This is a genomic window from Photorhabdus akhurstii, assembly GCF_019090985.1.
GTDB classification, from domain to species: domain Bacteria; phylum Pseudomonadota; class Gammaproteobacteria; order Enterobacterales; family Enterobacteriaceae; genus Photorhabdus; species Photorhabdus akhurstii.
In genome coordinates this window covers 3,570,855-3,628,525 of sequence record NZ_CP020335.1, presented here as the reverse complement: position 1 = coordinate 3,628,525, position 57,671 = coordinate 3,570,855, and the positions used below count along the sequence as shown (strand labels likewise).

Below are 57,671 nucleotides of genomic sequence, written 5' to 3'. Positions count from 1 at the left end.
GGAACGTTTTATACCGGACCCTTTTAGTTCGGTATCTGGCGCGCGGATGTATGTTACTGGGGATTTGGCCCGCTACTTGCCGGATGGCAGCCTGGAATTCCTGGGGCGTAACGACCATCAGGTTAAAATTCGCGGCTTCCGGATTGAGCTGGGAGAAATTGAAACCCGGTTGGAGGAACACCCGGCGGTGCAAGAGGCGGCAGTGTTGGTGTGGGAGGATGAGCAGAGCAAACGGCTGGTCGCCTATGTGGCGGCAGAAGAGAATGAAGGGTTGGCAGTCCGTTTGCGTGAACATTTGAGTGCCGTTTTGCCTGACTATATGGTACCGGCGGCTTTTGTGCGGCTGGATACTTTACCGCAGACCCCGAATGGCAAGTTGGATCGCCGGGCGTTGCCGGCGCCGGGGGAGGAGGCGTTTGCCCGTCAGATCTATGAAGCCCCGCAAGGGAAGATAGAAACGATGTTGGCGGCTGTCTGGTGTGAGTTACTGGGTGTTGAGCAGATTAGCCGGCATGACAGTTTCTTTGCGCTGGGTGGTCATTCGCTGCTTGCTGTGCGCATGATTGAACGATTGCGACGTATCGGTCTGAGTATATCGGTAAAAACGTTATTCCAGCATCCGACACTCTGTATTTTGGCACAGTCTCTGGTTCAGCATAATGAAATTCAGGTGCCTGACAACCGTATTACACCGGATACGACGGTGCTGACGCCGGCGATGTTGCCGCTGATTGATTTAACCCAGGCTGACATTGACCACATTGTTGAGCAGGTGCCGGGCGGGATCGCCAATATTCAGGATATCTATGCGCTGTCGCCGTTGCAGGATGGCATTTTGTTCCACCATCTGTTGGCAAATGAAGGTGATCCGTATCTGTTGACGGGGCAGATGGCTTTTGCTGACCGAGCGCTGTTGGATCGTTATCTGGCGGCGGTTCAACAGATCATTGATCGGCACGATATTCTACGTACCGCGTTTCTCTGGCAGGGATTGTCAGTCCCGGCGCAAGTGGTTTGGCGTCAAGCCCCATTGTCGGTGACGGAACTGACATTAAATCCGGCTGACGGCCCGGTCAGCGAGCAGTTAACCCAGCGTTTTGATCCGCGTCATCATCGTCTCGACCTGAGCGAAGCGCCGTTGTTGCGTTTTGTCATCGCTCGGGAAACCGATGGTCGTTGGTTGTTGCTGGAATTGCATCATCACTTGATCGGCGATCATGAAACGATGGAGGTGATGCACCGCGAAGTGCAGGCGTACCTGACAGGCCAGGAGGATAATCTGCCTGCGCCGACACCGTTCCGCAATCTGGTGGCTCAGGTCCGGTTGGGGGTAAGTCAGGAAGAGCACACGCGTTTCTTTACTGACATGTTAGCAGGGGTAGATGAGCCGACTCTGCCGTTTGGTTTGACGGAAGTGCGTCGTGATGGTTCGCAAGTCACGGAAGCTCACCGGATGTTGTCGGCTGGGTTAAATGACCGTTTGCGTCATCAGGCGAGACATCTGGGCGTCAGTCTGGCGGCCTTGTGTCATCTGGCTTGGGCGCAGGTGTTGGCGCGTACCAGCGGTCAGAAGAATGTTGTGTTTGGTACGGTGCTGTTTGGGCGTATGCAGGCCGGGGAAGGGGCAGATAATAGCATGGGGCTGTTTATTAATACCTTGCCGTTGCGGCTGGATATCGATGAGACCTCAGTACGGAGCAGCGTGCAGGCTGCCCATGCTCGACTAGCCGGACTATTAGAACATGAGCACGCGTCGCTAGCGCTGGCCCAGCGTTGCAGCGGTGTGCAAGGTGAAATTCCTCTCTTTAATAGCTTGCTGAACTATCGGCATAACACCTTGCTGGCAGCGTCGGATGACATCATCAGCGGTATTGAATTTATTGGTGGGCAAGAGCGGACTAACTATCCGTTAATGCTATCAGTGGAGGATTTTGGTGAATCCTTGGGGCTGACGGCTCAGGTCGTGCAACCGTTTGATCCTGAAAGTCTATGCGGTTATATGCAGCGAGCGCTGGAAAGTCTGGTGGATGCCCTTGAGCGAGTGCCGGACATGCCTGTGAGGGCATTGGAAATCTTGCCGAAAGCGGAACGTACGCTGTTGCTCGAAACTTGGAACGCGACGGAAAGCGTTTATCCTGAGATGTTATGTGTTCATCAGTTGTTTGAACAACAGGTGGAGCAAACCCCTGACGCGACAGCGTTAGTGTATCAAGAGCAAACCCTCGGTTACGCCGAATTAAATATCCGTGCCAACCGTCTGGCCCATCAGCTTATCGCACTGGGCGTCGTACCTGATCAACGGGTGGCGATTTGCGTGGCGCGTTCACCGGCGATGGTAGTGGGATTGTTGGCGGTGATGAAAGCGGGCGGGGCGTATGTGCCGCTAGACCCGTCTTATCCTGGCGGGCGTCTGACACATGTCCTGCATGATGCGGCCCCAATGGTGGTGCTGGCGGATGAGGTTGGCAGGGCTGTACTGGGTGAGGAAGCGCTGACCAAACTGACAGTACTGAACCCGAATACTCTGCCTGATCAGCCGGACAATAATCCACGGGTGCCTGCGCTGACTTCCCGGCATCTGGCCTATGTGATTTACACCTCCGGCTCCACGGGGGTGCCCAAAGGGGTGATGATTGAGCACCGCAATGCGGTTAACTTCCTGTACTGGGCGCAGCGGGCCTTTGAGACGGAAGAGATCCACGAAGTGCTTTTCTCGACGTCGATGAGTTTCGACCTGTCCATTTTTGAATGTTTTATGCCGTTGTCTCGTGGCGCGGCGATTCATCTGGTAGAGGGTGCCTTGTCATTGATGCAGCATGCCCTGCCGGTGACCTTGATCAACTCAGTCCCGTCAGCAATGAAACCGTTATTGCAGGCTCAGGCGCTGATGGCGTCGGTTCATACTGTCAATCTGGCGGGGGAACCGCTCAAAGGCGCCTTAATTGAACAGATTTTCGCAGAAACACAAATACAGCGGCTGTGTAATCTCTATGGACCTTCTGAAACGACAACTTATTCAGCCTGGTTGCCGATACAGCGAGGCGACCGAATCATTGAAAGTATCGGCCGTCCGATAGCCAACACCTGTCTTTATTTACTGGACGAATATGGTCAACCGGTACCGTTAGGTGTAGTGGGGGAAATTTATATCGGTGGGGCGGGAGTGGCGCGTGGCTACCTCAATCGCCCTGACTTGACGGCGGAACGGTTCCTGATTGATTCATTTAGTGATATGCCGGATGCCCGGATGTACCGCACCGGGGATTTAGCCCGTTATTTGCCGGACGGCAATCTGGAATTTCTGGGCCGTAACGACCAGCAAGTGAAAATTCGCGGCTTCCGTATTGAACCGGGGGAAATTGAATCCCGGTTGGTGGAACACCCGGCGGTGAGTGAAGCTGTGGTATTAGCGCAAGGGGAAGGGCAGGAAAAACGGCTGGTGGCCTATGTGGTAGCGGAAGCCGATGAGGGGTTGATTAACCGTTTACGCGAACATCTGAGTATTCAGTTGCCTGATTACATGGTGCCGTCGGCCTTTGTGCGGCTGGATGCACTGCCATTGACGCCGAACGGTAAATTGGATCGTCAAGCGTTACCGGCGCCAGACAATGAAGCTGTTGCCCGTCAGGTTTACGAAGCGCCACAGGGAGAAACGGAAATGGCTCTGGCGGCGATTTGGCGTGAAGTCTTAGGTGTTGAACAGATCAGCCGGTATGACAATTTCTTTGCTCTGGGCGGCCATTCGTTGCTGGCGGTGCGGGTGATGAACCGGGTAGCGGCTTTGGGGATCGAACTGCCGCTAACGACCTTGTTTAAGTCTCCTTCGTTAAGGGCGTTTGCTGAGGTTATGAAAGCCCGGCCCGGTCAACCGGATAATATCTTGCCGATATCCCGTGATGGGGCGTTACCGTTATCATTTGCTCAACAGCGCTTGTGGTTCCTGGCGCAGCTTGAGGGCGTCAGTGAAACTTATCATATCCCGATGGCCCTGCGTTTAAGTGGACAATTGGATGTCATGGCTTGGCAAAAAGCGCTGGATACCTTATTTGACCGCCATGAAGCGTTACGCTCGGTTTTTGTCTCTGTAGATGGTCAGCCACAAGTACATCTGTTGGAGCCGGATAGCGGCTTACTATTATCTCAATATGACCTGCGCGGGATACCGGATGCTGATGTTGTTCTTGAGCGCCTGAGCGTAGAGGAAGCCCATGCGTCATTTGACCTTGAAAGCGGCCCGCTTATTCGTGCGGCGCTCATCCGGATCACCGATGACGAATATCAGTTTTTGCTGACCCTGCATCACATAATTTCCGATGGCTGGTCTGCCAATGTGCTGATACAGGAGCTGAACACACTCTATACGGCGTTTATGGATGGGCAATCCGATCCATTGCCGCCATTGGCGATTCAATACCCGGATTACGCCGCCTGGCAACGTCAGTGGTTATCGGCTGAACGTATTCAGGTTCAGTCAGACTATTGGCGGACAATGTTGGCTGATGCGCCAGTCTTGCTAGATTTGCCGACAGATCGGCCTCGACCGCCGGAGCAGTCGTTTGTTGGGCAGTCCGTGCCGATTAACCTGGATGCGGCGTTAACGACCACCCTTAAGCGCCTGAGTGAACAGCACGGCGTCACCTTATTTATGACGCTGTTGTCAGCGTGGGCGGTGGTTCTATCGCGCTTGTCAGGTCAGGAAGATGTGGTGATTGGCACCCCGAGCGCGGGTCGCAATCGTCAGGAAGTAGAGCCGTTGATTGGTTTCTTTGTCAATACGTTAGCGTTGCGCATGGATTTATCGGGTGAACTGACGGTGACGGAATTACTGGCGCGAGTTCGGCAAACCGCATTGACAGCTCAGGAGCATCAGGATTTACCGTTTGAACAGGTGGTGGAAATTGTGCAACCGCCGCGCCGACTGGCGAATACCCCATTGTTCCAGGTGATGTTTGTCTGGCAGAACAATGAGAACACGGAGTGGGGATTACCGGGGCTGGCGGTGTCGCCGGTCAATCAAGCCGTTGATGTTGTCAAGTTTGATCTTGAACTGAGCTTGTCAGAGGAGGAGGGCAGGATTGTTGGGGAGTTGAATTTTGCCGCCGCCCTGTTTGATCCATCGACAATGGAGCGGCAGGTAGGATATCTGTATGCAGTATTGCAAGCGATGGCGGCTGACTCTCAACAGCCGGTCGGAGAAATTGATATCTTGTCCCCGGCGGAGCGTAGGTTGTTGTTGGAAACCTGGAACGCTACGGAAACCGCCTATCCTGAGAAGTTATGTATCCATCAGTTGTTTGAACGGCAGGTGGAGAAAACGCCTGATGCGATAGCATTAGTGTATGAAGAGCAAACCCTCAGTTATGCCGAATTAAATAGCCGTGCTAACCGGCTGGCTCGTCAACTGATCGAACAAGGAGTTTGTCCCGGTGATCATATTGCGCTCCTGCTAGCGCGTTCGATGGAACTGGTAGTGGCTCAATTGGCGATTCTTAAAGCCGGCGCCGTTTACGTGCCGATAGATCCCAATGTACCGGATGAACGGAAAAACTGGCTGATCAGTGATTGTTCCGCCAAGTTGTTGCTTACCGATATGCGGACGGGTATTCCGGCTAACTTGACTGTGCCGCTGCTTCGTCTCGCGGATGAAACAGATACGGGCTGCGAAGAAGATCGCTTTAACCTTGACTTACCGCGTTCCAGCGCCGAATTAGCGTATATCATGTACACCTCCGGTTCTACCGGGATGCCTAAAGGCGTATTGGTGCCGCATCGTGCGGTGGTCCGGCTGGTTATCAATAATGGTTATGCTGAAATCGTGCCGGATGATCGGGTAGCCTTTGCCGCCAATCCGGCTTTCGATGCCAGCACCTTTGAAGTTTGGGCGCCGTTGCTCAATGGCGGCGCGTTAGTGGTGATCGATCATGCCACTTTGTTGACGCCGCAGGCATTTGTACAAGATCTACAAATTCAACGAATCACGGTTCTGTGGTTGAGCGTCGGATTGTTTAACCAGTTGGCAGTGGAGCTGTCTCCGGTTCTTCCACAGATAAAGCTGCTGATTGTCGGCGGAGATGCCCTTGATCCCTATGTTATCGGCCAGGTACTGAACACCAGTCCGCCACAACAGCTATTAAATGGCTATGGACCGAGTGAAGGCACCACCTTTACGGCAACATACCGTATCATTGCATTAGAGCCGGGAGCCGCTCGCGTTCCTATCGGTCGACCGGTAGCCAACACGCGGGTTTATCTGTTGGACGCGTATGGTCAGCCGGTGCCGTTAGGCGTGGTCGGTGAGATTTATATTGGGGGAGATGGAGTGGCCTGTGGTTATCTTAATCGGCCAGAATTGACCGCTGAACGTTTCCTGATTGATCCGTTCAGTGATAATCCTGATGCCCGCCTGTACCGCACCGGGGATTTAGCCCGCTATCTACCGGATGGCAATCTGGAATTCCTGGGCCGCAATGATCAGCAGGTTAAAATCCGCGGTTTCCGCATTGAGCTAGAGGAAATTGAGGCCCGGTTAGCAGAGTACCCAACGGTGCGTGAGGCGGCGGTATTGGTACGAGGTGAAGGGCAGGAAAAACGGCTGGTGGCCTATGTGGCGGCGGAAGCCCGTGACGGACTGGCGAGTATCTTGCGTGCCCATCTAAGCGCCATTTTGCCTGACTATATGGTGCCGTCGGCCTTTGTACGACTGGATGCGTTTCCGCTAACGCCGAACGGTAAATTGGATCATCAAGCGTTGCCGGAACCGGACAATGACGCCTTTGTCCACCAGGTTTACGCCGCGCCTCAGGGAGAAACAGAAATAGCGTTGGCGGCTATCTGGCGTGAATTACTGGGGATTGAGCAGGTCAGCCGGTATGACAGCTTTTTTGCCTTGGGTGGTCATTCGCTGCTTGCGATACGGATGGTTGAACGCCTGCGTCACTTGGGATTGACGCTGACGGCGCGTGATCTGTTCCAATCACCGGTGCTGTCAGACCTGGTGAAAACATTGGGACAGCATCAGGCTGTGATAGTGCCGCCTAACGTCATCACTTCGGCAACTACGGCCCTGACGCCGGCGATGTTGCCGCTGATTGATTTGACTCAGGCTGACATTGACCGCATCGTCAGACAGGTGCCGGGCGGAGTAAGCAACATTCAGGATATCTATGCCCTGTCGCCGTTGCAGGACGGTATTTTGTTCCACCACTTACTGGCAAACGCAGGGGACCCTTATTTGTTAGCCGGTCAGATGGTCTTTGCTGATCGGACTCTACTGGACCGTTATCTGGCGGCAGTACAACAAGTTGTTGATCGCCACGATATTTTGCGTACCGCCTTTATCTGGCAAGAGTTGTCTGTGCCGGCTCAGGTCGTCTGGCGTCAGGCGCCTTTATCGGTTACTGAATTGACGCTAGACCCGGCGGATGGGCCGATTTGTGATCAGCTGATTCAACGTTTTAATCCCCGTCATTATCGTCTTGAGCTGGATCAAGCGCCATTGTTGCGGTTTGTGGTGGCGCAGGAGAGTGATGGTCGTTGGGTGGTACTGCAATTGCTGCATCATCTGATTGGCGACCATACCACGCTGGACGTGATGAACAGTGAGGTTCAGGCGTATCTTACCGAACGGGAGGAGAATCTGACCTCCCCAGTCTCTTTCCGTAATTTAGTGGCTGAGGCCCGGTTGGGAATGAGTCAGGAGGAACATACCCGCTTCTTTACTGAAATGTTGGCGGAGGTGGACGAACCCACGCTGCCATTCGGATTGACGGAGGTGCATCGTGATGGTTCACAGGTAACGGAATCCCACTGGATGCTGGCGCCTGAACTGAATGACCGTCTGCGTGGTCAGGCCCGGCGTTTGGGGGTCAGTCTGGCGGCGTTGTGCCATCTGGCTTGGGCACAGGTGTTGTCGCGTACCAGCGATCAGGAGCAAGTGGTGTTCGGCACCGTGCTGTTTGGGCGGATGCAGGCAGGTGAAGGCGCCGACAATGGCATGGGGCTGTTTATCAATACCTTGCCGCTGCGGTTGGACATCGATGATACGCCGGTACGGGAGAGTGTGCTGGCCGCCCATACCCGACTGGCCGGATTACTGGCGCATGAACATGCGTCACTGGCGTTGGCCCAGCGTTGCAGTGGTGTGCGGGGAGAGATCCCCCTCTTTAGCAGCTTGCTGAACTATCGACACAATGCATTTTCGACAACGTTGGATGAACTTGTAAACGGCATTGAATTCCTTGATGCGCAGGAGCGAACCAATTATCCATTAGTGCTGTCGGTGGAGGATTTTGGCGAATCCTTGGGGTTAACCGTCCAAGTTGCTCAGCCGTTTGAACCGGAACGAGTATGCAGTTATATGCAGCAGGCACTGGAGAGCCTGGCGAAAGCATTGGAACAGACCCCGGAAACACCGGTACGGACATTGAATATTCTGCCGGAAGCGGAGCGTACACTGTTGCTGGAAACCTGGAACGCAACGAAAACCGCGTATCCAGAGACGTTGTGTATTCATCAATTGTTTGAACAGCAGGTGGCGCAAACCCCTGATGCGATAGCATTAGTGTATGAAGATCACACCCTCAGTTATGTGGAATTAAATGCCCGTGCTAACCGGCTGGCCCATCAACTTATTGCTCTGGGCGTCGAGCCGGACCAACGGGTAGCGATTTGCGTGTCACGTTCACCGGCAATGGTGGTGGGGATATTGGCGATACTGAAAGCCGGCGGCGCCTATGTGCCGCTAGATCCGGTCTATACCGGGGAGCGTCTGGTACATATTCTGACTGATGCCGCTCCGGTTATTTTGCTGGCGGATAAAGCCGGGCGTGCTGCGTTGGGTGAGAAGGCACTGGCAGAACGCACCGTACTTGACCCAAATGCATTGTTCAACCAGCAGGACGACAACCCGCAGATACCGGCACTCACTTCACGACATCTGGCGTATGTCATTTATACCTCGGGTTCGACAGGAACACCGAAAGGCGTGATGCTGGAACATCGTGGTGTCTGCAACTACCTGCTATGGGCGCGGAGTGATTACCTCACTGAAAGGCAATTCAATAGTATCGTTTCGTCATCGATAGCTTTTGATGCCACGGTCACCAGTCTTTACCTGCCTTTACTGTGCGGCGGCAAGATCCATTTGCTCCGTGACGGGCAGGAGCTGGTTGAATTGCTTCCCGCGTTGTTATCAATGGAATCGGGTGCTTTGGTTAAAATTACTCCCGGTCATCTTTCGGCAATGGGGCAGAAATTGCAAACTATGGGACAAAAATGCCCCGCTCACTGCTTTATCGTGGGTGGAGAGACACTGCCCGGTTCCATTATTGCACTTTGGCGAACATTATCGCCTGGATCACGCATCATCAACGAGTACGGCCCAACCGAAACCGTCGTGGGTTGTACCGTGTTTGATGTCAATCACCCGAGCTGTTTTGCTGATAACGTACCGATTGGCCGCCCAATATCCAATACCCAAATTTATATTCTCGATACTTACGGGGAACCTGTCCCAATGGGTGTCACGGGTGAACTTTACATTGGGGGAGTCGCTGTCGCTCGTGGCTACCTGAATCGGCCGGAATTGACCGCTGAACGTTTCCTGGTTGATCCATTTAGTGATCGACCGGATGCCCGTATGTACCGTACCGGGGATTTAGCCCGCTACCTGCCGGATGGCAACCTGGAATTCCTGGGCCGCAACGACCAGCAGGTTAAAGTCCGTGGTTTCCGCATTGAACCGGGGGAAATTGAAACACGTCTGATAGAGCATCCGGGGGTTCGTGAGGCGACGGTGTTGGCGCTGGGGGATGGGCAGGACAAACGGCTGGTTGCTTATGTAGTGGTACCAGCGGATGAGGGGCTGACCAATAACCTGCGTACCCACTTGAGTGTCACTTTACCTGACTATATGGTGCCGTCAGCTTTTGTGCGGTTGGATGCTTTTCCGCTAACGCCGAACGGTAAATTGGACCGTCGGGCCTTGCCGGCTCCCGACAATGAGGCGTTTGCCCGTCAGAGTTATGAAGCGCCGCAAGGGGAAACGGAAATCGCATTGGCGGCTATCTGGCGTGAGTTGCTGGGGGTTGAACAAATAAGTCGGCATGACAACTTCTTCACGTTGGGCGGCCATTCACTGCTTGCCATGCGAATGATAAATCTTGCCGCTGGTCGGGGTTTGGTTTGCACATTGAATGCTGTGTTCCAATTTCCGGTGCTGACTGAACTGGCTGCGAAAATTACCTCAGATCTGTTGTCTCAGCCGCAAAACAGCGCCATATCGGTACGACTTGATGGAGCAGGGTTGCCGTTGTTCTTTGTGCCCAGTGGCATGGGTGATTACTCCTATGTCTTCGGGCTGGCTCGACATATTCCATCGGATCACCCGATTTATGCGCTGCCTTGGCCGTCTATTAATGAAAAACCGATGGCAACAATGGAGCAGCAGGCGGCGAGAATGATCACCTTGATAAAGGCTGTTCAACCGGAAGGACCTTATCGGCTATGTGGTTACTCTTCTGGTGGAATATTGGCTTATGCTATTGCTCAGCAGCTTTTGAATGCGGGTGAAGCAGTCAATTTCCTTGGGTTGATTGATGTGCCTGCGCCTCATTATTTAGGGGAACAGATCATACAACCTAAATATCGGTTCTTTATTGAACTGGCTCGACAGACAGGGGAGGAGTACACGGAAGAGATTGCGGCGTTATACCGGCGAATCGATGAGTTGAATTTTGTGCAGTTTATTGAAGCGGCACAAGAATTGGCGTTATATCCTGCAAATCTGCATGCTGATGTGATCGCAAAACGTTGGGAGCAGATCGAACATTACGCGCAAATAGTTGCGAACTATGAGCCGCCAGCATTAGCAATAACGCTGCATCAGTTCTATGCGGTAGAACCTTCCCCTGCTATTTCTTTTATAGAGGATGAAACACCGGAGTCAGTGAACATGGAACCGTCATTGGGTTGGGCGCAGATAATAGCTGATACCTCGCTTGAGCTGATTGCGATACCGGGTAACCATTTTAGTTTATTGGAGGATGATGAGAATAAAACTGTTTTAGCTCAGGCTTTAAATAGGGCGTTGGAAATCAGTTGTGATGAGGAGACATCGTAATACAGATATAGTCAGGCGTTTTAAATAACTTAACCTTGATATGATAATCCGGTATATATTGTTTATACCGGATTATTTTTCTACTTATTCTTTTTCCCGAGGTATATGCGCATTAACAAAGCTTTTTACTGATAGCTTTATGACGGGCAGGTTTTAAACGGTTATTAAAAACCCTTGTTTTAACCTCCGATTTTAATCGTTATCAGGTTTTAACCGCTGTTTTTATCACTTTTATTATCTGATTTTTATTCAGTTTAATCATCATGGCATATCGTATTTTACATTTAATAAACATTAATCGTACCCGCTTTTTATCTTTGCTGAGGCTGTTTACGCTCAATCCTGAGCGATTTCTATAGGTTATTTTTCGCCTAAATTAGGCCAGTCAATGGCCTGATGGTATTAAAGATACCCCCTTATGTTTTTTCGGATAATCAACTCTCTGTTTAGAAGTTAAATCCTACCGTATTAACCGTTTTACCCTCCTTTTTATTGCGTTATGTTTATAACTTACTCAGTAAAATAACAGTGAGAAAATATTTTAATATCAACATGCCGAATAACATTATTTTACCTGCTGATTTCTTTTCAACTGTCTGTTAATGGTTAATGGACTTTTAATACCAGAAAATTACTATCCTTATAAAAAAGTATCTATTGAGTTAACTCTATATTTTTCTTTTATATAAATCTTTAATCTCTCTGTATACTCACTTTTAAATTATTATAGCAGGGAATAAATCTCTTTATTCACGCTGTAATTTTTAAAAAATGGGCATTAATGGGAGACCTACTTTTTAAATCCCCAGATGAATTAATTAGCGATAAAAAACGCTTGCATTCACTAATAACTGGAAATACAAGTAAAAAGAGAAAGTTAATCACGTTAAAAAAAATGGCATCGGTAAAACAACCATCATTCCTGGGTTTTTCCTATTTTTTAAAGCAAAAATGCATCTAATAGATGGTTTTGATTAAGCAGTTTTTATCAACCTAATGTTTTTTCGTTTCCTGATACGTAGTTAACTTCCCTGATTTTATTAAACTGATGTTTAAGTTTTCTCTTTTCCCTGTATTTAGTTCTTCAACTTTAAAACCTGAGCAGATAACCGGGATGATAATAATATTTAAACTCAATGCCTGATGATTTCATCATGTTTAATAATGCTAATCTAATCAATCTAAAGGTTTATCAATTTTCTTTAATGATTGTCTCTGTTTTTCGTAAACCCCTTACAGCCCATGTAAAACCGCTTATTTAAGCACATTAGCTTAATTCGGTTAATCTGGTTAAAGATTTTCACTCTTATTATTGGATTAACGCGGTCACTTTGTTAATCAATTCAAGACTGGTTTTTCCGAATGTTTTTTCTGCCAATGTCAATGTTGCGTCGAATTTTCTACCCGTTTTTAAAAAGTTTTAATCACCTGTTTTCACCGTTAATGATTAAAGTTTTTACCTGTTTTTTCATCACACACTGACTATTTTTCTCCCGATGTTAAAACGACACTGACAAACCCTAAACGCCTTTTTAATAACGGTTTTATCATATGCGGATAAAGCGTATCTCATCTTGCCTGAATGAGTGAAAACTTCTGACCCTCTGGCTTTCAAACGATATAAAAAACGCCACCCCACCTGATTTAATCTGAGCGAGCCTTAACATGGCGAAGTCAATAAAAAACGCTAAAACGAAAAATCAAAGACAGTAAAAACAGCGTTAAAACCACTGCCGGTGGTAGCAAAAAGCGATAAAAAAGAAGTTTCATGGCCATGAAAACGGTCAGTACATCTTTTTTCATTTTATGATTAATGAAAACTCCACCGTGATAATCGAAGCGTTAAAAGCAGATACAGCCTAATATGGTGTCCGTTGCTTTCGTTTAATAAAATTCGGATGTTGGGTGAACGTAGCGGGTTAAAGGATTTGCGATTTATGTCACATTTATTAAGTTAATCAAATGGTCATCATACAAACAGACGGGACAACATAAGTTTTTTGTTATATGTTCCTGACTGGATATTAAACAAATGAACTGTTTAATTAGTTATCTTAACCAGACGCTTAAACAGCAATAGCATATCCCCGACGTTGCCTGTTCATACAGGTTATCAATAAGACTGTCAGCCACAGACTGCCAGCGCTTTCATCGTTCTGACATAACTTGCCCGAGGCGCTTTAACCTTTGGGGCAGCTTATGAGCTGCTCCCCTGACCTGATAATACGTTCAGTTAACCTTGTTATCTGATCGTTATTATCTGACCACGCAAGGTAAGTTCACTGGAACATGACAACCTGTTTCAATCAACAACGGAAAAAACATGGAAAACACATGGAAAACACAATCTATCAAATGAATGAAGGCTCACTGACTATCCCGGGCAACTGGCGGGATGAATCCATGAATGTCTTTGTGCTGCCGGACGACAGCGGCATCAATCTGGTGGTCAGCCGCACCCCGGTCCCCGCCGGCATGGATAACCACGCTTACTATGAACAGACCCTGGAACAGTTTTGCACCCATCTGCCCGGGTACCAGGAGCATCAGCGCGGCGAAATCACCCTCAGCCAGCAACCCGCCCGCCGTCTGGATTACCAGTGGAAAAGCCCGGAAGGCGACATGTACCAGACCGTGATACTGCAAATCCGGGGCACACTGCTGCTGACCTTCAACCTGACCTCTCCTGCGCCTTTTGAAGACGGTCAGCGTGAGGCATTGCTGGCAATTGTCCACAGTTTTCAGGCGTCCTGATAACCTGACAGGAGGAACACCATGTCACTTGGCGATGAAATCGTCACCCGGATAGCGCGGGTTGGCGCCCGGCACTCGGTACGCGTCTCCCCGCCACAGGGCTCCCCCGGTCCGGCCGCCGCCCGTGAGGGCGACCCGATTAAACATGCCAGCTTCCTGGGGGCGCTGGCGGGCGCCATTACCGGCGCATTGATAGGGGCGGCGGTCTTTGCCGCGGCCTCGGCACTGGTGGGACTGACCATCCTTACCGGCGGGCTGGCTACCGTCGCCGTCATCGCCCTGGGAACCGCGGCCACATTCGCCCTTGGCGATGTCATCAGCGCCGCCAGTTCGGCCGTCACGAAAATGGTGGACAGCATCGGCCCGCCGAGTGGTGCGCTGGGCAGCGGCTCCCCCAATGTTTTTATCGAAGGCAAACCGGCGGCCAGAGCCACCACCGATATCGCCGCCTGTAGTCAACACCCGGCGCCGCCCCTGATTGCCCAGGGCAGTGAAACCGTGTTTATCAACGGCTCGCCGGCGGCCCGGGTAGATGACAAACTGGCGTGTGGCGCCACCATAAAATCCGGGGCCAAAACGGTGTTTATCGGCTCCGGTCAGGGAACTTACCTGGCGGTGGCCGACGAGTTTTCCGCCTGGGAACGGGCGATACTGATGGCGGTTGAATTTCTGGCGCCGCCGTCACGCGGCGCCCTTAAAGGGCTGGGTAAGCTGTTTACCCGACAGGCCGGTAAAAAGGCCGTCAGCGGGGCGATTGCCGGCGTCAAACAGGCTGCGAAGATACTCTCAGGCAAGACCCTCTGCTGTGCCAAAACCGCTTTCAGAGAAACTCAGGGGGTGAAACGTTACCGGGAAGCGACGAAAAAATTCTTTACCGGCGACCCGATTGACGTCACCACCGGCCAGCTGTTTGACCAGCGGACCGATATCACCCTCGGCCAGACCCTGCCGCTGGTGTTTCTGCGCAGCTGGGCGCCGGGGGAACAGGGCTTACTGGGGCCGGGCTGGACGGACAGCTTCTCTGAATGTGCGCTTGCCACCGGCGACCGGGTAGAAATCCGCACCACCGAAGGGGCTTCTCTTTACTTTGCCTTACCGGCCGCTTATACCCACAGCGTCAACCCGGAACACCCGGATTTCACCCTCAGCCGGGGAGAACAGGGCTATATCCTCCGGCACCGGGATTCACCGGTTTGTAAGTATTTTGCGCTGGCCTCTCCGGCCTCATCCGAAGGGACACAGCGCTGGCGGCTCACGGAACACCGGGACGTGTATGACAACCGGCTGCGCTTTATCTATAACGAGCACGGTCAACTGACACAGGTTCTCCACAGTGACGGGCCGGAGCTGACGCTGCTTTATAACCTGCGCGGACAACTGACCGAGATACTCCGCACCGATGAAAGGTTACAGGAAGTGATGGCCCGTTATCACTACCATGATAACGGCCGGCTGGCGGAAGCGGACAGCGCCCAGCATTTTCATCTGTACTATGAATATAATGCGCAGGGTCTGATAAGCCGCTGGTCCGATGGCGACCAGACCTGGGTGGATTACCGTTATGATAAACAGGGGCGCTGTACCGACAGCGTGGGGGCCGGCGGCTACTATCCGGTTCACCTGGATTATGCCCCCGGCATCACCCGCTCCACCACCCCACAGGGGCACGCCACCACCTGGCATTACAACGACCAGCAATTAATCACTGAAATCCACACCCCGTGCGGCGGCGTGACCCGTTATGACTATGACCGCTGGGGCCATCTGGTCAGACAAATATTACCGGAGGGGGAAACCCTGACGCTGACGTATCTGGCCGATACCGGCCGGGTAACCTCACTGACGGAGGCGACCGGCGCGGTATGGCGATACAGCTATGAGGCTGACAGCCTGCAACTGACCGGCATGACCGACCCGCTGCAACGCACCTGGCTGCCCCGGTATGATGAACAGGGCCAGCCGGCCGGATTTATTGCGCCGGACGGCCGGAAAACCACGCTGACCCGCAATGCTTTCGGGCTGGTGACGGCCGAAACAGACCCGGACGGCAACGGCCGCACACAGGAATATGATAAGCATCAGCGGCTGGTGCGGGTGCTGGATGAAGAGAACCGGACCGTCAGTCTGGGTTATGACAGTCAGGACCGGCTGCGCAGCCTGACCGCGGCGGGGGCGCTGTGGCGCTGGCGTTACGACCGTCATCACCGGGTGGCGGTCAGTGACCGGCCGGACAACCAGCTGGAGCACTTCACCCATGACCGCCACGGCAACTTAACCTGCTGGACCGATGCCCGCGGCGTAGAATGGCAGGTCGAATACGGCCCGTTTGACCTGCCGGTCGCCCGGCGTGACGGCGAGGGGCATCGCTGGCAGTATCGTTATGATGCCGACACGCTGCAACTGACGCAGGTGATTAACCCGCAGGGGGAAACCTACACCTACACCCTGGATGCGGACGGGCGGGTTATCACCGAGCAGGATTATGCCGGCACGCAGTGGCATTATCGCTATGACCGGTCGGGGAACTGCATTGAAAAGCGGGACGGGGAAGAGAACGTGACCCGCTATGATTATGATGCCGCCCGCCGGCTGACGACGCTGCGCGCCCCGGAAGGGACCACCCGTTATCATTACGACATCCTGGGCCGGCTGTTAACCGTGGACTCCCCGGACAGCGCCCTGCATTTTGAATATGACGAGCAGGACCGGATAGTGCGGGAAATTCAGCCGCACGGCGAGATTCTGCGTCACTACCCGGATAACCGCGCGGTAGAACGGCAGTTGCTGACCGGCGAAACAGCGCCGGTTGCCGGACCTGCCCGGTTTACCGGCCAGACCCACCTCTGCCGCTGGCAGAGTCGCCGGGAAGTCAACCGGGTGGGGGAACTGATTACGCTGGCGCTGGAAGGACAGGCACCCCTGACCCTGGAACGGGATGACGCCGGCCGGGATACGGGGCGTTACGTGGAAGGGGGATTTATTCTGCGCCAGCAGTACAGCCTGATGGGCCAGTTAACCGCGCAACGGGCAGGCCGTAATCCCCATTTCTTCCGGCCGGCTGAACTGGACGAGATTGCCGGACCCGCTTACGCGGGGGTGGCCCGCCGGTATGAATACGATGCCGCGCTGAACCTGACCGCCGTCAGTGATGACGGGCAGCCGTTAAATTATCTCCTCAACGGCAACGGCCAGGTGATGTCGGTGGGCGAGGGCCGGACACTGCGGGAGCATTATCAGTATGATGAGACCGGGTACCCATCAAGACGGTTTGACGGGGTGCAGGAGATTATGGGGGAAACCCTCTATCAGGAGGGCCATCGCCTGAACTGGGTGGGCTCGCACCGGTTTGTTTACGACCGGGCCGGCCGCATGCAGGAGAAGCAGTTTTTAGCGGAAGGTTGCCGGCTGGCGCTGACGACATACCGGTGGAACAGCCAGAATCAGCTGACCGGGCTTATCACCCCGGACGGGATACCGTGGGAATATCGCTATGACGCTTTCGGGCGGCGGACAGAAAAACGGTGTATCCAGAGCGGTAAGCTGACCACGTATGTGTGGGACGGCGACGTGCCGGCGGAAATCCGGGAATATCAGCACGGCCGGCTGAAAATGATCCGCCATCTGGTGTTTGACGGCTGGGCACTGGTGGCGCAGCAGACGCAGCAGTTTACGCTTAATCTGGACAACCGGGTGGAGCTGATGGCCGGGGAGGTGGAGACTCAATATGCGGTCAGCGCTCCGACCGGCGAGCCGCTGGCGCTGTTCGACCCGACGGGTAAACGGGTGTGGCGGCGGCCGAAGCAGTCGCTATACGGCCTGCGTCTGAGCGGACACGGCGAGAATCCCCAGCTCGATCCGGGCCTGAGATTTGCCGGGCAACTTTTTGATGAGGAAAGTGGTTTATTTTATAATCGGTTCAGGTATTATTTGCCGGAAGCGGCGTGCTACCTCAGCCCTGACCCTTTGGGGTTAGCAGGAGGAGTAAATCCTTACAGTTACGTGCATAATCCGACGAACTGGATTGACCCGCTGGGGCTAATGTCTAAAAATGTGGAACAGGTGAATATAAAGATGTTGGTGGTCATCATATTCACGCTAAAGCCGGATTTAAAGATAATGTCAGTTATGATCCTAAGAAAGGGTTTTCAATAAGTCAGGACTATATGACTAAGAATAAATTAGATCATCAACTAATGACTAACTATCAAAGATCTGCCTTTAAAGAATTAAAAAACAGTGGACGCCCAAATACACTCCAAGAACATACTAAGATTGCGGTTGACGCTTTAGAAACAGGAGGCGCATCAACTCAGCAAGCAAGAAACTTAGTCGCTGAATCTCTATGGAATCTACGAAATCAAGGAGTCAGAACTCCTTCTAATATTCCATGGTACAAATAGGATAAAATTATGTCAGATACCGAATTACTTAAAATATTTGGTCATATATTAATGACTACAGTGCGAGATCGATCAATTGAACGCTTTGAGAACATATCGTCAGGAACAGTAAAAGCAAAATACTTACTTGAATTACATAATTTAATAGAAAATTTTACCTTAGAACAACGAGAAATCCTTAGGAAGTTAGTTGTTGAATCTATAGATAATGTTATTTTTAACTTACTTGATATGCTAGAGCAAAATGAAGATTCTATGAAATTACTACTATCTGAAAATAATGGTAGTGAAAGAAATATTATCAATATTAGCGATGGTCTATCCGGTGAGCTATTTACTGATGATGGTTGGATAGAACAATTTAGTAAGTATAAATGATATTCAGGCCGGAAGATCCCTGTGATCTTCCGGCCTTCTGATGATCTACCGTGGCGCATACCCACGATAAGCCAGTGCCGACTGAAGCTTACCGATCGCATCCTTAATCTGATACGCTTCCTCGTCATTCACGGCACAGGCGCGTATCTCCGCCCAATTCAGCCGCTTCACCAGTTGGGCTAAGGCCAGCGCTTCAATGTGGGTTAACTGAATGTCCTGCAAATGTTCAATCGCTATCGTCATCTCATGCTCTCCCCTTAACCCGCAAAACCGGTTATCAGCGCCCGCATCTGCTGCTTAATTTCCCGCAGTTGGGCCTGTTGTCGCTGGTACTGCTGATGCTGTTGTTGCGTGGCTTCACTGTCAGGGATCAGCACCAGACAACCGTCCATCACCTTCACCGTAATCTGGCCGCCGGTATTAAATCCCGCCTGTCTCAGCCACTGCCCCTTAAGGTGTATCGCCGGGGTGGCGTTGTTGACCTTATTCCCGTTCGGCACATAACCCACCGTGTAATAACGTTCTGTTTTCACGGCTTTATTTATCGCCGCTTCTGCTTTAGAATGCGCCTTAGCCATCATTCAACTCCTTCTTAGTTGCTTGTGGTGAGCGGCGTTGTTGTGTTGCTGCACTTCAACGCCGCGCTAAAAAATCACTTTAGACTTAGTTATTCTTCTCCTGATCAACAGGGCGTATTGCCGACTCAACCCGGTGCTTAACAATCACCGCATCAATCAGTTTAATCACTGTCTCCTGTTCTTCCGGCTGGCATTGGGCCAGTGCTTTAAATCGCTCCATTAATCGCGTGTTGCTAATCGGTATCTGTTCGTTAGGCGAGCCAAGCAATAAGTAATCAATAGTTGTCGTGAACAACTCAGCCAGTTGGATCAATTTATCTGTGGGACGGCGACGTGCCGGCGGAAATCCGCGAATACCAGCACGGCCGGCTAAAAATGATCCGCCATCTGGTGTTTGACGGCTGGGAGCTGATAGCGCAGCAGACGCAACAGTTTACGCTTAATCTGGATAACCGGGTGGAGCTGATGGCCGGGGAGGTGCAGACTCAATATGCGGTCAGCGCCCCGACCGGCGAGCCGCTGGCGCTGTTCGACCCGGAGGGCAAGCGGGTGTGGCGGCGGCCGAAGCAGTCGCTATACGGCCTGCGTCTGAGCGGACACGGCGAGAACCCGCCATTGGACCCGGGCCTGAGATTTGCCGGGCAACTTTTTGATGAGGAAAGTGGTTTATTCTATAATCGGTTCCGCTATTATTTGCCGGAAGCAGCGTGCTACCTCAGTTCCGATCCAACTGGCCTCTGGGGCGGTGAGAATACCTATGCATACGTCAAAAATCCCACAGGATGGATTGATCCGCTGGGGCTATCGTCAAAGAAATGTGAGTTTCCATCTGGTGATCCTGCCTTAGGTCCTCATGGCAGCTTGAAAAAAGATCCTCGACCAGGGCAATCTCATCACTTAAACCAAGATGCCGCTTATAGGGAGGTAATTCCAACCAATAGTGGTGCTGCAATTAAGTTAAAAGGTAATGCTTTTGCGCAACCCGGTACTCCTCATTATGAGGCTCATAAATCTCTAGAGCAATTCTGGAATAAGTATAGAAGAGGTGGCGAGTTTGCAGGGCAACGACCAAGTAACATTCAATATACTCAAGCTGTCAAACATTCTTTAGAATCGGCAGGATTATCTGCTAGTCAAGTAAATCAAGCTATCAGGTATAGTATACGAAATAGGATTCAGCATGGTGCTCTTGGTGGTATGAACGTGCCTAGAATACCAGGAAGAATAAATCAGGTGAAACCATGAAAATATCTAGTCATTCAATGAACAGGCTTTTGTCTATAGATTGGTTTTCTAATGTAGGGAATCAATTAAAGATACCCAGCATTAAGATAGTAAAAAGTTCAAGTGATGCAAATCAATATATTTCTGCTCCAGAATGGGAAGATGTAACACTAGAAGCAGCCAATGATATATCTGGATTTTTAGCAATAAATCATTCAATTGTATTCCAAAATTGGAACAATATAGCTAAAGATGCCAAGATTTTCCTTGAGAAAGAAGTAATTGAAAAGATTCCTGATATAGATGGATTTGATACTTTAATTTTATCTCAATGCGTTAGTTGGGATATCGTCCATTACTTAATAGAAGACACATATAAGGATAAATTGAAAAAACCTCTATTTTTTGAAAAGCTGATTGAAGTATATGAAAGTGGTCACCTCCCTTGTGGCTGGGATGGAGAATGGCCTAATGGAAATCTAATAGTTTACTAATACGATTAGAAATTGGTAGAGCCGGAAAGATCTTTCGAGATCTTCCGGCCTCCTTATGAATGTCGCCAAAAGATGTAGTGAGAGATTTATTGATAAACAACTCTAAATATATAGGTCGGGGTGACTATGCAATTATCTTTAAAATAGATCCTGGTGAGCGTGGTAATATTCGTTTTTCTACTGACTTGGAATATATTCATGAAGGAAAGTTGAAATTAAAAAACGTTCTATATTCAGGTAAGAATCCATATGACATGCTAGAACATCTTGATTATGAAGCAAGGCATAAACTTACTAATGAGCAAGTTAGAATTAAAAAATGTGGGAGGAAATAATGATGTGCGAATCTATTCAATTAGCAAGGGAAGAGGTGAATGCAATAATCAAGCTGATCCTTTATGTAAAGTTCGAATGTGAAGATCCTGGAACATTGATATATTCAAGTAGTCCTTTGATAAATTCAGCCTTAGAGAAAATGCTGAATATGTATGGTTATAAGGATGTCTGGGATAAAGTTTTTGAAGAACTTCCTGAAATAAATAGAAATTTTATAAAAAAAATAATTGAGTGTTCAGAGAAGCAGGAGAATAATTATCTTTCCGAGGAAATTAAGCAGCAAATCTTATCAAATCATGCGTATCCATATAAGTGGTAGTTAATAATTAACAAAGCAGGAAAGATCCCCGTGATCTTTCGGCTTTGTTATTTTTATGCTTAAAATAAATATTTTACAAGGTTGATATTATATATTAAATATATAACTTAAAATCACAAAAATATAAAACAAATAAGAAGATAAACAAATGAATAATACAATAAAATATAAAATCAACATTAAATATACATATAAGCTATATTTTAGATATTTTACTCTGCTTTCTCTCTGAAACAGCAAAAAGCCGGAATCGCTTCCGGCTGGCTTCTTTCTTACCGTGGTGAATACCCATGCCGCGCCAACGCCGACTGGTTAGTGCAATGGCAAGGCATCAAGGTAATCATCACGGATATACTGATGCAATAAGAAATGCTCTGGATAAAATAAATTTAAATCAATTAACTGATGCCATATCGAAACAAGTAGCTAACATTCAAAATATAGCTAAAAAAGCATGGAGAATGGTAATATTATTAGATCCAAAGATATGTATAACACTAATATTTTTGGGAAAGACGTAAATCAAATAGGCAGACAAAGAGTTTTTGATCTCTGGAGTAAAATTTTAGGATAATTCAATATGAGTGAGATAATAAATTTTTATATGGAACCAGTTGAATTCTTTAAAAGTTCGGATTTTTTATCCGGTTCTATTGAAGAATTTAATGAATATGAAATTATTGATAATAAATATATAGCATTAAAGCTTCTTTTCGATCAAGGCATACCATGTAACTATATGGTTTGGAGTGATTTTTTTTCTGATCTGGTATCCGAGTTTTATCTTCATGAGGATTATAAAAAAGCAGAAAAGGATATCCTTGACAGAATAAAAATATCTACCAAGGATCAAGTTAAAGAAAATATTAGAAAAAGAAAACTACATCTTATAAGAAAGAAACAAGGGTTAGTTGATAACATAGAATACGATAACTTTCTAAATGAAGTAAATGACGAATGTAATTACATGTTAAATATGATAAGCATTTATCGATATTTATTTTCTTTTAATCAAGACTCTAAATTAGAAGAAATATTTTCTATATTTAAAAAAGGAGTTATGCCGTGCGGTATAAAAAAAGATAAAAAGACATTAGTTATTTTCAATCCTATTCTTTTGAAGAATAGTTAATAAAATTATAGATGAACTGCCCTCAAAAACTAGATTCAACATTTAATGACTAGATTTAGAGAGGCAGTTAACAATCACCAGATCTTCCGATGTTATTATTGATCTACCGTGGCGCATACCCACGGTAAGCCAGAGCGGATTGAAGCTTAGAAATAGCATCCTTAATCTGATACGCTTCTTCGTCATTCACGGCACAGGCGCGTATCTCCGCCCAGTTCAGCCGCTTCACCAGTTGAGCCAAGGCCAGTGCTTCAATGTGGGTTAACTGAATGTCCTGTAAATGTTCAGTAAACGTCCGGTCATCTCACCTTGTTCTTCCCCTCTGGCCCATGCACGCTACCGCTTCCTTATCTTCATTTGGAGACTGACACCATGAGCCGTAGCCGATATACCCCGGAGCAAAAACAACACCATGTGACCCAATGGCGCCACAGTGACCTGACTCGAAAACAGTATTGTGAACAGCATCAACTGAGTTTTTCCTCTTTCCGCGACTGGATTGCCGACAGTCACAAAATGCGCCAGCCTCTCAGCCAGACACTGCCCGCCCTCTTGCCGGTTTCACTCCAGCCTGACGACGCGCCCACCGTCACCCTGCATACCCCAGACGGCTATGCCATCGCCTGTCCCTTGACGCTGTTGCCTGACGTGATGCGGGTACTGGCCCGATGCTGAAACCGCAACAGCTTTTTTTGGTGCGAGAGCCCGTCGACATGCGCCGGGGCATTGATGCCCTGACTCAACACCTCGAGGGACTGAATTTGCGCTGGCAGGACGAAGCCGCTTTTGTCTTCTGTAACAAGGCCCGCTCCCGTCTCAAGGTGTTGCGCTGGGACCGACACGGTGTCTGGTTGTGTACCCGCCATCTGCATGCCGATACCGATATCGCGGTGGATGGAGCCTTACTTTTATTACCAGAGAACCGTTGATATTTTTTCTATCTCCGCCCCGGAGACAGTTATGCTTATTTACTCTAGACGTGATACCTGACGGCTTCCACAAAAGCCATAAAAGCCGGTGAAGCTTGTCGCCGGTTGGGATAATAAAGATGAAATCCCTGAAAATATGGGCACCAGTCTGCTAAGACTTCTTTTAGTTTCCCGTCGGCAATGTAGGGTTTAGCTAAATATTCAGGAACATAAGCCAGTCCTATACCATCCAGTGCGCTATTCAGAAGATGAATAGTACTATTTGAGGTAAATTGCCCATTGACCCGAATATTCAGCTTTCTGCCATCTTTCTCAAATTCCCACACGTAAACACCGCCAACAACTGAATAACGGGCATTAATACAACGATGGTTTGTCAGATCATGAGGAGATTGCGGAATTGGATGCTGCTCAAAATAGGCGGGTGTCCCAACTACGGAGAGGCGCCAATCTGGACCAAGACGTACTGTTATCATGTCCTTGCTGATAGCTTCGCCAAGCCGGATTCCTGCATCAAAACGCTCATTGACAATATTCGTGAAGCCGTAATCGATATTGACCTCCACGTTGATGTCAGGGTATCTGGCAAGAAACTTGGCAAGCATGGGCCTCAGGATCATCTGTGCCGCATCGTCTGAGCAAGTGATCCGAATTGTACCCGCAGGTTTATCCCGAAGTTCACCCAATCTTTCAATTTCAGCGTTAATCTGCTCAAAAAGAGGACTAATAGAATGTAATAATCTTTCCCCTGCTTCTGTCGGTGCGACATTACGTGTTGTGCGGGTTAATAAACGTACCCCGAGTCTTTCCTCCAGAGCTTTAATGGTGTGGCTGAGTGCTGATGGCGTGACGCCCATTCTTGCCGCAGCCTTTGTAAAGCTTCGCTCCCCTGCCACTAACAAAAATGCTTGCAGATCATCCATCCTGAAACCTCAATTGTTGAATTTTTCTCACAAGAGCGTGCTAATTATAGCGTCTAATCAAAGAAACACTATGCAATTAAGATCTACATGAGTTTGATTATCGCCATAGTTGTTTGGGATGCATAAAGCACGTCATTCCGTTCTGCTATCAAATGAATGTCGGAGAAAAATGAAAACTGTTGATATTGATGTAAGACCATACACGCATTCAACACAGCCTCCTGCATGGGGAGCGGTCTTTTCGATGGCTCTCTGTGTTGTTGTATTGATTGCGTCAGAATTTATGCCCGTCAGCTTGCTAAGTCCAATCGCACAGGACTTGCAGATGAGCCAGGGGCAGGTGGGTCAGGCTATTTCAGTTTCAGGCTTTTTTGCCGTGCTGACCAGCCTGCTGAATACTCCCCTGACAGGTAAGTTCGATCGGAAAAAAGTGCTGCTGAGTTTCACGCTGCTTCTGACAATATCCGGGGTGATTGTGACACTGGCCGTTAGTAACGTGGAGTTCATGGTCGGACGGGCTTTATTGGGTATCACCATTGGTGGTTTTTGGTCAATGGCGACGGCGACCGTGATGAGACTGCTTCCACCTGATTCTGTTGCGAAAGGGCTAGCTCTGATAAACGGTGGCAATGCGCTGGCAGCGACCATTGCAGCCCCGCTAGGTAGCTTTTTGGGACAGTATATTGGCTGGCGAGGCGCTTTTTTTATGGTGATCCCACTTGCCATACTGGCGTTTGCCTGGCAATGGCGGGGGATTCCTGCGATGGAAGCCAGTAAAAAAAGCGAAGCAGTCAATCCATTCAGGTTGCTAAAAAAAACGCAGGTTGCCTTGGGTATGGCTGGCATTATGTGGTTATTCATGGGGCAGTTCGCGGTTTTTACCTATCTGCGGCCGTTTCTGGAAACGATTACTGGCATCAGTGTGACTGAATTATCCCTCACGTTCCTTCTGTTGGGTGCTAGCGGTCTGGTTGGAACATATTTCATCGGATTGTTATTAAAAAAACGGTTGTTTGCCTACCTGATTGCTATCCCTCTCGCGATGGCAGTGGTTGCGGTAGTCCTTACCATTTTCGGAAATTCTGGCATAGCGGTTGCGGCGTTACTGGCAACTTGGGGATTAGTCGCCACGCCGGCGCCGGTTGCTTGGGGACTCTGGTTGAGCCGCGCACTGCCGGATGATGCGGAAGTTGGTGGTGGTCTGATGGTCGCGACTATTCAGTTAGCTATTACGTTAGGAGCCAGTTCCGGCGGAGCAATGTTTGATGTCATGGGTTGGAAAAGCCCCTTCGTCTTTGGCGCGGTATTACTGTCGTTATCTGCCATTTTTACCTGGGTTGCGCAGCGTTCAGCCCATCCAGACGTTATTGCTCATGGGTAAACATGGGCAATAGCAGAGAAAAATGTACTGACTTTTATATTTCATTAAAGGCAAATATATGAACATGAAAAAGATAGTTTCAGCAATAGCTTTGAGTACGATGTTATCAACATCGGCAGTAGCATCTGCCGCGGATACGCTGGCTTGGGATAAAACATTTGCGCAAAGCGACAAGGTGGCACTGGGCTAGGGGTTACGGCGGTTTTTGCTAAAGGCGCCTTTAGTTCTAGGCCGCTGATAAACCTTGTTTAAAATCGCGAGGTTCGTCAGCGGCCTGAATACCCTTCATAAGGAGGCCACTGTCTGCTTTGCCCAGTTTTAATATGGTTCAGAGCTGAATGATGATGCTCCGTTAAAACCTAAGATATTAAGGAAGTTAATGCGCGGTGTATCCACCATCAACGAGGTGGTAACTACCGGTAATGAAAGACGCATCCTGAGATAATAAGAAGCAAACTAGTGCAGCGACTTCATCTGGTGTTCCGCGGCGGCCGATAGGATGATCATTGATCATCTCTTGGACTACATTGGTGTCGAGCCTAGATAACATTGGTGTGTCGGTGCAAGCGGGCCCGACGGCGTTAATCCGGACCCCTTGTTTTACATACTCCAGCGCGGCGGTCTTTGTCATGCCTAGCACTGCATGCCCGGCGGCTGCGTATGCAATCAAGTTGACGAGACCAACACTACTTGCGGCCGAGGCTATGTTAACAATTGCACCACCACCAGAAGCCAGCATTGCGGGGATCTCGTACTTCATTGAGTACAGCACACCGTGCATGTTGGTGTTGATGACCTGATGCCAATCATCCAACGGATAGTCCGCGGTTGGATGGAGCGGGCCGGCTATCGCTGCGTTGTTGACTGCCAGATGTAGTGCCCCAAAGGTCTTTACCGTCTGGGCCACTAAGCGTTCTACCGCGGACGCTTGGGTGACGTCGAGCTGAATGGCGATAGCATTATCAAGGTCATTGGCAAGGGCTTGAGCTGCGTTGCCGTCGATATCGGCCACGACGACTTTTGCACCGTTTGCCGCTAGTCTGCGGCATATTGCAGCACCAATACCCATTGCACCGCCGGTAACGATTGCTACCTTATTATTAAAATCTAAAGTCATATATTTTACTCCTGTAAGTGAATGATACAAACTAATTAGTTTTAGTTTGCATTGGTTTTTTTTCTATATTGTCGTAAAATAACGTCTAATAAATATTTTTTCAACTTAGTCTTATATTTTCTTGTGATTCGGCATATTGGATTATTTTGTAAATATTGAATAAGCTATATTTTTAATTAATGTTATGTCAATTTTTTAGAATGTATTGTTTGTTTTTTATAGATTATTAAAAATAAAATTTCTTATAATTAAATTTAATTTTTTTGGCTTGCTTGATGTTTTTTTAATAATTTTGTTTGGTAATAATGGGGTGAAATAAAGTATAATCTGAGTTAGTATTCATGCATAATAAATGCAGATAACTGTTTCGCTTTTAATGATGAAATTCAGTGTTTGCTAATGAAAATTGCAGAAAATGAAAGGAAATTATTTAAGAAATAAAAACTAAAATGAAATATCTTATCTGGAATTACAAATTGATAGTTAAGATAAGACTCTGTATGGTCAATTTGTTACAAACAATCTAAGTGCATTTTGATCTAAAAAGCTGATACGGACAAAGCGACAATAATTTCCTTGTCAGGCTTATTACGGCTAAAGGAGGCTACTGTCTGCTTTGCCCGGTTTTAATATGGCTTAGAGCTGAATGATGATGCTCCGTTAAAACCTAAGATATTAAGGATGTTAATGCGCGGTATATCCACCATCAATGGGGTGGAAACTACCGGTGATAAAAGACGCATCCTGAGATAATAAGAAGCAAACTAGTGCAGCGACTTCATCTGGTGTTCCGAGGCGGCCGATAGGCTGAAGCTTGATCGCTTCTTGGACTACATTGGTGTCGATCTTGGACATCAACGGCGTGTCGATGTAACCAGGGCCGACGGCGTTGATCCGAATCCCTTGTGTAGCGTATTCCAGCGCGGTGGTCTTTGTCATACCTAGCAACGCATGCTTGGCTGCTACGTATGCAATCGAGTTGGCGAGACCAACACTACTTGCGGCCGAGGCCATGTTAACAATCGCACCACCGCCGGAAGCCAACATCGCGGGGATCTCGTACTTCATTGAGTACAGCACGCCGTGCATGTTGACATTGATGACCTGATGCCAATCATCCAACGGATAATCTACGGTCTGATGAAACGAGCCAACTATCCCTGCGTTGTTGACTGCCAGGTGTAGTGCTCCAAAGGTCTCTACTGTTTGAGCCACTAAGCGCTCTACCGCAGATGCTTGGGAGACGTCGAGCTGAATGGCGATAGCCTTATCAAGGTCATTGGCAAGAGCTTGAGCTGCGTTGCCGTCGAGATCGGCCACGACAACTTTTGCGCCGTTTGCAGCCAGTCGGCGGCAGATTGCAGCACCAATACCCATAGCACCGCCGGTAACGATTGCCACCTTACCGTTAAAATCTAAAGTCATATATTCTACTCCTGTAAATGATGCGAAATAAGTTCATACTATCCTTGACTGCCTGTGGCATATCCTCAATCGATTCAGGTAATTCAGCATTTTTAATAAGTGATCAAATTAGTTCTAGCTTGTATTGGTCCTTTTTTCTATTTACATTAACGATATTATCTTAATTTTATTAAAATAATTCCTAATAAATTGTTTTTCAACTTAATCTTATGTTTTTTATAATTTGATGTGTTGAATGATTTTGTAAATATTGAATAAGTCGTATTCGGGATTAATATTGTATCTATTGTTTAGAATAGATGGCTAATTTTACTGGTGTTTGCCAAAATAAAATTTTTTATAATTAAATGTAAAGTTTTAGTTTGTATTTAAAAATATTCAATGGTTTTCAATAATATAGGTTTGATACTAGTATAAAGAAAATAAAATGTAGCGTGATTTAACGTTTATATATAATAAGTTCACATGATGATTCCACTTTTAATAATGCAGTTATGTGTTTTTCAATGAAAATTTCAGGAAATTAAAAGAGGTTTCTTATTTAGAGTGATAAATTGATGGTAAAGATTATATCTGTTGTTTCAATCGTAAAGCAGTACCGTATATCAATTCTTTATCAATTCTTTATCAAGTCAGTAAAGTAATTAGTTTAAACTCTGAATAGAGAGTTGGTGATCAGTTGTGATGGAAAAGTTTCATAATGCTAATATGTTAAGAAGTAATGAATTTTTTTTGCGTCGGTATGATCATTCGGTATAAATTGTATTTCGGTTTTTTCTGGATAAAAATAAGATTGAGGAAAGTGATAATCTCTATTGAATAGTTTTCACTTGAAAAGGCTTTACCTGTTTCTCTAATCTAAGTAAATCATTGAGGTAGGGTACAATAAAGTCAATTTGTGAAAAATAATCTCAATAGGCAGGGGTATTATTGTTGTCTGAAATTTAAGAGCATTTGGATATAGTCAATTTTCTTAACTGGATAGTTAATTCTACATTAAATTATTGTCAGATTGTTCACTTCTTTTGTTGTTTTGGGTTATCGGTTTACTCTGGTTTTTAAAAGTTAAATTACGTCAAATTTTATTTTACATTTAAGTAAATAAATTCCTAGCGTTATTAATGAATAATTATTTATTTATTCTTTTCATCTATATGTATCAGATTTCATTTATGCACAATTTATTCACTTTTTATTCATTTAAAGTGCATAAATTGTGCATAAAAATACTTTTTGGAATTTTGAACGAGATCAAAAAGTGTTTTTTTTGTGTATAACTTGTGTTGACTTTGTTAAAGGCGGGCAACAGTATCTGTCTAGTGGCTGTGCAGCTATTTTTGGGAATAGTCATGGGATTAATAAGAATAATATTAAAAAGATCCTGTAATTCTATTATTTTTAAGGATTTTTAGGTTTCAGTTTGGTAAACCTTTTCCTCGGCATACATTAATAAGTTGTGTAAGTATGAGATGAAAATGATGCGGGGTATATTACTTTCTTTCGTCCGTGTACTCTCTATTTTAAGGGGAAATGATCTATGTTAGAAAATATTCAGAGAAGTTGGTTTGATCACTATATGGTTCCTTGTTTCTCTCCTGCCAGGTTCATACCTGTTCGGGCCAAAGGTTCGAAAGTATGGGATCAGGATGGTAAGGAATATATCGATTTTGCAGGTGGAATTGCCGTTAATTCATTAGGGCATGCACATCCTGAATTAAAGGACGAGTTAATTTCTCAGATTGAGAAAATATGGCATATAGGTAATGGTTACACCAATGAACCTGTCCTAAAATTAGCAAAAAAACTCGTGGAAGGTACTTTTGCTGATAAAGCATTTTTCTGTAATTCAGGAGCGGAAGCTAACGAGGCAGCATTAAAGTTAGCCAGAAAATATGCCTCTGATAAATATGGAAAAAATAAGAGTGAAATTATTTCGTTTAAAGACTCTTTTCATGGGAGAACATTATTTACCGTTACAGTAGGAGGGCAGCCAAAATATTCACAAGATTATGCCCCCCTGCCGCAAGGAATTACCCATCTTCCTTATAATGATTTATCGGCAATTAGAGAACACATTTCTGAAAATACCTGTGCGGTTATTGTCGAACCTATTATCGGTGAGGCCGGTGTTATTCCCGCAGATCCTGCGTTCTTGCAGGAATTACGTACTTTGTGTGATCGTTTTCAAGCGTTGCTTATTTTTGATGAAGTTCAAACTGGGGTAGGTCGTACAGGGTATCTTTATGCTTATCAGGAATATGGTATTGAGCCTGATATTCTTACCAGTGCTAAAGGTCTCGGCGGCGGCTTTCCTATCGGCGCCATGTTAACAAAACAGCATATTGCAGCGGTTTTTCAACCTGGAACGCATGGTACTACGTTTGGTGGTAATCCTTTGGCGGCAGCAGTTGCCAATAAGGTGCTTTCCATTGTTAATCAGCCAGAACTGCTCACCGGCGTTTTGCAACGTCATGATTACTTCATGGATAAATTGTCGAAACTGAATCAGCGTTGCCGAATATTCAGTTGTTTGCGCGGTAAGGGGCTGCTTTTAGGCGCTGAATTGGATAAGGCTTGGCAGGGTAAGGCGAAGCAATTAACTAATTTGGCCGCAGAGGAGGGGTTAATGGCCTTAATCGCGGGTCCAGATGTATTGCGCTTTGCGCCGGCATTAAATATCGACTTTGCTGATATCGATGAAGGTCTGGCTCGTCTTGAAAGCGCCATCATGCGGTTTGTCGGTTAATAGTAAGGTTTATAGGTTAATAGTAAGTTGAAGGTGACGTTATGATGCTTTTCCGAGCTGTCCGGCATAGTGACTTAAATGGGGTTCAGTCTTTATCTCAACGCGCTGGTATAGGTTTGACATCTTTTCCCAATAATCTGGAGCAGCTACGCGCACGTATTGCGCGTAGCGTTGATACTTTTGATGGAAAACTGTCCAGGGCTCAACAGGGATTCCTTTTTGTGCTGGAAGATACCAGTGTGAATCGGGTGGCGGGTGTCAGTGCCATCGAAGTGGCGGTTGGGCTGGAAGAGCCGTTTTATAACTTTCGGGTACAAAAAACCGTTCGCTCATCACGTGAATTGGGGATTTATAAATCTATTGAAGCGTTAACTTTGGAGCAAGATCAGACCGGTAACAGTGAATTATGTACCTTGTTTCTCGATCCAGAATATCAGAAGGGGAAAAATGGAACATTTCTCTCCAAAGCTCGTTTTCTTTTTATCGCCGCATTTAGGGATATTTTTTCTAAAATTATATTCGCTGAAATGCGGGGAGTTGCAGATGAGCAAGGAAATTCCCCTTTCTGGAATTCATTGGGACAACATTTTTTTGGTATTCCTTTTTCTCAGGCAGATTACTTAACCGGTATTGGATCGAAAACCTTTATTGCAGAGCTCATGCCCCTTCACCCTATTTATATCTCCTTATTATCGGCTGAGGCGCAGAAGGTGATTGGGCAGGTCCATGAAAAAACTGTACCTGCGAGGGCCATTCTTGAAAAAGAAGGTCTTGCCTATCAAGGCCATATCGATATTTTTGATGGCGGCGCTTTATTACAGGCTGAGATTGACCGGATACGTGCGGTAAAAGAGAGCCGTCTCGTTCCTGTTAGTAAAGCAGCATCAGTGACCAGAGATGATGGTGTTTCTTGCATCGTTGCCAATCAGCAGTTTAGTGAATTCCGAGCGCTTTTATTAAATGTGGCGTGTGACAGTAATGAACTGTTTTTAACAACCGCTGAGATGGATGCGCTTCAAGTAAGCGATGGGGAGCAGGTTCGACTGGTTAGTCTCTTTCCAAAGGAAAATTAAACATGAATTATAAAGCACATTACATTGGGGGAAGATGGATTGCGGGGCAGGGTGAGTCAATAACTAAATTTTCCCCAATAGATCAACAGATTCTGTGGCAAGCTAACAGCGCTGATGCTTCTCAGGTCAGAGCCGCTTGTCATGTTGCCCGCGAGGCGTTTTATGTCTGGTCGCATTTGCCCGCCAGTGAGCGGATTAAAGTCGTTCAGACGTTTGCGGCTTTACTGAATGAGGAGAAAGAGACGCTTGCTCGTGTTATCAGTCAGGAAACCAGTAAACCGTTATGGGAAACGCGGACTGAAATACAATCCATGATAGGTAAAGCGGCTATTTCTATCGAAGCGTGGGAACAGCGTACCGGTGAATCAGAAACGATTATGCCAGATGGCCGTGCCTTACTGCGTCACCGTCCTCATGGTGTGATGGCGGTTTTTGGTCCGTATAACTTTCCCGGGCATTTGCCTAATGGTCATATTATTCCTGCGCTTATTGCGGGTAATACGCTGGTGTTTAAACCAAGTGAATTGACGCCGATGACCGCGGAAGAGACGGTAAAACTATGGGAAAAAGCGGGTTTGCCCGCCGGTGTGCTCAATCTGGTTCAGGGAGCGCGCAGTACCGGGACTGCATTGCTGGAGGATAAGCAGATTGATGGCGTGCTGTTCACGGGGAGCGCCAACACCGGCTTTCACTTTCACCGCGTGCTTGGCGGTCAGCCGGAGAAGATGTTGGCGCTTGAAATGGGGGGAAATAATGCATTGATCGTCGATGGTTGCGACGATATTGATGCCGCGGTTTACACCATTGTGCAATCAGCATTTATCTCCGCCGGTCAACGTTGCACTTGCGCCCGCAGATTGTTGGTGAAAAATGGCGTGCACGGAGATGCGGTGATTAAGCGTCTGGTGGAGGTGACAGAACGGATCGTGCCATCCCATTGGGATGCCCAACCTCAGCCGTTCATCGGTGGAGTCATTTCTCTACAGGCTGTGCAAAATATATTGGAAGCTCAAGATCGGTTGCAAAAACTGGGGGGGATCTCTTTGGTCTCGCTGGAGCAATGTCAGCCGCAATCAACGTTTCTGACTCCAGGAATTATTGACGTTAGCCAAATCGCTGATGTTCCTGATGAAGAGTATTTCGGGCCGCTGCTCATGCTTATGCGTTATGACACATTTGATGAAGCGTTGGCAATCGCTAACAACACCCGATTTGGGCTGGCGGTCGGTTTAATTTCGCCGGATGCTGCTTTGTTCCAGCGCCTGTCAGAAGATGCCAGAGCGGGCATTGTGAACTGGAATAAGCCGTTAACCGGGGCTTCCAGTAAAGCGCCTTTCGGCGGCATTGGCGCGTCAGGAAACTACCGACCTAGTGCTTATTATGCTGCCGATTACTGTGCCTGGCCGATGGCGTCTCTGGTTGCCGACGAACTTACTTTACCTGAGACGCTTGCGCCGGGGATCTGCTTCCCTGATTAACCGTTTAACGGAATAGGTTTTAATTTATACAATTTTTTCAGAGGGATTTATGGCTGGTTTTGAAGCGAATTTTGATGGGTTGGTCGGCCTGACCCATCATTATGCGGGGCTTTCTGTGGGTAATAAGGCTTCGATTAATAATAAGGATAGCGTATCTAATCCGCGTAAAGCCGCGTTGCAAGGTGTGATGAAGATGAAAGCGCTGGCTGATGCGGGGTTTATTCAGGGAGTGCTTCCGCCGCAACAACGCCCTAATATCCCTGCCTTACGTAATTTAGGTTTTGTCGGCAGTGATGAGCAGATACTTCATAAAGCGGCCAAATATTCTCCGGTGTTATTATCAAAACTGAGTTCTGCTTCATCAATGTGGACGGCAAATGCGGCAACTGTGTCGCCTTCGGCGGATAGCGCTGATCAGCGAGTTCATTTCACGGTAGCAAATTTGAATAACAAGTTGCACCGTTCGCTGGAGGTGGAAACGACAGCCGCCGCGTTAAAGGCCACGTTTGCTGACCAAAACTATTTTGTCCACCATCAGGCGCTTCCACAACATGAAGATTTTGGTGATGAAGGGGCGGCAAACCATAATCGCCTTGGCGGTGATTATGATACGCCCGGCGTACAGGTGTTTGTTTATGGCCGTAGTGTGTTTCGCGGCGGCCCGGTGCCCAAACATTATCCGGCGCGGCAAACATTGGAAGCCAGTGAAGCGATTGCCCGACTGCATCAGCTTAATCCGGCGCAAACCGTTTTTGTCCAGCAAAACCCGGTCGCCATTGACAGTGGTGTTTTCCACAACGATGTGATTGCGGTCAGTAACCGAAATGTCCTTTTTCATCATCAACATGCTTATCTTCATCAATCTCAGGCACTGGCCGAAATTAAGCAGAAACTGGCGGTGTTGGGACAGGATTTTGTCTCAATTGAGGTGCCGTCTGAGCAAGTAAGCATTAAAGAGGCCGTTAATTCCTATCTTTTTAATAGTCAATTGTTGAGCAAAACTGACGGAAAGATGATGATCGTTGTTCCTGAAGAGTGCCGTCAAAATGCTGTCGTTTGGAGCTATTTACAGTCGCTGATTGCGCAATCCTCTTCACCGATTAATGAAGTTTGTGTTTTTGATCTGCGGGAAAGCATGCGCAATGGCGGCGGACCGGCTTGTTTGCGTCTAAGGGTGGTACTCAATGATGCTGAATTTCGTGCTGTTAATCCTGCAACATTGTTGAATACGCCGCTCTACAATCGCTTGACCGAATGGATAATGCGCCATTATCGTGACGAATTATGTGCCGGTGATTTGGTTGATCCTCAGTTACTTCGTGAAGTTTATACCGCTCTGGATGAGCTAACGCAGATCCTGAATTTAGGGTCGATCTATGAATTTCAGCGCTAAATTGGAGCAGATATGGATCTGTTAACATTATTGCTTGAAAAAAAACTTGCCGACCACCTGACATTTCCAGAGACAATGAGCGCACATTGGTTGGCAGAAGGGGTATTGCAACTGATTCCCCATGAGGGAGAAAATCGGTCTCTGGTGATTTCTGCCGGTATTCACGGTAATGAAACCGCGCCCATTGAAATATTGATTCAGTTACTCGCGCAGTTGGCGGATGGTACGTTAACACTAAAAAATAAATTGTTGATCATCTTCGGTAATTTGCCTGCGATACGGGCGAATCGACGTTATTTACAGCATGATTTGAATCGCATGTTTAGTGGCCGTTATCTGGATTTCCCGCAGGGAGATGAGCGATCGCGTGCGGCTGAACTTGAAGATGTCGTGAGTCGTTTTTTTGCTGAACCTTCGGTGTTGTCGACAAATATTCGCTGGCATATTGATCTGCATACCGCTATCCGTGCTTCTCACCATGAACAATTTGCCTTGTTGCCTGTCAAGAGCCGTCCCTTTTCCGCTGAATTTATGCAATGGTTGCATGACAGCGATATTGATGCACTGGTTTACCATCGTGAGAAAGCCAGGACTTTCAGCCATTTTCTGAGTGAAAAGTTTGGGGCGGATAGCTGTACGATGGAGATGGGTAAAGCAATGCCTTTTGGAGAAAATGATTTAACCAAATTCCAAAAAATTAATGATGCTCTTTATAATTTAATTTCTTTATCACCAATAACTGCACGTATTAAATCTGAATTGAAACATTATCAGGTAATTGACTCTATTATTAAGAGTGATAATAGTTTTCAGCTTCATATACCCACAGATACCTTGAATTTTACCGAATTGCCAGAAGGATTTGAAATCGCCAGCCAACATGATCGCCATTGGAAAATTAAATTTCCGGCGAAGTTTATTTTATTTCCTAATGCTGAGGTAGCTAATGGATTAAGGGCGGGACTGTTACTTGCGTTAAATGAAAAAATAATTAAATAAGATATTACTCTAATTTCTTCCTGAAGCCGTGGTAACTTCTTATTTGGGAAGATTTAGCAGTCAACTGCTTCTTTAATGACGGACGGGTATTATCATGACTAAAAACAATAAAACTCAACAAAACCTTTCGGCAGAGAAATTTGCTGATACACAAACGCTTCATAGAGGGCTGAGTGCGCGTCATATTCAATTGATTTCTATTGGTGGTGCTATTGGCACAGGTTTATTTATGGGATCAGGAAAAACCATTGCCGTATCGGGTACATCGATCATTATTACCTATGCGATTGTTGGTTTTTTTGTCTATATGGTAATGCGGGCAATGGGGGAATTGCTCCTGACGAAATTGAATTATCGCTCTTTTGCCGATTTCGTTTCCGATTATTTAGGTACCAAAGCCAGTTTTTTTCTCGGCTGGACTTATTGGATGAGTTGGATTGTTTCTTGTATTGCTGATGTTGTTGTATGCGGCGGCTATATTCAATATTGGTTTCCCGGCGTTTCTCTTTGGGTGCCCGCATTTATAACGCTAGGTTTACTGGGTACTTGTAATCTTCTTTCTGTCCGTTTATTTGGCGAAGCTGAATTCTGGTTCGCCATGATTAAAGTCATTGCGATTTTAGCGCTGATTATTATTGGTGTTGGTATGGTGATGGTAGGTTGGCAATCACCGGATGGTATGATCGCCTCGGTGAATAATTTAACTGATCCATCGGTATTTCTGCCAAATGGTATTTTTGGTTTTTTTGCCGGTTTCCAAATAGCGATTTTTTCTTTTACCGGTGTTGAGCTAGTTGGCACGATGACGGCAGAAACCAAAGATCCGGAAAAGATATTGCCGAAAGCTATTAATAATATCCCGATAAGAATTATTATTTTCTATATTTTCTCCATGTTAAGCATCATTGCTGTCACTTCCTGGGGGCGAATTTCAGCGGAAGTCAGCCCTTTTGTGACGCTATTTGCTCTAGCTGGTCTGCCTGCCGCTGCCGCAGTGGTTAATTTTGTTGTGTTAACGTCGGCAATGTCCTCTGCTAATAGTGGATTATATGCCTGTACACGTATGCTTTATGGCTTATCAACAGAAAAGAATGCCCACCAGAAATTTAAAATTCTTTCCCGCAATACCGCAATTCCTGTACATAGCTTGATGTTTTCTTGTTTCTGTATGGTGATTGGTACGTCGCTTTTATTTATCATACCGAATGTCATGCAGTTGTTTACTATTGTATCCACCGTTGCTTCGATTATGGTGATTTATAGCTGGTGTGTGATTTTGATTGCCTATTTGGTTTATCGTAAGAATTGCCCTGATGTGCATAAACGTTCAATATTTAAGATGCCTTTGGGGATGTTAATGACTTGGATAACCCTGACCTTTTTCATCTTTACCATAGTAGTAATGGTTTTTGACCCGGATACACTGGTTGCACTTTGTGTCACGCCTTTATGGTTTATTTTGTTAAGTATTTTATGGCGCGTAAAAAAGAGAAATGAGGCACAGGAAGAACAACGTTATCAGATATCAAAAGAGAGTTTTCGTTCATAGACAGGAATGAAGAAATAATGAATTGAAACAGATAGAAAAATGGCTTCAATGGTGATCTCATATTAGCCGAAACGGATCATTTGATTGTACGATATTCAACGGATATCAAACAATTACCTCAGGTGATAATCAAATCGTTTGCGAGCAGGGGCTTGCCTTTGCAGATATTTTAGTCAAAGTTGCGTTATTTCTTTTGACCTATTTCCAATTGAGAATTTGTTCAGTCCATTAATTTTCACCTGCTAAGTGTTTAGTCCCTTCAATGCCAAATAGGCTTCCATGCTACCTGTATTATTAGTCGAATCTAGCATTGGATATTCATGACCTCGGTGCTTTTATTAAATTTTAAATTAAATTTATTGATGATTTATTTTGTTTTTCGTCAAATTTTTTAATTCATTTTGAATCGTTGACCGTTTTAGTTAATGCCTTTGGTCTCTCCGAGGCAAGGATATACAACATTAATCTTGGCTATTAGTGTATATTAAATAGTACAGGGTATAGATTTAATAATTAATATTATTAATTGTTGTATGGTAGATTATATGTAAATATATTATCTATTATCAGTCGATAATTGATAATTGTTGTGTGGGAGGATGTTCATAGTGAGTGAAATTCAGCAATCCACCAGGAAAATTAAAATGGGTTATACGGTTTCCATAACTATAATACAGCCTTTAAGTTTCTAATAAAATCAATAATATAAATATAGGCACATATGCAGCAAATTAACATCTCAAACAGCCACCGTTTGGTTCAATCCGAGGCTGAGCTACTCGACCTTATTCTCGCCGAAGTAACTAATACTCCACATCCGGATCTCGTCATTATGGCAGGGCATTTCATGCTCTTCCTTGACGAAGAACGGGGATGCCTCGTACCGGGGGTTATCGAAGAAAATAGTTCGCCCATGCGAGAAAAAATTGAACGACGTGTAGGAATCTTTCCAGGATATACTTGGGAACTTGGTGTTCGAATCGCAGAGCAGCTTGATCCCCAATTCGAAGCGATTAAATTTCTGTTGCTTATCAACGATTGGCAATATGTTTCGCGCGATAATGGGCCTGCATCCGAATTAAGACGTGTCTTCTACGAGCAATTCTCCGCGCTTCCGGCCTCATACCAATCTATCTTGGAGCGCAGTGGACAATTCTCTGAACAAAACATACTTGCAAGCCGCAAGCACCCTATTGCCTACCCGGAGACTTGGCTGAAATATCGGTTCCAGAAAAGCGCCGATAAGTTGGTCAAAGCGGGGCTATTAAATCGTCGGGTTCTCGACAATGGCCCTGATGCTGGAACCGAAATTTCTCTTGTGGACGAAAACGGCGACTATCGTCCTCTCATTACCTGTGGTGTTACCGGATGTGCGGGAGAGATCACGGAGATGATCTCTGAGGTCTACAACGCGCAACATCGCCTTCTGGTGATTTTTGCCCCCGGCGAATGTTTCCAACCGGTCAAAACAGGGGTAAGCACCGCGCTCTCTCTGTATGGGCTTTCGGGTATGAAGGTGATTGTTGCAGATCCCGGTGGAAGCGGAGAGATGCAGCAGCAAGAGATCTACTCGAAACTCGTTAACGTTGCCGTCTTCACTTCCTGATAGGGAGTCGCTATGAATGTCAATGAAAACCCGACTGGCACAATCTATCTGGATCATTGCGCCACGACACCATGCTTTCCAGAGGTCGTCGACATCATGCGATTCTATATGGAGCATGAATTCGGCAATGCTTCTTCCGCTCATGTGATGGGGCGTCGTGCCCGGCATGCGATTGAGAACGCCACCCAACAAGTTGCGTCTCTCATCGGCGCCCGCCCGGAAGAGATCGTCTTCACATCGGGCGCTACAGAAGCCAACAACATCGCTCTTTTTTCGAGTTTTGCCCACAACGAATGCGCTCCTGCGGGAGCGCTGCTTTGCCCCATCGACCACAAATCTGTGTTGCTCGTCGGCAAAGAGTTGGCTCGTCGGGGGCTTGCTGTCGAGTATCTGCCGGTTGCCGCCAATGGTCGGGTAAAACCGGAAGATGTCATGACTAGACTGACCGCCGACACCCGTATCGTCAGCGTCACTCATGTGAATTCTGAGCTAGGCACCGTTCAGCCGGTGGATGAAATCGCCGCAATCACGCGTCGGTCAGGCGCTTGGCTACATGTGGATGCTGTCCAGTCTGTCGGCAAAATTCCTATGAACGTCAAGGAAACGGGAATTGATATGCTTTCATTTTCCGCCCACAAAATGCGGGGGCCGAAAGGAGTCGGGGCACTTTTTGTCGATGCGCGTATTGCCGCACGTTTGAGGACCTTTATCTATGGCGGCGGTCAGAATCATTTGCGTAGCGGCACCTTGCCGACGCCGTTGATTGTAGGGTTTGGCCTTGCGTGCCAGATGGTTCAGTCGACCCTCATGCAACGCCAGGCAAAAGTCACCGCATTGAGAGACTATTTCATCACTCGTCTGCATCAAAGAGTGCCGAACGCAGTGTTGAATACCGATCTCTCTTGCAGTTCCCCATATGTCGTGAACGTTCAGTTCAAAGGTATCGCTTCGGAGGCGTTGATATCCGGGTTGCATCAGGTGGCTATATCGTCAGGTTCAGCCTGCAACTCCGCGGAACTACAGCCTTCGCATGTGCTCACAGGTATTGGCTTAAGCTCGGCTCAGGCCAATGCGTCGGTTCGGTTCTGTTTTGATCCGGATCTCGATAATGCGATACTGGATACCGCAATTGAACACCTTGTCTTCCGATTAAATTCTATTCGCTAGGAGCATTATCTATGACTATGCAAACTTCCTCCTCAAGCTCTGGCACTGGTTTTTACGAACGGGCTTTTGGTAGTTTCTCTGCGGAAGCGGTATCCGAGGTACGCAAAGAGACTTATGGCGAAGACCTGGGGCAAAACAACTGGTCCTCTGCTGATGAGTTTAGAAAGTTCTCCCAATGGCTTCAATTATCTGACCGCTCTCATGTGCTGGATGTATGCAGTGGGTCTGGAGGGCCGGCTCTGTTTTTGGCAAGGACCAGCGGCTGTAGGGTGACGGGGGTTGACATTAATCCTCACGGCCTCCTTACTGCCCGGCAACTTGCGGCAGATTTCGGACTGGAAGATCGAAGCAACTTCGTCGACAGTGATGTTCGTCAGCCTCTGCCATTTCCCGACGGCACCTTTGACGCGCTATGGTGCATCGACTCGGTAATTCATATTCCCGATCGGCTGGCTTTGCTGAGTGAGTGGTGTCGGCTACTGAAGCCAGGCGGACGGTTTTTGTATACTGATCCTACTCTGGTAACCGGTATGCTCAGTAAAGAAGAGATAGTGATACGTGGCATGCCAGGTTATTTCCTTTATAGCCCAGTCGGATTGAATGAGCGACTGATCAACGAGGCGGGCCTTTGCCTTGAAATGCAAGTGGACCTGACACAAAGCGTTGTGGAACTCAGCGAACGCTGGAGTGCCGGGCGTGAGAAGCGCAAGGAGCAGTTTATCGTAATAGAGGGTGAAGAGACGTTCGAACGTATGCAGAACTTCTTGTCCACCACTCGATTAGTCTCAATCGAACGCAGGTTGTCGCGCGTGGCTTTTGTCGGTTATCGTCCGTGATATCCTTTACCTCCTGCCCATTGGGCAAGGAGGTATCCTACCTATTTGCGTGTGAATAATGATGTTAACCTACCGAAGTGCATTCAACTTTCCTGTCTCGGGTTGGATGTCTGGCTTGACCGCTTACTAAAAATTCAATGAATGATAAACCCGTTTACTCGTAGAGTAATTATGTTGTACTGACTATGCGAAACTGAATTTAAATTAATTTAAAGTAAATGTAGCGATTGTTCAAAAATATATTTTTAATGTTATGGAAATGTGTATTTTCTTTAATTATATTTTAGATTTTTGGAATTAATCTAAGTAATTATTTTGTTTTATTATCAGTATGGTGTTTTTATTGCGATTATAATATGTTTTTGACCATTGTAGTATAAATGGTTATATAATCATTTTATTATTGCCATGTTGTCTTGATATATAAATTAAATATTTTTTGTTTTAATCATATTGGAATTTGTTTTTGTTTTTTATGATTTAATAACATATCGTTATCTAGGTCAGGTGGTAACAATAGAGAGTGATTTAATTGATTGATTTATTATCGGTCATCCGTAATGATATGTTTTAAAATAAGTATATTAATAACAGCAATGAAATTTATTTTTATTCTATTGAACGTTAAATTTCTTAATTGAATAAAGCAAGGAGATAAGTATGATTTTAAATAAAAAAGTTTTCCTGATTTCCCCTTTTTTGCTCGCAGTGAGTAGTTTTAGCATGGCATGTAAGACAGATCCAAAGATAGAAAAAATAATCACTAAAAATGGGCTGGAAAAGACCAAAGTGATGTCTATGTATAAAAATTGCACACTTTCAGTCTCAGCAGATACACCAAATAAAGTGACATTAGTAAATAATAAAGCGGCAAATCGTGATGCTGAAGCAAAAAAAGCGATGTATTGGTATAGAGGGATGGGAATAAAGGAATATAAAGCATTTCACCAGAATAAGTATAAAAGTCTTCCTTGTGTTAAAGGCAAAAGTTTTTGTGGAATTGCTCCCGAATATACTTATTCGCAAGGTTATCTGACAAATAGCAATCCTGGCGTTGTTGTTGAGTTTAGTACAATAGAACCCAGTTGGTTATATAATGATTTTAAAATTAAACATAAGTGTGAGTATAAAGCTGAAGGGGGAGGAACATATGGGCTTGGTGTAACAGGAACATCGGCAAGTTGTGATTCAGAATACCAGAGAGTTGGAATAGGAAATGTATTTAATAGGTGGTTATCAGAAAAGCCAGCTAAAATAGATGTCATAATTTCTTATGTATTGTTAGCAAAATAGATTTCAACTATATACCTGTCATCTTTCAAGTTGCCTCTTTGTTGGTTGCACTCACTCACCCCGGTCACATAGTTCTCTATGCTCCCGGGGATTCGCTCCCTTGCCGTCGCGATGCATCTTGAAATCTATAAGGTATAAATAGTTTTTGTTGAAATATATTGCACCGAATGTTTATAACTTCGGTGCTTTTTATTGGTAATGTATTTAAATAAAATGATCAACGTTATTGGAAATAAAATGGATTTGTTAATATTTTATTGGATATGATAAGAATATAATCTACAAAAAGAATATTACCATAAGGGTAAGAACAAATTATCATTGCTAGATGTTTTTCAATAGGTATAAATAAATACTTTATTTTTTGAATTATGTGAATAATTATCATTGCAATTGGGTGATGTCCAATATGTTATTTAGGAATAATAAATAGGTAATTGTTTTATTTATGTGATATGGTAACAACTAAAAAATTATCTATTTTATATGTTATTGAAATTGTCTTTTTTGTGTTTTTGTTTTATTTTTAATTTGATTATTTTGGCGCTTGTGTTTTTTGATTTAACAATCTATCTTTATTTAAGATAGCTAATAACAAGAGAGACTAATTAAATGATATAATTTATATTGCGAAGTTATTTTGTTATTGATTCTTTATTTATAGTAGCATTGCACGTTAAGTCATTATATGTCGACAAAGATTATAGATGAATTTGTTAATAACAGTTATGAAATATATCTTTGTTTTTCTTGGTATCAATACTATCAATAAAGCAAGGAGAGAAATATGAGCTTGAATAAAAAAGTCTTTCTGATTTTTACTTTATTAGCTATGAGCCATTTTAGTGTGGCATGTAATATTGATCCAACGGTAGAAAATATAATAAAAAGCTATGGGCTACAAGAAACTAAAGTGATGTCTATGTATAAAAAGTGCGAATTGGATGCGGTGAATACTGGAAATAGAATTATATTAACTAATCATAAATCCCAAAATAGGAATGAACGTGCAGAGATAGCGATGTACTGGTATCGAGGAATGGGAATAGAAGAATTTAAGTTATTTGATAGTAATAAGTTTAAGAGTATTCCTTGTGTTAATGTGCCGAATCGCTTTTGTGGAATTTCTCCTGAGTATACTTACGCGAAGAGCTATCCGATGAGAGAAGATAAAAAATTGGTTATAGAGTTTAGTACCGTAAAACCTGGCTGGCTATATAATGAATTTACAACTAAACATAACTGCGAAATTTATGTTGAATCAAGAGGAGAATCATATAGACTGGGTGGAATGGGCGCATTGAAAGAAGATGAATCGAATTGTGAGCCTAAAGGTTATAAGGTCGGGGATGAGTTTAATAACTGGCTATCAGAAAAGCCAGTTAAAATAGAGGTTACAATTTCTTATATACAATTACCTATACTGAACTAATCCTTAATATCTGTTATATAACCATGTCATTATTAGCTTTAAACTCTCTTTTAGCACCGAATGTCTTATAGCTTTGGTGCTTTTTCTTGGTTAAAGTTTATCGCCCTTGTTGGGGGGATAACTAATAACACTCGATAGAATGTTAAAGAATAAATGCAAATTGCATAAAGAACTCTATTAGATAACAAAGAAAATTTTCATTGAGAAATGTTTTTCAAAAGAAATATTTTCATATCACTATTGGTTTTTTTCTTATATATCGTTACTATATTTTTTGTAGATATTCTAATGGCATATTTTTTAATTTAATTATATTGGAATTTGTTTTTGTTTTTTATAGTTAAATAATCTACCTTATTCAAGGCAGATAATAACAATAAGGATTAATGCAACGGTTAATTTATTATGTTATCTGTAATGGCATTCTTTAATTAATATATAATGATGAAATCTATTTTAATCTAATTAGGTACCAAAACTATAAATAAAGCAAGGAGAGAAATATGAGTTTGAATAAAAAATTTTTCCTTATTTCCCCACTTTTATTAGCTATTAGCAGTTTCAGTATGGCATGTATGAAAGATCCGGAAAACATTAGAAATCAGGTAAAAGATGCAATAACCGCAAATGGATTGGCAAAAACCAAAGTAATGTCTTTATACACAAATTGTGTTCTTAGAGTTAAAGACAACACACCAAATAAACTTACGCTAAAGAGTAGTAAAACCTCAAATAGTGATAATGAGGCAGAAAAATCGATGTACTGGTATCGAGGAATGGAGATAAAGGAATATCAAACATTTGATAAAAATAGGAACGAGAAAATTTCTTGCGTTCAAGAAAACAGTTTCTGTGGAATTGCGCCTCAATTCACTTACTCACAAAGTTATCTAACGAATAAAAAACCAGGTGTTGTTATTGAATTTAAGACGGAAAAGGCTGGTTGGTTATATAATGACTTTACAACTAAAAATGGATGTAAGACTAAAGCTGAAGGTGGAGGAACATACGGGCTTGGTGTAACAGGAACATCGGCAAGTTGTAATTCTGCATATAAGCAACGCGGAATAGGAAATATATTTAATGGGTGGTTATCAAAGAATAAAGTACAAGCCCAGGTCGCGTATGTATTATTACAGAAAAAGAAAAAATAGGCTTCTCTGTGCTGAAACTATGCAATTATCAATCTTGAATATACACAGATAACTATAAAGGTGAGGTGCCGCATATATGCGGCACGATTAAATTGTTTTTTGTATTTAATTGTGTTCAGTTAGATAGCAGAAAAACTTTCATTGAAAAATATTTTACAATAGTGATAAATAATTATTTGATTTTTATGTATTTTATAATCGAGCATAATTGCAATCTTGTGAAAATTATTTAGATTATTATGATATAAAAAACCAGTGGTTATGATGTTATATATATAACATGTGAATGTTGATAAATTATTCATTTTATATATTGTTGAAATTTTTCTATATTTATTTTTATGTGTTTAAGTAAGATATTTTTCTAATTTAATGATTCTGTAATTTGTGTTTTTTGATTTAATAATCTATTCTTACTTAAGAAAGGAAATAATAACTAATTGAATTAAATGATTTATATTGTAATTCCCTATTGTTGTTGATTTCTTATTTGTGTCTGAATTGTGATTTAAATTATTATTTATATCGTAAATTATATATTAGTTTGATGATAACGAAATTAATTTTTGTTCCATTTAGTGTTAAAACTATAAATCAAGTAAGGAAAGAAACATGAGTTTGAATAAAAAGATTTTCTTTATTTCGCCGTTTTTATTAGCGATGAGTAGTTTCAGTATGGCATGTATGCAAGATCCAGAAAATATTAGAAATCAGGTAAAAGACGCAATAGATTATAATGGATTGAGTAAGACTAAAGTGATGTCTATGTATGGAAATTGCAAACTTAGAGCGAATGTGAAAAATTTTGAAAAGAGAAATGACATTGAGTTAAATAATACTTTTACTCTTAATCAGGATGATGAGGCTGCGACAGCAAAGTATTGGTATAGAGGAATGGGAAAAGATGAATATATATTATTAGACCGCAATGGATATAATGCAATCCCTTGTGTTACAGAGGCGAGCTATTGTGGAATTACACCTCAATATACTTATGCAAAAACATATCCGACAAGTGAAAAGCCTAAAATTACTATAGAGTTCAGTACAGAAGGATCTGGTTGGTTATATAACGAATTTACAACTCAACATCAGTGTCAAATTAAAGCGGAAGGGGGAGGTTCATATGGGCTTGGCAGAACAGGAACATCGGGTGATAGAGTGAGTAGCTGTAAGCCTGCTGAATATAGGGTAGGGGTTGAATTTAACAGATGGTTATCAGGACATAAAATACAAGCTCAAGTTTCTTATGTATTGTTACCAAAAAAGCCAAAAAATAGGATTTAACGTCTATTCTGTTACCCTGTAATTATCAATCTTAAATTTTTTCAAATAAATATAAAGTGCCGCATATCTGCGGCACGATTAAATTTCTGATTCATTTTGCGAAATGTATCTCAATAGCACTTTTAGCATCTTGCCAGGCTTCTTCAAGTGTATCGCCAGCAAAATAACAGCCGGGTACATCAGAAAACCAGCATCTTTCCGGGAATAAAAAGAAAATAAAAAGGCCAAATCCAGAGAAGTACAAGGATTCAGCCTTTGTCAGCGATTAATCTGCTACGGATAAGAAGCGGTTACGCTTCCCCCTGTGCTGATTGAATCGCAGTCAGTGCAACGGTGTAAACAATATCGTCTACCAAAGCGCCACGGGACAGGTCGTTAACCGGTTTACGCATACCTTGCAGCATTGGCCCGATAGAAACCAGATCCGCAGAACGTTGTACCGCTTTGTAGGTGGTATTACCGGTGTTCAGATCAGGGAAGATGAACACAGTAGCTTGACCGGCAACCGGTGAGTTTGGTGCTTTGGATTTCGCTACATCTGCCATGATTGCGGCGTCATATTGCAATGGGCCGTCAATGATCAGGTCCGGGCGTTTTTCCTGTGCCAAACGAGTTGCTTCACGAACTTTTTCAACATCACTACCGGCGCCGGAGTTGCCGGTAGAGTAGGAGATCATGGCTACACGCGGTTCGATACCAAATGCTTTAGCTGAATCCGCAGATTGAATAGCGATTTCAGACAGTTGTTCAGCAGTCGGATCTGGGTTGATTGCACAGTCACCGTAAACCAGAACCTGTTCCGGCAGCAGCATAAAGAATACGGATGATACCAATGAACTACCCGGCGCAGTTTTAATTAACTGTAATGGCGGACGGATGGTGTTTGCCGTGGTGTGTACCGCACCGGATACCAAACCATCAACTTCGCCCTGTTCCAGCATCAACGTACCCAGAACAACGTTGTCTTCCAGTTGTTCACGTGCAACGACTTCGGTCATGCCTTTGCTTTTACGCAGTTCAACCAGACGTGGAACATAACGCTCACGTACAGCAACCGGATCAACAATTTCAATACCCGCGCCCAGTTCTACCCCCTGAGCAGCGGCGACACGGCGGATCTCTTCTGGATCGCCAAGTAAAACGCATTGCGCAATACCGCGATCAGCACAGATAGATGCCGCTTTCACGGTACGAGGTTCGTCACCTTCCGGCAGAACAATGCGTTTGCCTGCTTTGCGCGCCAATTCTGTTAATTGATAACGGAATGCAGGTGGAGAGAGGCGATGTGGGCGTTCAGAGTTCGCTGTCAGGGAGTCGATCCACTCTTTGTTGATATGGTGTGCGACGTAGTTTTGCAGTTTTTCAATACGTTCATGGTCATCTACCGGAACTTCCAGGCTGAAACTTTGCAGGCTCAGGGAAGTCTGCCAGGTGTTGGTATCAACCATAAAGACTGGCAGGCCAGTGTTGAAGGCACGTTCACACAATTGCTTAATCGGCTCATCGATGGCATAGCCGCCGGTTAGCAGAATTGCACCGATTTCAACGCCATTCATAGCCGCCAGACAGGCTGAAACCAGAACGTCTGGACGATCAGCCGAAGTGACCAGCAGAGAACCGGGACGGAAGTGCTCTAACATGTGTGGAATGCTGCGTGCACAGAAAGTCACGGATTTCACACGACGGGTTTTGATCGCGCCTTCGTTGATAATACGGGCGTTCAGGTGTCTTGCCATATCGATTGCACGAGTTGCAATCAGGTCAAAACTCCACGGAATGCAACCCAGGATTGGCAATGGGCTATTTTTAAACAGCGTGTTCGGATCGATGTTAGATGTGGTGGCTTTTGAGGATTCATCAAAGATCTCTGACAGATCAGGACGGGTACGGCCTTGATCGTCAACCGGCGCATTCAGTTTGTTAATAATAACACCGGTAATGTTCTGGTTTTTGCTGCCGCCAAATTCAGCACGAGCCAGTTCAACACGTTCTTTCAACTGTTCCGGGGAATCGTTGCCTAGCGCCAATACGAATACGATTTCAGCATTCAGCGTTTTGGCAATTTCATAGTTGAGAGATTGGGCGAATGAATGCTTGCGGGTTGGAACCAGACCTTCAATCAGAATGACTTCTGCATCTTTGGTGTTTTCGTGGTAAAGGGCCACGATTTTTTCCATCAGTACATCTTTCTGATTGGTTGTCAGCAAAGATTCCACATGCGCCATGTCCAGCGGTTCAGCGGTTTTTATGCTGGAATGAGAGCGGATGATTGTCGTGGTTTGATCTTGGGCGCCACAGCAACGGGATTGGGCGATAGGTTTGAAAACACTCAGGCTAACGCCTTTTTGCTCCATTGAGCGGATTACACCTAAACTAACACTGGTCAAGCCGACGCTGGTGCTAGTAGGGATCAACATAATTGTACGGGACACGGAAACCTCTTTACGGTTGCTCGTTGGTCAAAAAATAGTACCGCCAGCAGTGGCTGGCGGTTGGTCAAATTATTACGCGGTCAGACGCGCTGCGTCTTGAGCGATCACTAATTCTTCATTGGTTGGGATCACCAAAGCAAGACGGCTGTTGTCAGTCGTGATAGCGCCGGATTTACCGAAGCGAGCCGCCAGGTTACGGTCGTGATCGTATTCAAAGCCTAACAGAGCCAGTTTTTTCAGTACCAGCTCACGAACCAGTGCGGAGTTTTCACCAATACCACCGGTAAAGATAATGGCATCCAAACGGCCTTCCATCAGTGCGGAATAAGAGCCGACGTATTTAGCCAGACGGTGGCAGTAAACGTCCATCGCGCGTTTAGCATCGGCTTTAGTTTTATAGTTATCTTCTATATAACGGCAATCACTGGTGACTTCGGTCAGACCTAGCAGACCAGATTCTTTGGTCAACAGTTTGTTGATTTGTTCAACGCTCATGCCCAGTGAATCATGCAGGTGGAAAATGATAGCCGGGTCGATGTCACCGCTGCGGGTACCCATTACCAGACCTTCCAGTGGCGTCAATCCCATAGAGGTGTCAACACACCGGCCATTAACGATAGCGGAGATGGAACCACCATTACCCAGATGACAAACGATAACGTTCAGCTCTTCAACCGGTTTGTTGAGCGTTTTTGCCGCTTCACGGGAAACGAAGAAGTGGCTGGTTCCATGTGCGCCATAGCGACGAATGCCGTGTTCTTTGTACAGGTTGTATGGCAGGGCATACAGGTAAGCCTCTTCCGGCATGGTCTGATGGAACGCGGTATCGAATACGGCAACGTTTTTGTCAGTCAGGTGTGGGAACCCTTTTTTCGCTTCTTCGATACCAATCAGGTGAGCCGGGTTGTGCAATGGTGCGAATGGAACCGCATCTTTAATCCCTTGAATCACTTCATCATTGATGGCGACGGATGCTGTGAATTTTTCACCGCCGTGAACAATACGGTGGCCGATTGCGGTGATTTGATCAGAAAGTTCTGGTTTTTCCGCCAGAATAGTATTAACAATAAAGTTCAATGCTTCACTGTGGGCTGCGCCAGCACCTAAAGCGGCTTCATGTTTCGCGCCATCCATTTTCCACTTAATGCGGGCTTCGGGCAGGTTAAAACATTCAGCTAGACCAGAAAGATATTCTTCACCGTTAGCAGGATCGATGATAGCAAATTTCAGAGAAGAGCTACCGCAATTGAGGACCAGTACCAGCTTACTTGACATGGAAATACCTATATCGTGTTTGTCATTGAGTCTTACAGATAAGACATGTTGATTAATAAAACGTCAATTACTTATGAGCGTAGCGCGTAAGGTGATGACATTAAATGATTAACATCATGCTCTATGCAAAGAGCATGATGATAAGGTTTCGATTTTCAAAACCCCTTTTTTGCCAGCCATGATGTTAAGAGATAGCGTGATTTGTTAACAAAATGAACCTAAATGCAGTAAAAAAGGTAAAATGTGTCACTTTACTGCTGTGTATAACACAAAAGTGGATGTAGGATACCGATAGCCAGCAGTAAAGACAAAATATACTTAATCCTACAAAAAATATTTTATCATTTACAATGTTTTTTTAAAAAATGTGTTTTTAATTGATTGAGGTCATAATGAGCGCAATACCTCCCACCAGTAATGGATGGCTGAGAAAGATGCAACTGGGACAGCAATACATGAAGACTTGGCCGATTGAGAAACAATTGGCGCCCATGTTTCCTGAAAACCGGATTATTAAGGCAACTCGTTTTGGTATCCGGTTTATGCCGCCGTTGGCTATTTTTACGTTGACGTGGCAAATCGCACTGGGTGGTCAGCTTGGTCCGGCTGTGGCGACGGCGTTGTTTGCCTGTAGTTTACCGATGCAAGGGTTATGGTGGTTGGGGAAACGGGCATCAACGCCACTACCGGCGGCATTGCTGAAATGGTTCCATGAAATCCGTGATAAATTTGCCGCAGCCGGTATTGCAATGGCTCCGGTGCAGCAAACGCCAACTTATCAATCCCTCGCGGAACTGCTGAAACGCGCGTTTAAACAACTCGATCGTTCGTTTCTCGATGATGTTTAAGCCAGGAGAAAGATCAGAAATGATGGTTCATGACGAAAAGTGGACACATTGTTGATCGCAACTGGAGATTTTCCCTCAATAAAATGGTCTACTAGCCAAGTTTTCGATACTAATATCTTCTTCTTTGTTGATAGAGGCCATTTTGAATAGCGAACTCTTGTGGGTATTGACCCTGCTGTTGATAGCTATTGTTCTTTTTACCACCAATAAACTACGCATGGATATTGTTGCATTATTGGTGATTATCGCATTTGTCATGAGTGGAACGTTGACGCTTGGTGAAGCGACCAGCGGTTTCAGTGATCCCAATGTGTTGTTGATAGCTGCCCTGTTTGTTATTGGCGAAGGATTAGTAAGGACTGGCGTTGCTTATCAAATGGGGGACTGGCTGGTAAGGGTTGCCGGAAACAGCGAAACTAAAATGTTGGCGTTACTGATGATGACGGTGGCGGGGCTTGGTGCTTTCATGAGCTCTACAGGAGTGGTCGCAATTTTTATTCCTGTGGTGCTCAGTGTGGCGGCAAGAATGAAAATTTCGCCGGGGCGGTTGATGATGCCTTTGAGTTTTGCCGGGCTTATCAGCGGCATGATGACATTGGTAGCAACGCCGCCCAATATGGTGATTAACAGTGAGTTGATACGGGAAGGGCTTCCCGGTTTCAAATTTTTCTCTATTACACCGATTGGTATTTTGATTCTGTTTGCCGGTATTGGTTATATGTTGATCGCTCACCATTGGTTGGGAAATGATCAATCGGATAAAGGTCATGACAAATGGAATCGCCGCACTTTCCGTGACCTTATCCGCGACTATAAATTATCCGGTCGCGCGCGTCGTCTGGCTATCCGTTCAGGTTCCCCGCTGATTGGCCTTTCTCTTGATGAGTCAAATTTGCGTGCCCGCTATGGGGCTAATGTCGTTGGTATTGAGCGTTGGCGACGTTTTCGGCGCGTTATGGTCAGTGCGGTGGGCAATACCGAATTGAGAGCGCGGGATGTGTTGCTGGTTGATATGTCAGACAGTGAGGTGGATCTGCGTGAGTTTTGCAGTGAGCAATTATTAGAGCCGATGGTACTGCGTGGGGAGTATTTTTCTGAACAATCTCGTAATGTGGGAATGGCGGAAGTTTCTCTGATCCCGGAGTCAGATTTATTAGGAAAGTCGCTGCGGGAAATCTGTTTTCGTACCTGCTATGGCTTGAATGTTGTTGGTATTCGACGTGATGGTGAATCGTTGCCGGGTAAACTGGTCGATGAACCGCTGCAACTGGGCGATATTTTGCTGGTTATTGGTGACTGGAAACTGATCCGTGTCCTGCAAACCAAAATGCGCGATTTTATTGTCCTTAATCTGCCGGTTGAGATCGAAGAAGTAGCCCCGGCAACGTCCCAAGCTCCACATGCGCTTTTGAGTTTGGCGCTGATGGTAGCCATGATGCTTACCGATGAAGTACCCAATGTGATTGCGGCATTGATAGCTTGCCTGTTGATGGGAAAATTCCGCTGTATTGATATGGAAAGTGCGTACCGCTCTATTCACTGGCCCAGTATTATCCTGATTGTCGGGATGATGCCGTTTGCACTGGCATTACAGAAAACCGGCGGGATTGATCTGATTGTTCGCGGCCTGATGGATATTGCCGGTGATATGGGGCCGAGAGTGATGCTGGTATGTCTGTTTGTACTTTGTGCGGTAATCGGCTTGTTTATTTCTAATACGGCAACGGCGGTATTAATGGCGCCGATAGCCATTGCTGCCGCGCGTGAAATGGCAGTCTCTCCGATGCCATTTGCAATGATTATTGGCGTGGCGGCTTCTGCCGCATTTATGACCCCGGTTTCATCCCCAGTGAATACGCTGGTTCTTGGCCCCGGTGGTTATAAGTTTTCCGATTTTGTCCGTTTGGGCGTACCATTCACCCTGCTGGTGATGGTGATAAGTGTGCTGGTCATACCTTGGTTGTTTCCATTCTAATGGGGAATATCGAGGCTAATTTCATCTAATGACAAGCTGAACCCCGGTACAAAAACTTTCATAAAGTAATCCATCTCCTGGCTGTGACGATCAGCCAGGGTTTTTTCAAGCCGGGCTTTCGCCAGATTGAATTCATGGTTACCTGCCGATAACTCTTCCAGACATTTCAGATAAGCACACAGGGAATCGGCCTGCTTAATGATAAAAGTTTCTTCTGCTGTATGCTGACTGTCATCCAGAATTGGGCGGAAATCCTCTTGTAGCTCCGCGGGCAGCATTTCCAATAATTTCTTCTGTGCGATTTTTTCTATCTTTTTGTATTCCCGTGCGATATGTGGATTGTGATATTTGACCGGTGTGGGTAAATCTCCGGTGATAACTTCGCTGGCGTCGTGATACATAGCCAGCAACGCAATGCGTTCAGCATTCACATTGCCGCCAAATTTGCGGTTTTTGATAATGGCTAAGGCGTGTGCGACAAAGGCTACCTGTAGGCTGTGTTCAGACACGTTTTCTGTACGTACATTGCGCATCAAAGGCCAACGGTTAATCAGTTTCAAACGGGAGAGGTGGGCAAAAAAGTGGCTCATAATTATCTCTTACAGTAAACATTGCTGTTATTGTGAGCTGTGGGTGGGGTGAAGTAAACCTTAAAATCGTTTCTTAATTTTTATCCCTTTATTTTGTATGGGAATGTGCTATTTACCTGGAGCACATTAAAACGGGTATCCAGACCGTATAGCAAGGGCGATAGGGTTAATTTACATTTACCATTAACTGGCAATGTTATAATCGTGATGGATATATTTTTTAAAAGAAATTTATTTCTCTACTCCATTTTATATACAATTCATATACAAAAATTTCATATAATTTACAATAGGTTATTATTTATTCAGGTGTTCTCTTTTATCAAGTTTAATAAATGCAATGTTTAATTCTTTTGTATCTTGCTAATGCCTTATATAATCACTGCAAGAGTCCTCTATAAAATAAAAAAATTAGTCTGTGTTACCGGTAAAAAATGAAAATTTATTGGTCTTATTTTGCAGAGAGTCATCATTTGGCATCAATAAAGAAAGCTATGGAAATGGTTATCAAGGATTTCTCTCTGACAGGTGAGGTTTTCCTCAGTGAGGGAAAAACGGGTAGGCTAGGTTTATCGGACAGGCTGGATTTATCGGAATAGAAGAAATAGGTTTTCTTCTACACCGACAGAACGTATGGTATGAATAATCTCCGTTATCAGTAATCTCTTTCTGTGAACGGAGATTATTTTTGCTGGTGATATTTGCCAATAAATCGAGCGAATTTTTGAATCGCCATCTCCAGTTCGTCGAGCCTTGGTAACGTCACGATGCGGAAATGGTCAGGTTCCGGCCAGTTAAATGCGGTTCCTTGCACTAACAAAACCTTCTCTTGTAATAAAAGGTCAAGCACCATCTTTTGGTCATCATGAACATTAAAGCGCTTCGTATCAATTTTGGGAAACATATATAAAGCGCCTTTAGGTTTTACGCAGGAAACGCCGGGGATTTGATTAATTAATTCCCATGCCCGGTTACGCTGCTCATACAAACGACCACCAGGTAAAATGAATTCACTGATACTTTGGTAACCACCCAAAGCAGTTTGAATAGCATGCTGCATTGGCACATTGGCGCATAAACGCATTGATGCCAGCATCTCTAAACCTTCAATATAGCTCTTAGCGTGTTTCTTCGGGCCGTTTAATACCATCCAGCCTTGACGAAAACCTGCTACCCGATATGTTTTGGATAGCCCGTTAAATGTTACCGTTAACAGATCAGGGGCGAGCGCGGCAATTGAATGATGCTCTGCATCGTCATATAAGATTTTGTCGTAAATCTCATCAGCAAAAATAATCAAATTGTGTTGACGGGCTATTTCAACAACTTCCAACAGCAATTCTTTACTATATACAGCACCCGTTGGATTATTAGGGTTAATAATCACGATCCCACGTGTACGAGGTGTAATTTTGTTGCGGATATCGTTTAAGTCAGGAAACCAATCTGACCCTTCATCACACATATAATGTACGGCTTTGCCGCTGGAAAGTGAAACCGCCGCAGTCCAGAGAGGATAATCAGGCGCAGGAACCAGCATTTCATCACCGGTATTCAGTAATGCTTGCATTGCCTGAACGATTAATTCAGAAACGCCATTGCCGATATAAATATCTTCAACGGTCACATCCATCATATTCCGGGCTTGATAATGTTGCATGATAGCTTTGCGTGCGGAATACAGACCTTTCGAATCTGAATAACCCTGCGCGGTTGGTAAGTTACGGATAACATCTACCAAGATTTCATCTGGCGCTTCAAAACCAAAGGGGGCTGGATTACCAATATTTAATTTGAGGACTTTATTACCTTCTTCTTCAAGGCGTTTCGCTTCCTTGAGTACGGGGCCGCGGATGTCGTAACAAACATTATCCAATTTGCTGGATTTTTTAACTGCTAGCATAGAGAGTCTTACCTTATCTTGGCAAAAAAAGGGGCGCCTGGCACATAGCGTGTAACATTTAATGTACTCTTCCCGCTGAATGTTTTGAAGATGCCTTGATATATTTGGTTAAAATGGTTGTTTTAGTAGGGAAGTTGTTATTTGAGTATCTTTTTATGCAAATTATGTCAGTGTTAAATTCTGAATTTATTAACAAGATTAAATTTATAATCTTAATTGTGGGTGTTTTCTAGTGTGGAAATGGAGTGCTTTTAACGTGATAACGGCTTGATTGCTCCATTTTGGGCAGAAAGTGATCATGGTTCAATTTGCCAATAAAAGTTGTTGTGTTTGTATAATTTATTCTTATGTATAAGATTTGCCTTGAATTGGCAATTCAGAACTATATATTTTAGAAAGATCGAACAATATTTTTGATCATTTCTGGAAACTAGTTGTAAATTTATCTGAATAGGATTATTAAACATTAGTGATATTGTAGATTTTTACTTTATATTTAGTTTTTCTGATATAACTTATGTTATTCTTTGACGTGAGTCAGAAAACAAAATAACCAAACTAGAAATCACATATAGGGTGTTGTAAATAGGGATTGTCCCCAATTTATTTAGGAATCCGAGTAACTTTTGCTAACGAAGAGGAGAAAATAAAACCCGCAATGGGTTCAATAGGTAAAAAAACAGCAGTAAATCTTTGCCCTATTTAATAGAGTAGAGTACTGTCTAAGCGATGTTAATTTAATTTGATAGTGCTTACGTAAAAACACCAGGTTAGTTAGTAATTAAAATCAAAAAAAAGTGATGAATAAACAATGATAAATGCAAATCGTCCGATAATGAATCTCGATCTCGATCTGCTAAGAACTTTTGTTGCTGTTGCTGATTTAAATACTTTTGCAGCAGCAGCAGCAGCAGTATGCAGAACGCAATCGGCTGTAAGTCAGCAAATGCAACGTTTGGAGCAGTTGGTAGGCAGAGAGCTGTTTGCCCGCCACGGCCGTAATAAGCTTCTTACAGAGCATGGTCTTCAACTTCTTGGTTATGCAAGACAAATTCTGCGCGCTAACGATGATGCCAGCGCATCATTAACCTATAGCGATGCAGAAGGCGAACTAAGAATCGGTGCATCCGACGATACGGTGGATACACTGCTCCCTTTTTTGTTAAATCGCATCGCTTCTGTTTATCCGCGGATGGCAATAGATGTCCGTATAAAGCGTACTCAATTTATTGAAAGTATGCTGGATAGCCATGAGATCGATTTGGCGCTCACAACCGCGAAGATCAGTCATCATCCAAGGACTGTTCTGCGCTCAACACCGGTATTATGGCATTGCGCCCCTGATTTCCAGCTACAACCAAATGAGCCTGTGCCACTGGTTGTGATGGATGAAACCAATCCATTCCGTCAGTTGGCGTTGGATACGTTGGATGAGGTGGGAGTATCGTGGCGGATTGCTTATGAAGCCGCTTCTCTGTCGGCGGTTCGCACGGCGGTGAATGCAGAAGTCGGTATTACTGCCCGTCCTCTGGAAATGCAAAATGCCGATCTGCGTATTTTAGGGGAGAGTGAAGGGCTTCCTCGTTTGCCTGAAACTCAATTCTCTCTTTATAGACATAGCAATGAACAAAATGAATCTGTTCTGACGGTTTTTAGTGCTATAGAGAATAAGAAAACGCCATACACGATATCGGGTGTTCCAGAAGAACTTCCTGATGATGACGATATTATTGATGAGTAATATCTGAAACGCTGTCTTTGCTAATACCTCCATTATGGACGGAAGGAGGTATTAGCTCCCTAGATATATTTATAAGAAATCATCAACTGAATTCATCTTATTTTGTTGTTATCGTAATCATTAAATATACGGTGGCATTTTTCTTAACACCCCCCTGATTTGGTTAACAAATTGTTATATTGTTAACAAAGTAATAATTCGCTGAATTGATGAAATAAGAATTTCTGTAGTGAACGGGAACTTTTCTTGTCGCTAATGGATAAAAAATATAATTTCTTCAGATTTGAATGAATTATCATCAGCAGTAAAATTTTTTTCTGTCAAATTGTGTACTTGATCAAAGAAATACTCCCTATGTAGCAGTGGAAAGGCAGGTTTTTCCTGA

The 57,671-nt window shown here is 45.1% G+C and carries 39 protein-coding genes and 3 pseudogenes (1 of these 42 only partly in view); 30 read left to right on the top strand and 12 right to left on the bottom strand.

The features are described from left to right. From B0X70_RS25680 to B0X70_RS15835, 5 genes are all read left to right on the top strand, one after another. Window positions 1-11,119, top strand: the end of a protein-coding gene (locus B0X70_RS25680) for a non-ribosomal peptide synthase/polyketide synthase (RefSeq protein WP_217469780.1). The gene continues 23,234 nt to the left of window position 1, outside the view; the window shows 11,119 of its 34,353 coding nt (coding positions 23,235-34,353); the start codon falls outside the window, past its left edge; it ends in the stop codon at window positions 11,117-11,119. A 2,334-nt stretch (window positions 11,120-13,453) separates the two neighbouring features. Continuing rightward, window positions 13,454-13,873, top strand: coding sequence for a DUF1795 domain-containing protein (locus tag B0X70_RS15850; protein ID WP_217469779.1), 420 nt, complete (start codon window positions 13,454-13,456; stop codon window positions 13,871-13,873). A 21-nt stretch (window positions 13,874-13,894) separates the two neighbouring features. After that, window positions 13,895-18,025 (top strand): RHS repeat-associated core domain-containing protein, encoded by a 4,131-nt coding sequence (locus B0X70_RS15845; RefSeq protein ID WP_246593317.1) that lies wholly within the window; start codon window positions 13,895-13,897, stop codon window positions 18,023-18,025. 11 nt (window positions 18,026-18,036) lie between these two features. After that, window positions 18,037-18,273, top strand: a complete 237-nt coding sequence (locus tag B0X70_RS15840; protein ID WP_217469778.1) for a hypothetical protein — start codon at window positions 18,037-18,039, stop codon at window positions 18,271-18,273. A 9-nt stretch (window positions 18,274-18,282) separates the two neighbouring features. Then, window positions 18,283-18,651, top strand: a complete 369-nt coding sequence (locus B0X70_RS15835) for a hypothetical protein (protein WP_040151676.1) — start codon at window positions 18,283-18,285, stop codon at window positions 18,649-18,651. A 45-nt stretch (window positions 18,652-18,696) separates the two neighbouring features. Here the strand turns inward: B0X70_RS15835 and B0X70_RS15830 are convergent, their stop codons facing one another. The 3 genes and pseudogenes from B0X70_RS15830 to B0X70_RS15820 form a co-directional block, all read right to left on the bottom strand. Next, a complete protein-coding gene (locus B0X70_RS15830) occupies window positions 18,697-18,894 on the bottom strand; it encodes a DUF7706 family protein (protein WP_040151678.1) in 198 nt (65 codons plus the stop codon). A gap of 14 nt (window positions 18,895-18,908) precedes the next feature. Then, window positions 18,909-19,229, bottom strand: a complete 321-nt coding sequence (locus tag B0X70_RS15825) for a SymE family type I addiction module toxin (protein ID WP_040151679.1) — start codon at window positions 19,227-19,229, stop codon at window positions 18,909-18,911. A gap of 85 nt (window positions 19,230-19,314) precedes the next feature. After that, a pseudogene (locus B0X70_RS15820) lies at window positions 19,315-19,554 on the bottom strand (helix-turn-helix domain-containing protein); the annotation flags it as partial. Between the two features lie 8 nt (window positions 19,555-19,562). On the opposite strand from B0X70_RS15820, the gene B0X70_RS25280 reads away from it, so the two are divergent. The 6 genes from B0X70_RS25280 to B0X70_RS15790 all read left to right on the top strand — a co-directional run bounded on the left by B0X70_RS25280 (window position 19,563) and on the right by B0X70_RS15790 (window position 22,734). After that, the gene (locus tag B0X70_RS25280; protein WP_246593316.1) at window positions 19,563-20,474 is read left to right on the top strand and encodes an RHS repeat domain-containing protein; all 912 of its coding nucleotides are present in this window, start codon (window positions 19,563-19,565) and stop codon (window positions 20,472-20,474) included. Beyond that, entirely contained in the window at window positions 20,471-20,947 is a 477-nt protein-coding gene (locus B0X70_RS15810) for a hypothetical protein (RefSeq protein WP_214040226.1), read from the top strand. Before B0X70_RS25280 ends, B0X70_RS15810 begins: the two co-directional genes overlap by 4 nt. Window positions 20,948-21,006: 59 nt before the next feature. Further along, window positions 21,007-21,282: a hypothetical protein gene (locus B0X70_RS15805; RefSeq protein WP_217469777.1), complete on the top strand. Its 276-nt coding sequence runs from the start codon at window positions 21,007-21,009 to the stop codon at window positions 21,280-21,282. Beyond that, window positions 21,282-21,602: a hypothetical protein gene (locus B0X70_RS15800; protein ID WP_217469776.1), complete on the top strand. Its 321-nt coding sequence runs from the start codon at window positions 21,282-21,284 to the stop codon at window positions 21,600-21,602. The genes B0X70_RS15805 and B0X70_RS15800 overlap by 1 nt, the downstream gene beginning before the upstream one ends. 290 nt (window positions 21,603-21,892) lie before the next feature. Continuing rightward, the gene (locus B0X70_RS15795; RefSeq protein ID WP_246593315.1) at window positions 21,893-22,123 is read left to right on the top strand and encodes an AHH domain-containing protein; all 231 of its coding nucleotides are present in this window, start codon (window positions 21,893-21,895) and stop codon (window positions 22,121-22,123) included. 59 nt (window positions 22,124-22,182) lie between these two features. Then, the gene (locus B0X70_RS15790) at window positions 22,183-22,734 is read left to right on the top strand and encodes a hypothetical protein (RefSeq protein ID WP_217469775.1); all 552 of its coding nucleotides are present in this window, start codon (window positions 22,183-22,185) and stop codon (window positions 22,732-22,734) included. A 103-nt stretch (window positions 22,735-22,837) separates the two neighbouring features. Here B0X70_RS15790 and B0X70_RS15785 read toward each other — a convergent pair whose 3' ends face one another. Continuing rightward, the gene (locus tag B0X70_RS15785) at window positions 22,838-23,005 is read right to left on the bottom strand and encodes a DUF7706 family protein (protein WP_418889072.1); all 168 of its coding nucleotides are present in this window, start codon (window positions 23,003-23,005) and stop codon (window positions 22,838-22,840) included. A 101-nt stretch (window positions 23,006-23,106) separates the two neighbouring features. Here B0X70_RS15785 and tnpA point away from each other — a divergent pair, with 101 nt between their 5' ends. Both tnpA and tnpB read left to right on the top strand, forming a co-directional pair. Then, window positions 23,107-23,409 (top strand): IS66 family insertion sequence element accessory protein TnpA, encoded by a 303-nt coding sequence (gene tnpA / locus B0X70_RS15780; protein WP_110087132.1) that lies wholly within the window; start codon window positions 23,107-23,109, stop codon window positions 23,407-23,409. Continuing rightward, window positions 23,403-23,606, top strand: a pseudogene (tnpB, locus tag B0X70_RS15775) (IS66 family insertion sequence element accessory protein TnpB); the annotation flags it as partial. The gene tnpA and the pseudogene tnpB, both read left to right, overlap by 7 nt. A gap of 101 nt (window positions 23,607-23,707) precedes the next feature. Here the strand turns inward: tnpB and B0X70_RS15770 are convergent. Further along, window positions 23,708-24,586, bottom strand: coding sequence for a LysR family transcriptional regulator (locus B0X70_RS15770; protein ID WP_217469773.1), 879 nt, complete (start codon window positions 24,584-24,586; stop codon window positions 23,708-23,710). Between the two features lie 169 nt (window positions 24,587-24,755). Between B0X70_RS15770 and B0X70_RS15765 the strand changes: the two genes are divergently transcribed. Continuing rightward, a complete protein-coding gene (locus B0X70_RS15765; protein WP_217469772.1) occupies window positions 24,756-25,967 on the top strand; it encodes an MFS transporter in 1,212 nt (403 codons plus the stop codon). A gap of 376 nt (window positions 25,968-26,343) precedes the next feature. Here the strand turns inward: B0X70_RS15765 and B0X70_RS15760 are convergent, their stop codons facing one another. Continuing rightward, window positions 26,344-27,084: an SDR family NAD(P)-dependent oxidoreductase gene (locus tag B0X70_RS15760; protein ID WP_217469771.1), complete on the bottom strand. Its 741-nt coding sequence runs from the start codon at window positions 27,082-27,084 to the stop codon at window positions 26,344-26,346. Window positions 27,085-27,768: 684 nt separating this feature from the next. Beyond that, a complete protein-coding gene (locus B0X70_RS15755; protein ID WP_217469770.1) occupies window positions 27,769-28,509 on the bottom strand; it encodes an SDR family NAD(P)-dependent oxidoreductase in 741 nt (246 codons plus the stop codon). A 1,537-nt stretch (window positions 28,510-30,046) separates the two neighbouring features. On the opposite strand from B0X70_RS15755, the gene astC reads away from it, so the two are divergent. The 13 genes from astC (at window position 30,047) to B0X70_RS15690 (ending at window position 46,522) form a co-directional block, all read left to right on the top strand. After that, a complete protein-coding gene (astC, locus tag B0X70_RS15750) occupies window positions 30,047-31,255 on the top strand; it encodes an aspartate aminotransferase family protein (protein WP_040152084.1) in 1,209 nt (402 codons plus the stop codon). A gap of 44 nt (window positions 31,256-31,299) precedes the next feature. Further along, the gene (astA, locus tag B0X70_RS15745; protein ID WP_229001395.1) at window positions 31,300-32,328 is read left to right on the top strand and encodes an arginine N-succinyltransferase; all 1,029 of its coding nucleotides are present in this window, start codon (window positions 31,300-31,302) and stop codon (window positions 32,326-32,328) included. Between the two features lie 2 nt (window positions 32,329-32,330). After that, on the top strand, window positions 32,331-33,806 hold the full coding sequence (gene astD / locus B0X70_RS15740) for a succinylglutamate-semialdehyde dehydrogenase (protein ID WP_217469769.1): 1,476 nt from the start codon (window positions 32,331-32,333) through the stop codon (window positions 33,804-33,806). A 49-nt stretch (window positions 33,807-33,855) separates the two neighbouring features. Next, window positions 33,856-35,199 carry an N-succinylarginine dihydrolase gene (gene astB, locus B0X70_RS15735; protein ID WP_036811957.1) on the top strand — a complete coding sequence of 448 codons (1,344 nt, stop codon included), beginning with the start codon at window positions 33,856-33,858 and terminating at the stop codon, window positions 35,197-35,199. Between the two features lie 12 nt (window positions 35,200-35,211). After that, complete coding sequence (gene astE, locus B0X70_RS15730) at window positions 35,212-36,198, top strand: succinylglutamate desuccinylase (RefSeq protein WP_217469768.1); 987 nt, start codon at window positions 35,212-35,214, stop codon at window positions 36,196-36,198. Between the two features lie 94 nt (window positions 36,199-36,292). Beyond that, the gene (locus B0X70_RS15725; RefSeq protein WP_217469767.1) at window positions 36,293-37,747 is read left to right on the top strand and encodes an amino acid permease; all 1,455 of its coding nucleotides are present in this window, start codon (window positions 36,293-36,295) and stop codon (window positions 37,745-37,747) included. 721 nt (window positions 37,748-38,468) lie between these two features. After that, window positions 38,469-39,353 carry an LPD16 domain-containing protein gene (locus B0X70_RS15720; RefSeq protein ID WP_217469766.1) on the top strand — a complete coding sequence of 295 codons (885 nt, stop codon included), beginning with the start codon at window positions 38,469-38,471 and terminating at the stop codon, window positions 39,351-39,353. A 12-nt stretch (window positions 39,354-39,365) separates the two neighbouring features. Beyond that, window positions 39,366-40,520 carry a cysteine desulfurase family protein gene (locus B0X70_RS15715; RefSeq protein WP_217469765.1) on the top strand — a complete coding sequence of 385 codons (1,155 nt, stop codon included), beginning with the start codon at window positions 39,366-39,368 and terminating at the stop codon, window positions 40,518-40,520. A gap of 11 nt (window positions 40,521-40,531) precedes the next feature. Next, window positions 40,532-41,356 carry a class I SAM-dependent methyltransferase gene (locus B0X70_RS25590; RefSeq protein ID WP_036775882.1) on the top strand — a complete coding sequence of 275 codons (825 nt, stop codon included), beginning with the start codon at window positions 40,532-40,534 and terminating at the stop codon, window positions 41,354-41,356. A 660-nt stretch (window positions 41,357-42,016) separates the two neighbouring features. Further along, complete coding sequence (locus B0X70_RS15705) at window positions 42,017-42,649, top strand: hypothetical protein (RefSeq protein ID WP_036775883.1); 633 nt, start codon at window positions 42,017-42,019, stop codon at window positions 42,647-42,649. A 787-nt stretch (window positions 42,650-43,436) separates the two neighbouring features. Further along, window positions 43,437-44,081, top strand: coding sequence for a hypothetical protein (locus B0X70_RS15700; RefSeq protein ID WP_036811941.1), 645 nt, complete (start codon window positions 43,437-43,439; stop codon window positions 44,079-44,081). A gap of 503 nt (window positions 44,082-44,584) precedes the next feature. Further along, window positions 44,585-45,235, top strand: coding sequence for a hypothetical protein (locus B0X70_RS15695; protein WP_036811938.1), 651 nt, complete (start codon window positions 44,585-44,587; stop codon window positions 45,233-45,235). 612 nt (window positions 45,236-45,847) lie between these two features. Continuing rightward, window positions 45,848-46,522 carry a hypothetical protein gene (locus tag B0X70_RS15690; RefSeq protein ID WP_217469764.1) on the top strand — a complete coding sequence of 225 codons (675 nt, stop codon included), beginning with the start codon at window positions 45,848-45,850 and terminating at the stop codon, window positions 46,520-46,522. A 100-nt stretch (window positions 46,523-46,622) separates the two neighbouring features. Here B0X70_RS15690 and B0X70_RS15685 read toward each other — a convergent pair. The 3 genes and pseudogenes from B0X70_RS15685 to ackA all read right to left on the bottom strand — a co-directional run. Next, window positions 46,623-46,739, bottom strand: a pseudogene (locus tag B0X70_RS15685) (type II toxin-antitoxin system HicB family antitoxin); the annotation flags it as partial. Between the two features lie 73 nt (window positions 46,740-46,812). Continuing rightward, the gene (pta, locus tag B0X70_RS15680; RefSeq protein ID WP_036781401.1) at window positions 46,813-48,939 is read right to left on the bottom strand and encodes a phosphate acetyltransferase; all 2,127 of its coding nucleotides are present in this window, start codon (window positions 48,937-48,939) and stop codon (window positions 46,813-46,815) included. An 87-nt stretch (window positions 48,940-49,026) separates the two neighbouring features. Then, complete coding sequence (ackA, locus tag B0X70_RS15675) at window positions 49,027-50,229, bottom strand: acetate kinase (protein ID WP_217469763.1); 1,203 nt, start codon at window positions 50,227-50,229, stop codon at window positions 49,027-49,029. Window positions 50,230-50,621: 392 nt separating this feature from the next. On the opposite strand from ackA, the gene yfbV reads away from it, so the two are divergent. Together yfbV and B0X70_RS15665 are read left to right on the top strand one after the other, a co-directional pair. Continuing rightward, entirely contained in the window at window positions 50,622-51,077 is a 456-nt protein-coding gene (gene yfbV, locus B0X70_RS15670; protein WP_036811929.1) for a terminus macrodomain insulation protein YfbV, read from the top strand. 142 nt (window positions 51,078-51,219) lie between these two features. Next, on the top strand, window positions 51,220-53,052 hold the full coding sequence (locus tag B0X70_RS15665) for an SLC13 family permease (RefSeq protein WP_217469762.1): 1,833 nt from the start codon (window positions 51,220-51,222) through the stop codon (window positions 53,050-53,052). On the opposite strand, the gene yfbR is transcribed toward B0X70_RS15665, so the two are convergent. Both yfbR and B0X70_RS15655 read right to left on the bottom strand, forming a co-directional pair. Continuing rightward, the gene (gene yfbR / locus B0X70_RS15660; protein ID WP_036781381.1) at window positions 53,049-53,642 is read right to left on the bottom strand and encodes a 5'-deoxynucleotidase; all 594 of its coding nucleotides are present in this window, start codon (window positions 53,640-53,642) and stop codon (window positions 53,049-53,051) included. The genes B0X70_RS15665 and yfbR overlap by 4 nt on opposite strands. Before the next feature lie 682 nt (window positions 53,643-54,324). Beyond that, on the bottom strand, window positions 54,325-55,545 hold the full coding sequence (locus tag B0X70_RS15655; protein WP_036781379.1) for a pyridoxal phosphate-dependent aminotransferase: 1,221 nt from the start codon (window positions 55,543-55,545) through the stop codon (window positions 54,325-54,327). 811 nt (window positions 55,546-56,356) lie between these two features. Here B0X70_RS15655 and hexA point away from each other — a divergent pair. Next, complete coding sequence (hexA, locus tag B0X70_RS15650; protein ID WP_036781377.1) at window positions 56,357-57,286, top strand: transcriptional regulator HexA; 930 nt, start codon at window positions 56,357-56,359, stop codon at window positions 57,284-57,286. The last annotated feature ends 385 nt before the right edge of the window (window positions 57,287-57,671 follow it).

What these genes read in the sequence shown, in the direction of transcription:
- B0X70_RS15715 (WP_217469765.1), top strand. Translation starts at nt 39,366, where the DNA reads ATGAATGTCAATGAAAACCCGACTGGCACAATCTATCTGGATCATTGC.
- pta (WP_036781401.1), bottom strand. Translation starts at nt 48,939, where the DNA reads ATGTTGATCCCTACTAGCACCAGCGTCGGCTTGACCAGTGTTAGTTTA.
- B0X70_RS15720 (WP_217469766.1), top strand. Translation starts at nt 38,469, where the DNA reads ATGCAGCAAATTAACATCTCAAACAGCCACCGTTTGGTTCAATCCGAG.
- B0X70_RS15840 (WP_217469778.1), top strand. Translation starts at nt 18,037, where the DNA reads ATGACTAAGAATAAATTAGATCATCAACTAATGACTAACTATCAAAGA.
- tnpA (WP_110087132.1), top strand. Translation starts at nt 23,107, where the DNA reads ATGAGCCGTAGCCGATATACCCCGGAGCAAAAACAACACCATGTGACC.
- B0X70_RS15830 (WP_040151678.1), bottom strand. Translation starts at nt 18,894, where the DNA reads ATGACGATAGCGATTGAACATTTGCAGGACATTCAGTTAACCCACATT.
- hexA (WP_036781377.1), top strand. Translation starts at nt 56,357, where the DNA reads ATGATAAATGCAAATCGTCCGATAATGAATCTCGATCTCGATCTGCTA.
- B0X70_RS15695 (WP_036811938.1), top strand. Translation starts at nt 44,585, where the DNA reads ATGAGTTTGAATAAAAAATTTTTCCTTATTTCCCCACTTTTATTAGCT.
- B0X70_RS15805 (WP_217469777.1), top strand. Translation starts at nt 21,007, where the DNA reads ATGTCGCCAAAAGATGTAGTGAGAGATTTATTGATAAACAACTCTAAA.
- B0X70_RS15760 (WP_217469771.1), bottom strand. Translation starts at nt 27,084, where the DNA reads ATGACTTTAGATTTTAATAATAAGGTAGCAATCGTTACCGGCGGTGCA.
- ackA (WP_217469763.1), bottom strand. Translation starts at nt 50,229, where the DNA reads ATGTCAAGTAAGCTGGTACTGGTCCTCAATTGCGGTAGCTCTTCTCTG.
- B0X70_RS15700 (WP_036811941.1), top strand. Translation starts at nt 43,437, where the DNA reads ATGAGCTTGAATAAAAAAGTCTTTCTGATTTTTACTTTATTAGCTATG.
- B0X70_RS15690 (WP_217469764.1), top strand. Translation starts at nt 45,848, where the DNA reads ATGAGTTTGAATAAAAAGATTTTCTTTATTTCGCCGTTTTTATTAGCG.
- B0X70_RS15705 (WP_036775883.1), top strand. Translation starts at nt 42,017, where the DNA reads ATGATTTTAAATAAAAAAGTTTTCCTGATTTCCCCTTTTTTGCTCGCA.
- yfbR (WP_036781381.1), bottom strand. Translation starts at nt 53,642, where the DNA reads ATGAGCCACTTTTTTGCCCACCTCTCCCGTTTGAAACTGATTAACCGT.
- B0X70_RS15825 (WP_040151679.1), bottom strand. Translation starts at nt 19,229, where the DNA reads ATGGCTAAGGCGCATTCTAAAGCAGAAGCGGCGATAAATAAAGCCGTG.
- B0X70_RS15795 (WP_246593315.1), top strand. Translation starts at nt 21,893, where the DNA reads ATGCCGCGCCAACGCCGACTGGTTAGTGCAATGGCAAGGCATCAAGGT.
- astA (WP_229001395.1), top strand. Translation starts at nt 31,300, where the DNA reads ATGCTTTTCCGAGCTGTCCGGCATAGTGACTTAAATGGGGTTCAGTCT.
- astB (WP_036811957.1), top strand. Translation starts at nt 33,856, where the DNA reads ATGGCTGGTTTTGAAGCGAATTTTGATGGGTTGGTCGGCCTGACCCAT.
- B0X70_RS15800 (WP_217469776.1), top strand. Translation starts at nt 21,282, where the DNA reads ATGATGTGCGAATCTATTCAATTAGCAAGGGAAGAGGTGAATGCAATA.
- B0X70_RS15835 (WP_040151676.1), top strand. Translation starts at nt 18,283, where the DNA reads ATGTCAGATACCGAATTACTTAAAATATTTGGTCATATATTAATGACT.
- astC (WP_040152084.1), top strand. Translation starts at nt 30,047, where the DNA reads ATGTTAGAAAATATTCAGAGAAGTTGGTTTGATCACTATATGGTTCCT.
- B0X70_RS15845 (WP_246593317.1), top strand. Translation starts at nt 13,895, where the DNA reads ATGTCACTTGGCGATGAAATCGTCACCCGGATAGCGCGGGTTGGCGCC.
- B0X70_RS15725 (WP_217469767.1), top strand. Translation starts at nt 36,293, where the DNA reads ATGACTAAAAACAATAAAACTCAACAAAACCTTTCGGCAGAGAAATTT.
- B0X70_RS15810 (WP_214040226.1), top strand. Translation starts at nt 20,471, where the DNA reads ATGAAAATATCTAGTCATTCAATGAACAGGCTTTTGTCTATAGATTGG.
- B0X70_RS15655 (WP_036781379.1), bottom strand. Translation starts at nt 55,545, where the DNA reads ATGCTAGCAGTTAAAAAATCCAGCAAATTGGATAATGTTTGTTACGAC.
- B0X70_RS15765 (WP_217469772.1), top strand. Translation starts at nt 24,756, where the DNA reads ATGAAAACTGTTGATATTGATGTAAGACCATACACGCATTCAACACAG.
- B0X70_RS15770 (WP_217469773.1), bottom strand. Translation starts at nt 24,586, where the DNA reads ATGGATGATCTGCAAGCATTTTTGTTAGTGGCAGGGGAGCGAAGCTTT.
- B0X70_RS15755 (WP_217469770.1), bottom strand. Translation starts at nt 28,509, where the DNA reads ATGACTTTAGATTTTAACGGTAAGGTGGCAATCGTTACCGGCGGTGCT.
- B0X70_RS15790 (WP_217469775.1), top strand. Translation starts at nt 22,183, where the DNA reads ATGAGTGAGATAATAAATTTTTATATGGAACCAGTTGAATTCTTTAAA.
- B0X70_RS25590 (WP_036775882.1), top strand. Translation starts at nt 40,532, where the DNA reads ATGACTATGCAAACTTCCTCCTCAAGCTCTGGCACTGGTTTTTACGAA.
- B0X70_RS15850 (WP_217469779.1), top strand. Translation starts at nt 13,454, where the DNA reads ATGGAAAACACAATCTATCAAATGAATGAAGGCTCACTGACTATCCCG.
- astE (WP_217469768.1), top strand. Translation starts at nt 35,212, where the DNA reads ATGGATCTGTTAACATTATTGCTTGAAAAAAAACTTGCCGACCACCTG.
- astD (WP_217469769.1), top strand. Translation starts at nt 32,331, where the DNA reads ATGAATTATAAAGCACATTACATTGGGGGAAGATGGATTGCGGGGCAG.
- yfbV (WP_036811929.1), top strand. Translation starts at nt 50,622, where the DNA reads ATGAGCGCAATACCTCCCACCAGTAATGGATGGCTGAGAAAGATGCAA.